Source organism: Azovibrio restrictus DSM 23866 (assembly GCF_000429665.1).
Classification (GTDB): domain Bacteria; phylum Pseudomonadota; class Gammaproteobacteria; order Burkholderiales; family Rhodocyclaceae; genus Azovibrio; species Azovibrio restrictus.
In genome coordinates this window covers 221,855-278,389 of the sequence record NZ_AUCH01000001.1, presented here as the reverse complement: position 1 = coordinate 278,389, position 56,535 = coordinate 221,855, and the positions used below count along the sequence as shown (strand labels likewise).

Annotated in this window: 46 protein-coding genes and 2 tRNA genes (1 of these 48 running past the window's edge); 25 read left to right on the top strand and 23 right to left on the bottom strand. The window is 64.5% G+C overall.

Annotated features, from left to right (window positions below; translation table 11 throughout):
• The first annotated feature begins 40 nt into the window (after positions 1–40).
• From G474_RS0101360 to rpoS, 5 genes are read left to right on the top strand one after another with little or no spacing between them, the layout of a single operon-like run.
• Positions 41–367, top strand: coding sequence for an H-NS histone family protein (locus G474_RS0101360; RefSeq protein WP_026685421.1), 327 nt, complete (start codon positions 41–43; stop codon positions 365–367).
• A gap of 12 nt (positions 368–379) precedes the next feature.
• Complete coding sequence (gene surE, locus G474_RS0101355; RefSeq protein WP_026685420.1) at positions 380–1,123, top strand: 5'/3'-nucleotidase SurE; 744 nt, start codon at positions 380–382, stop codon at positions 1,121–1,123.
• Positions 1,120–1,779, top strand: a complete 660-nt coding sequence (locus G474_RS0101350) for a protein-L-isoaspartate(D-aspartate) O-methyltransferase (protein ID WP_026685419.1) — start codon at positions 1,120–1,122, stop codon at positions 1,777–1,779. The genes surE and G474_RS0101350 overlap by 4 nt, the downstream gene beginning before the upstream one ends.
• The gene (locus tag G474_RS0101345) at positions 1,776–2,708 is read left to right on the top strand and encodes a peptidoglycan DD-metalloendopeptidase family protein (protein ID WP_043462757.1); all 933 of its coding nucleotides are present in this window, start codon (positions 1,776–1,778) and stop codon (positions 2,706–2,708) included. The genes G474_RS0101350 and G474_RS0101345 overlap by 4 nt, the downstream gene beginning before the upstream one ends.
• Entirely contained in the window at positions 2,705–3,631 is a 927-nt protein-coding gene (gene rpoS / locus G474_RS0101340) for an RNA polymerase sigma factor RpoS (protein ID WP_026685417.1), read from the top strand. The genes G474_RS0101345 and rpoS overlap by 4 nt, the downstream gene beginning before the upstream one ends.
• A 21-nt stretch (positions 3,632–3,652) precedes the next feature.
• Here rpoS and mltB read toward each other — a convergent pair whose 3' ends face one another.
• Genes mltB through G474_RS0101320 form a run of 4 tightly spaced genes read right to left on the bottom strand, consistent with a single transcriptional unit; the run spans position 3,653 to position 8,562 of the window.
• The gene (gene mltB / locus G474_RS0101335) at positions 3,653–4,696 is read right to left on the bottom strand and encodes a lytic murein transglycosylase B (protein WP_051281642.1); all 1,044 of its coding nucleotides are present in this window, start codon (positions 4,694–4,696) and stop codon (positions 3,653–3,655) included.
• Between the two features lie 16 nt (positions 4,697–4,712).
• On the bottom strand, positions 4,713–6,662 hold the full coding sequence (locus G474_RS0101330) for a transglutaminase TgpA family protein (protein ID WP_026685415.1): 1,950 nt from the start codon (positions 6,660–6,662) through the stop codon (positions 4,713–4,715).
• Complete coding sequence (locus G474_RS0101325) at positions 6,659–7,627, bottom strand: DUF58 domain-containing protein (protein ID WP_026685414.1); 969 nt, start codon at positions 7,625–7,627, stop codon at positions 6,659–6,661. The genes G474_RS0101330 and G474_RS0101325 overlap by 4 nt, the downstream gene beginning before the upstream one ends.
• The gene (locus G474_RS0101320) at positions 7,627–8,562 is read right to left on the bottom strand and encodes an AAA family ATPase (RefSeq protein ID WP_026685413.1); all 936 of its coding nucleotides are present in this window, start codon (positions 8,560–8,562) and stop codon (positions 7,627–7,629) included. Before G474_RS0101320 ends, G474_RS0101325 begins: the two co-directional genes overlap by 1 nt.
• Positions 8,563–8,790: 228 nt before the next feature.
• Between G474_RS0101320 and G474_RS0101315 the strand changes: the two genes are divergently transcribed.
• The 3 genes from G474_RS0101315 to bamC all read left to right on the top strand — a co-directional run bounded on the left by G474_RS0101315 (position 8,791) and on the right by bamC (position 11,787).
• On the top strand, positions 8,791–9,669 hold the full coding sequence (locus G474_RS0101315) for a histone deacetylase family protein (RefSeq protein ID WP_051281686.1): 879 nt from the start codon (positions 8,791–8,793) through the stop codon (positions 9,667–9,669).
• 96 nt (positions 9,670–9,765) lie between these two features.
• The gene (dapA, locus tag G474_RS0101310; RefSeq protein WP_026685411.1) at positions 9,766–10,644 is read left to right on the top strand and encodes a 4-hydroxy-tetrahydrodipicolinate synthase; all 879 of its coding nucleotides are present in this window, start codon (positions 9,766–9,768) and stop codon (positions 10,642–10,644) included.
• A gap of 12 nt (positions 10,645–10,656) precedes the next feature.
• The gene (bamC, locus tag G474_RS0101305; RefSeq protein ID WP_026685410.1) at positions 10,657–11,787 is read left to right on the top strand and encodes an outer membrane protein assembly factor BamC; all 1,131 of its coding nucleotides are present in this window, start codon (positions 10,657–10,659) and stop codon (positions 11,785–11,787) included.
• 151 nt (positions 11,788–11,938) lie between these two features.
• Here bamC and G474_RS22350 read toward each other — a convergent pair whose 3' ends face one another.
• Both G474_RS22350 and G474_RS21765 read right to left on the bottom strand, forming a co-directional pair.
• A complete protein-coding gene (locus G474_RS22350) occupies positions 11,939–12,190 on the bottom strand; it encodes a hypothetical protein (RefSeq protein WP_043462752.1) in 252 nt (83 codons plus the stop codon).
• A 152-nt stretch (positions 12,191–12,342) separates the two neighbouring features.
• Positions 12,343–12,819 (bottom strand): DUF7931 domain-containing protein, encoded by a 477-nt coding sequence (locus G474_RS21765; RefSeq protein ID WP_051281640.1) that lies wholly within the window; start codon positions 12,817–12,819, stop codon positions 12,343–12,345.
• A 54-nt stretch (positions 12,820–12,873) separates the two neighbouring features.
• Here G474_RS21765 and rlmD point away from each other — a divergent pair, with 54 nt between their 5' ends.
• Together rlmD and G474_RS0101285 are read left to right on the top strand one after the other, a co-directional pair.
• Positions 12,874–14,175: a 23S rRNA (uracil(1939)-C(5))-methyltransferase RlmD gene (gene rlmD / locus G474_RS0101290; protein WP_026685408.1), complete on the top strand. Its 1,302-nt coding sequence runs from the start codon at positions 12,874–12,876 to the stop codon at positions 14,173–14,175.
• A gap of 25 nt (positions 14,176–14,200) precedes the next feature.
• A tRNA-Ser gene (locus tag G474_RS0101285) sits at positions 14,201–14,288 on the top strand.
• Between the two features lie 11 nt (positions 14,289–14,299).
• Here G474_RS0101285 and queD read toward each other — a convergent pair.
• Positions 14,300–14,740: a 6-carboxytetrahydropterin synthase QueD gene (gene queD, locus G474_RS0101280; RefSeq protein WP_043462847.1), complete on the bottom strand. Its 441-nt coding sequence runs from the start codon at positions 14,738–14,740 to the stop codon at positions 14,300–14,302.
• A 70-nt stretch (positions 14,741–14,810) separates the two neighbouring features.
• Between queD and G474_RS0101275 the strand changes: the two genes are divergently transcribed.
• The gene (locus tag G474_RS0101275) at positions 14,811–15,659 is read left to right on the top strand and encodes a radical SAM protein (protein WP_026685406.1); all 849 of its coding nucleotides are present in this window, start codon (positions 14,811–14,813) and stop codon (positions 15,657–15,659) included.
• Between the two features lie 18 nt (positions 15,660–15,677).
• Here the strand turns inward: G474_RS0101275 and G474_RS0101270 are convergent, their stop codons facing one another.
• Positions 15,678–15,983: a helix-turn-helix domain-containing protein gene (locus G474_RS0101270; protein WP_425386864.1), complete on the bottom strand. Its 306-nt coding sequence runs from the start codon at positions 15,981–15,983 to the stop codon at positions 15,678–15,680.
• A gap of 212 nt (positions 15,984–16,195) precedes the next feature.
• Here G474_RS0101270 and G474_RS0101265 point away from each other — a divergent pair, with 212 nt between their 5' ends.
• The 3 genes from G474_RS0101265 to G474_RS0101255 all read left to right on the top strand — a co-directional run bounded on the left by G474_RS0101265 (position 16,196) and on the right by G474_RS0101255 (position 22,911).
• The gene (locus G474_RS0101265; protein ID WP_026685404.1) at positions 16,196–17,416 is read left to right on the top strand and encodes an aspartate kinase; all 1,221 of its coding nucleotides are present in this window, start codon (positions 16,196–16,198) and stop codon (positions 17,414–17,416) included.
• A 57-nt stretch (positions 17,417–17,473) separates the two neighbouring features.
• Positions 17,474–17,567, top strand: a tRNA-Ser gene (locus G474_RS0101260).
• Between the two features lie 580 nt (positions 17,568–18,147).
• A complete protein-coding gene (locus G474_RS0101255; protein ID WP_211228035.1) occupies positions 18,148–22,911 on the top strand; it encodes an MAC/perforin domain-containing protein in 4,764 nt (1,587 codons plus the stop codon).
• A 103-nt stretch (positions 22,912–23,014) separates the two neighbouring features.
• On the opposite strand, the gene G474_RS0101250 is transcribed toward G474_RS0101255, so the two are convergent.
• The 4 genes from G474_RS0101250 to G474_RS19000 all read right to left on the bottom strand — a co-directional run bounded on the left by G474_RS0101250 (position 23,015) and on the right by G474_RS19000 (position 28,747).
• The gene (locus G474_RS0101250) at positions 23,015–24,298 is read right to left on the bottom strand and encodes an O-acetylhomoserine aminocarboxypropyltransferase/cysteine synthase family protein (RefSeq protein WP_026685402.1); all 1,284 of its coding nucleotides are present in this window, start codon (positions 24,296–24,298) and stop codon (positions 23,015–23,017) included.
• A gap of 104 nt (positions 24,299–24,402) precedes the next feature.
• On the bottom strand, positions 24,403–26,955 hold the full coding sequence (locus G474_RS0101245; protein WP_051281635.1) for a putative bifunctional diguanylate cyclase/phosphodiesterase: 2,553 nt from the start codon (positions 26,953–26,955) through the stop codon (positions 24,403–24,405).
• Between the two features lie 182 nt (positions 26,956–27,137).
• On the bottom strand, positions 27,138–27,881 hold the full coding sequence (locus G474_RS0101240; RefSeq protein WP_051281633.1) for a glycine zipper 2TM domain-containing protein: 744 nt from the start codon (positions 27,879–27,881) through the stop codon (positions 27,138–27,140).
• Positions 27,882–27,991: 110 nt separating this feature from the next.
• The gene (locus G474_RS19000; RefSeq protein WP_051281631.1) at positions 27,992–28,747 is read right to left on the bottom strand and encodes an EAL domain-containing protein; all 756 of its coding nucleotides are present in this window, start codon (positions 28,745–28,747) and stop codon (positions 27,992–27,994) included.
• 189 nt (positions 28,748–28,936) lie between these two features.
• Between G474_RS19000 and G474_RS0101230 the strand changes: the two genes are divergently transcribed.
• From G474_RS0101230 to G474_RS0101205, 6 genes are all read left to right on the top strand, one after another.
• The gene (locus tag G474_RS0101230) at positions 28,937–29,935 is read left to right on the top strand and encodes a sulfate ABC transporter substrate-binding protein (protein ID WP_026685399.1); all 999 of its coding nucleotides are present in this window, start codon (positions 28,937–28,939) and stop codon (positions 29,933–29,935) included.
• 145 nt (positions 29,936–30,080) lie between these two features.
• Complete coding sequence (locus G474_RS0101225) at positions 30,081–31,094, top strand: sulfate ABC transporter substrate-binding protein (protein ID WP_051281629.1); 1,014 nt, start codon at positions 30,081–30,083, stop codon at positions 31,092–31,094.
• The gene (gene cysT, locus G474_RS0101220; RefSeq protein ID WP_026685397.1) at positions 31,095–31,928 is read left to right on the top strand and encodes a sulfate ABC transporter permease subunit CysT; all 834 of its coding nucleotides are present in this window, start codon (positions 31,095–31,097) and stop codon (positions 31,926–31,928) included. It begins immediately after the preceding gene.
• On the top strand, positions 31,928–32,821 hold the full coding sequence (gene cysW / locus G474_RS0101215) for a sulfate ABC transporter permease subunit CysW (protein WP_026685396.1): 894 nt from the start codon (positions 31,928–31,930) through the stop codon (positions 32,819–32,821). Before cysT ends, cysW begins: the two co-directional genes overlap by 1 nt.
• 10 nt (positions 32,822–32,831) lie before the next feature.
• Positions 32,832–33,917, top strand: a complete 1,086-nt coding sequence (locus G474_RS0101210; protein WP_026685395.1) for a sulfate/molybdate ABC transporter ATP-binding protein — start codon at positions 32,832–32,834, stop codon at positions 33,915–33,917.
• Between the two features lies 1 nt (position 33,918).
• Positions 33,919–34,857: a CysB family HTH-type transcriptional regulator gene (locus tag G474_RS0101205; RefSeq protein WP_026685394.1), complete on the top strand. Its 939-nt coding sequence runs from the start codon at positions 33,919–33,921 to the stop codon at positions 34,855–34,857.
• A gap of 18 nt (positions 34,858–34,875) precedes the next feature.
• Here the strand turns inward: G474_RS0101205 and G474_RS21755 are convergent, their stop codons facing one another.
• Positions 34,876–37,824, bottom strand: a complete 2,949-nt coding sequence (locus tag G474_RS21755) for a PAS domain-containing hybrid sensor histidine kinase/response regulator (RefSeq protein ID WP_051281627.1) — start codon at positions 37,822–37,824, stop codon at positions 34,876–34,878.
• Positions 37,825–37,827: 3 nt separating this feature from the next.
• Positions 37,828–38,661: an ectoine/hydroxyectoine ABC transporter substrate-binding protein EhuB gene (gene ehuB, locus G474_RS0101195; RefSeq protein WP_026685393.1), complete on the bottom strand. Its 834-nt coding sequence runs from the start codon at positions 38,659–38,661 to the stop codon at positions 37,828–37,830.
• A gap of 172 nt (positions 38,662–38,833) precedes the next feature.
• Here ehuB and G474_RS0101190 point away from each other — a divergent pair, with 172 nt between their 5' ends.
• Positions 38,834–40,447 carry a methyl-accepting chemotaxis protein gene (locus tag G474_RS0101190; RefSeq protein WP_026685392.1) on the top strand — a complete coding sequence of 538 codons (1,614 nt, stop codon included), beginning with the start codon at positions 38,834–38,836 and terminating at the stop codon, positions 40,445–40,447.
• A gap of 141 nt (positions 40,448–40,588) precedes the next feature.
• Here the strand turns inward: G474_RS0101190 and mnmC are convergent, their stop codons facing one another.
• The 6 genes from mnmC to G474_RS21745 all read right to left on the bottom strand — a co-directional run bounded on the left by mnmC (position 40,589) and on the right by G474_RS21745 (position 48,660).
• Positions 40,589–42,505: a bifunctional tRNA (5-methylaminomethyl-2-thiouridine)(34)-methyltransferase MnmC2/FAD-dependent 5-carboxymethylaminomethyl-2-thiouridine(34) oxidoreductase MnmC1 gene (gene mnmC, locus G474_RS0101185; protein ID WP_026685391.1), complete on the bottom strand. Its 1,917-nt coding sequence runs from the start codon at positions 42,503–42,505 to the stop codon at positions 40,589–40,591.
• Positions 42,498–43,271, bottom strand: a complete 774-nt coding sequence (locus G474_RS21750) for a BUD32 family EKC/KEOPS complex subunit (protein WP_051281625.1) — start codon at positions 43,269–43,271, stop codon at positions 42,498–42,500. Before G474_RS21750 ends, mnmC begins: the two co-directional genes overlap by 8 nt.
• Positions 43,272–43,307: 36 nt before the next feature.
• Positions 43,308–44,819 (bottom strand): lysine--tRNA ligase, encoded by a 1,512-nt coding sequence (gene lysS, locus G474_RS0101175; protein WP_026685390.1) that lies wholly within the window; start codon positions 44,817–44,819, stop codon positions 43,308–43,310.
• 72 nt (positions 44,820–44,891) lie between these two features.
• Complete coding sequence (locus G474_RS18985; RefSeq protein WP_043462746.1) at positions 44,892–45,239, bottom strand: cupin domain-containing protein; 348 nt, start codon at positions 45,237–45,239, stop codon at positions 44,892–44,894.
• Positions 45,240–45,251: 12 nt separating this feature from the next.
• Positions 45,252–46,356, bottom strand: a protein-coding gene (gene prfB, locus G474_RS0101165; protein ID WP_156919097.1) for a peptide chain release factor 2 whose coding sequence is annotated in 2 segments (ribosomal slippage) — positions 45,252–46,274 and positions 46,276–46,356 — 1,104 coding nt in all. Because the reading frame shifts where the segments join, the coding sequence is not laid out codon by codon here.
• A gap of 30 nt (positions 46,357–46,386) precedes the next feature.
• Entirely contained in the window at positions 46,387–48,660 is a 2,274-nt protein-coding gene (locus G474_RS21745; protein ID WP_051281623.1) for a bifunctional diguanylate cyclase/phosphodiesterase, read from the bottom strand.
• 169 nt (positions 48,661–48,829) lie between these two features.
• Between G474_RS21745 and G474_RS0101155 the strand changes: the two genes are divergently transcribed.
• The gene (locus G474_RS0101155; protein WP_342663566.1) at positions 48,830–49,726 is read left to right on the top strand and encodes a DMT family transporter; all 897 of its coding nucleotides are present in this window, start codon (positions 48,830–48,832) and stop codon (positions 49,724–49,726) included.
• A 71-nt stretch (positions 49,727–49,797) separates the two neighbouring features.
• Positions 49,798–50,373 (top strand): Uma2 family endonuclease, encoded by a 576-nt coding sequence (locus G474_RS0101150; RefSeq protein WP_026685387.1) that lies wholly within the window; start codon positions 49,798–49,800, stop codon positions 50,371–50,373.
• 55 nt (positions 50,374–50,428) lie between these two features.
• On the opposite strand, the gene G474_RS21740 is transcribed toward G474_RS0101150, so the two are convergent.
• The 3 genes from G474_RS21740 to G474_RS0101135 form a co-directional block, all read right to left on the bottom strand.
• Positions 50,429–51,493, bottom strand: a complete 1,065-nt coding sequence (locus G474_RS21740; protein ID WP_051281621.1) for a GSU2403 family nucleotidyltransferase fold protein — start codon at positions 51,491–51,493, stop codon at positions 50,429–50,431.
• 295 nt (positions 51,494–51,788) lie between these two features.
• A complete protein-coding gene (gene recJ, locus G474_RS0101140) occupies positions 51,789–53,495 on the bottom strand; it encodes a single-stranded-DNA-specific exonuclease RecJ (protein WP_026685386.1) in 1,707 nt (568 codons plus the stop codon).
• Positions 53,496–53,574: 79 nt separating this feature from the next.
• The gene (locus G474_RS0101135) at positions 53,575–54,606 is read right to left on the bottom strand and encodes a hypothetical protein (RefSeq protein WP_026685385.1); all 1,032 of its coding nucleotides are present in this window, start codon (positions 54,604–54,606) and stop codon (positions 53,575–53,577) included.
• 127 nt (positions 54,607–54,733) lie between these two features.
• Between G474_RS0101135 and G474_RS0101130 the strand changes: the two genes are divergently transcribed.
• The gene (locus tag G474_RS0101130; protein WP_211228041.1) at positions 54,734–55,975 is read left to right on the top strand and encodes a lipoprotein-releasing ABC transporter permease subunit; all 1,242 of its coding nucleotides are present in this window, start codon (positions 54,734–54,736) and stop codon (positions 55,973–55,975) included.
• Positions 55,968–56,535, top strand: partial view of a lipoprotein-releasing ABC transporter ATP-binding protein LolD gene (gene lolD / locus G474_RS0101125; protein ID WP_026685383.1) — the 5' portion only. 119 nt of this gene lie beyond the right edge of the window; only the first 568 of its 687 coding nucleotides appear in the window; its start codon is at positions 55,968–55,970; the stop codon falls past the right edge of the window. The genes G474_RS0101130 and lolD overlap by 8 nt, the downstream gene beginning before the upstream one ends.

Here is a 56,535-nt window from a genome sequence, read left to right as displayed (position 1 = left end):
TCTTAGAATAGCCGGGCTTATTTAAATAAAGGAGTTTTTCATGGATATTTCCAATCTTTCCCTGCCCGAATTGAAGGAACTTGAGCGCCTTATTCCCCGGGAAATCAAGCGCCGCGAAGCGGAAGAAAAAGTCAAGGTGCGCAAGGAGCTGGAAGCCTTCGTGCAGGCCCGCGGCTTTTCCCTCAATGACCTGATGGGCGGCGAAGCCGGCGAAAAGGTCAAGTCTGCCCGTGCCGGCAGCAAGGTGGCCGCCAAGTACCGTCATCCCCAGCAGGCCGACCTGGAATGGACTGGCCGCGGCCGCAAGCCGAAGTGGGTGGAAGCCTGGCTGGCCAACGGCGGCAATCTGGATCAACTGGCTATTTGAAGATATTGATTCATGCGGATTCTCCTCAGTAATGACGATGGGTATTTCGCTCCAGGTATTGCCTGTCTGGCGGATGCCCTGCAGGGACTGGGAGAAATCATCGTGGTGGCGCCGGAGCGGGATCGTTCCGGTGCCAGCAATTCCCTGACCCTGGACCGGCCCCTTTCCCTGCGTCAGGCCCCCAACGGGTTTTATTTTGTAAATGGTACCCCCACCGACTGCGTGCATCTGGCGGTCACCGGTATGCTGGATAAATTGCCCGATATGGTGATTTCGGGAATTAACCATGGCGCCAATATGGGGGATGACACGGTTTATTCCGGCACCGTGGCCGCCGCCACCGAAGGTTATCTGCTGGGCATTCCCGCCATTGCGGTTTCCCTGGTCGGCAAGGAAGCCTCCCATTTCGCCACTGCGGGCCAGGTGGTGCGTCAGCTGGCCGAACGTTTCATCAACAATCCTGTGCGGGAGCCGGTGCTCCTGAACGTCAATGTTCCCGATCTGCCCCACGCCGAGCTCGCCGGGCTGCAGGTCACCCGCCTGGGCAAGCGGCACAAGGCGGAGCCCGTGGTCCCCATCACCAGCCCCCGCAACGAGACCATGTATTGGGTCGGTGCTGCCGGTGCGGCCCAGGACGCCGGGGAAGGCACGGATTTCCATGCGGTGGCAGCGGGTTTCGCTTCCATCACTCCCCTGCAGGTGGATCTGACCCACCAGCAGCAATTACCTCGTATCCGATCCTGGTTGGCTTCATGAACCCAGCACTTGCAGGCATCGGCATGACCTCCCAGCGGACCCGGGCGCGCATGATAGATCGCCTGCGGGCCAAGGGCATTGCCAATGAAACTGTCCTGGCGGCCATGGCCGCTGTTCCCCGGCACATCTTCGTGGAGGAGGCCCTGGCTTCCCGGGCCTACGAGGACACGGCCTTGCCCCTGGGGTTTTCCCAGACCATTTCCCAGCCCTACATCGTGGCCCGCATGATCGAAGTCCTGCTGAGCGGCCGTGCCGGCCTGGGACGCACCCTGGAGGTGGGCACTGGCTGCGGCTATCAGGCGGCGGTGCTCGGGCACCTGACCCGGGACGTGTATTCGGTGGAACGCATCGAACCCCTGCTGGCCAAAGCCAGGCAGCATCTGTCGCAGATTCCCGGCATCCAGGTACGTTTGAAACATTCCGACGGCAGCATGGGCCTGCCCGAAGTCGCCCCTTTTGACAGCATCATCGTCGCCGCCGCGGCAGGCCGCGTGCCGCCGGAACTGCTGCAGCAACTGGCTCCGGGCGGGCGTCTGGTCTTGCCAGTGGGGGGGAATGAACAGTATCTTAGCCTCATCGAACGTACCCCCCAGGGGTACACCGAAGCGCGTCTGGAGACGGTCCGCTTTGTTCCCCTGTTATCTGGTGTCGAATGATCAATAGATTTTCTTCCTCGTTGTTCCCCGCACTCCTGGCCCTTGCCCTGCTGGGTGGCTGTGCCAGCAAATCCCCCGCCCCGGTGGAGGATCGTTCCCAGGCCCTGCAGACCAAGAGCGCGCCCAGCGGCCCCGGTTATCACACGGTCAAGAAAGGCGATACCCTCTACAGCATCGCCCTCGAGTATGGTCAGGACTACCGGGAGGTGGCAGGTTGGAACAACATCACCGACCCCAACCGGATCATGATTGGCCAATCCCTCAGGGTGCTGCCTCCTGGCGCTGCCCAGGACACGGCGGTGACCGCCGCCCCGGTGCAGACGGGGACGGGCGTCGAGCAGCGCTCCCTGGACGGGGAGGTTCCCGGGGCAGCGGCCGCCGCCGCCGGCAGCTCCGGCGTGAAACGGGAGCCCCGGGGCAACAAGGAACCCTATTCCGATGCCGCCTATGCCCGCCTGCAGAATCCCGGCGCGGCAGCGGCCGTGCTTCCTGCCGTCCCGGCCAAGCCAGCCGATGCCAAGCCCGAAGCGGATAACAAGGCAGCTTCCAGTACCGAGGCGGCGGTGGAGGGGGTTACCTGGTCCTGGCCGGCGGCGGGCAAGGTGGTGGGCAACTTCTCCCAGACCAAGGGGGTGGATATCGCCGGCAAGGCCGGTGATCCGGTCCAGGCTGCGGCCGACGGCAAGGTGGTGTATTCCGGGAGCGGCCTTAGGGGTTATGGCCAGCTGGTGATCATCAAACACAATGGCACCTTCCTGTCTGCCTACGCCCATAACCAGAAAATCCTGGTGAAGGAAGGTCAGAGTGTGAAGCGGGGGCAGAAGATCGCCGAGATGGGCAATACCGACAGCGATTCGGTGAAGCTCCATTTCGAGGTGCGGCGCCAGGGCAAGCCGGTTGAACCTCTGGAATTCCTGCCCAAGCGATGAGCGATCAGGAGCAGCCTTTCGAGGGGGAGGAGCCGGGGGAGCCCCTGGAGGATCTGGAGCCCGAGACGGATGTTCCGGTGCCGGAGGCGGATTTTCTCGAGGACGTCACCCAGCTGTACCTGAACCAGATCGGCGCCAAGCCCCTGCTGACCCCGGAGCAGGAGCTGGAAACCACCCGCAAGGTGCGCCAGGGCGACTTTGCCGCCCGGCAAAAGATGATCGAGCACAACCTGCGCCTAGTGGTGAATATTGCCAAGCACTACCTGAACCGGGGCATTCCGCTCCTGGACCTGGTGGAGGAAGGTAATCTGGGGTTGATCCATGCCCTGGAGAAATTCGATCCGGAGCGGGGTTTCCGTTTTTCCACCTACGCCACCTGGTGGATACGCCAGTCCATCGAGCGGGGCATCATGAATCAGTCCCGCACCATCCGCCTGCCGGTGCATGTGGTCAAGGAAATCAACGTGGTGCTGCGGGCCATGCGTCACCTCGAGTCCGAAGCCTCCCGGGACCGTACCCTGGAACAGGTGGCCCTGCTGCTGGACAAGCCGGTGGACGAAATCCGGCGCATCCTGCATCTGAATGAACACATCGCTTCCCTGGATACGCCCCTGGAAATCGATCCCAGCCATTCGGTGGTGGATTTCATCGTCGATGAGAACGGCACCGATCCCGAGTCCATGCTCCAGAGCAGCGAGCTCAACCAGTTGGTGCAGGCCTGGCTGGGACAGCTGACCGAGCGTCAGTGCCAGGTGGTGGAGCGGCGCTATGGCCTCAACGGCCACGAGATCGCCACCCTGGATGCCATCGCCAATGACCTGGGGCTGACCCGGGAGCGGGTGCGGCAGATCCAGATGGAGGGGCTGGACCGCCTGCGCCGCATCCTCAAGCGGGGCGGCATCACCCGGGACAGCCTGTTGTAAGCGGTCCCGGGGTCAGGGGCCTCAATCCTGACGGGCCACCACTTCCTGGCTGGCCTGGTAGCGCTGACGCAGGGCCTGGGCCAGCTGGTAGACCGACATGGCGTAGAAGCTGGAGCGGTTGTAGCGGGTGATCACGTAGAAGTTTTCGTACCCCAGCCAGTATTCGGTGGCTTGATTCGGCGTTGCCAGATCCACGAAGGTGACCTTGCGGGCCGGGTCTGCTTCCGCCCGGACCCCCTGCTGCAGCAGTTCGCCTGCTACCAGGGTGGGGCGGATCCCGGCCTCCAGCCAGCGCTCGTCCGGGTCGCCGGCAAGGCGGGCGGGCACGGCCACCGGCCCATCCTTTTCCCAGCCATGCTGTTCCAGGAAGCGGGCGACGCTGCCGATGGCATCCGTGGCGCTGTTTTCCAGGTCCACCCGGCCATCCCCGTCGAAATCCACCGCATAGCGCCGCTGACTGCCGGGCATGAACTGGGGGATACCCAGGGCGCCGGCGAAAGAGCCGCTGTAGTCGGCCGGGTCGGCGCTGTTCTCCCGGGCCAGGAGCAGCAGCTGCTCCAGCTCCTCCCGGAAGTACTCGGCCCGGCGCGGGTAATGGAAGGCCAGGGTGGCCAGGGCTTCCAGGGTGTTGAAGCTGCCGGTGTTGCGGCCGTAGATGGTTTCCACGCCGATGATGGCGACGATGATTTCCTCCGGGACGCCATACAGGACCCGGGCCTTGGCCAGGGTGGCGGCATGTTCCTGCCAGAAGCTCACGCCCCGGGTGATCCGGGTTCCATCCAGGAAGCGGCTGCGGTAGCGCTGCCAGGAGCGTTGCCCCGGCTTTGCGGGAGGCTCCATCAGCTTCAGCACCCGCTCATTGGGGGCGATGCGGGCAAAGCGGAGGTTCAGGGCCTCGGCATCCAGGCCGTGCAGGGCCTGCATGGCGCCGATGAATTGCTGCACCTCGGGATTGTCGGCCATTCCGGCCGCCTGGCTGGCAGGACTGAGGGCGAGGAGCAGGGCGCACAGGGAGGTTTTCAGGAGCGGGGGAATGGCGGTGAGTCTGGTATGGCGCTGGGTCATGATGAAATGGGGTTGATCAGGGCAACTGCCTGAGGGCGAGGCGCAGGGCCTCCATTTTAGGGGGTTTGGCTTCGTAGCGGGCGGCGCAGACCAGACGGGCGAGGCGCTGCACCGGCCCGGCCAGCTCCGGGGCCTCCGTTTCCAGGCGGCGGGCCAGGGCCAGGGGGGATTCCCAGGGGGGGCAGTGCAGCCCCTGTTTTTCCAGCCGGACCAGGGCCTGTTTCCAGATGGCCCGGGCCGGGTCCGTTTCCCGCCGGGGGCGGAAGATCCAGGCGGCCAGGGCCAGCAGGGCCAGGCCCACGGAAGTGCTGAGGGCCATGATCAGGGTGCGCCAGTCGGGATTGTCCAGCCCCAGGCGGGACAGCACTTCCCGCTGCCGTTCCGGGGTATAGCCCAGCACCCACTGGTTCCAGCTGTTGTTCAGGGCATCCCAGCGATGGCGCATGGCCTTGAGCCATTCCATCGACACCGGCACCATCCCGCCCAGGGGCTCACGCCCCGGGAGGGCCGATTCCAGCCCGGATTCCACCCGTCCGGGGGAAATGGCGGCCGTGGGGTCCACCCGCACCCAGCCCTGTCCGTCCAGCCAGACCTCGGCCCAGGCATGGGCATCGAGCTGGCGCACCACCAGGAAGTTGTCCACCGGGTTCAGTTCCCCGCCCATGTAGCCGGTGACGACCCGGGCCGGGACCTGGGCCGCCCGCATCAGGATGACGAAGGCCGAGGCATAGTGTTCGCAGAAGCCCTGGCGGGTCCTGAACAGGAAATCGTCCATGGCCTCCTGGCCCAGCAGGGGCGGGGACAGGGTGTAGCTGAAGGCCTCCTGGCGGAAATGCTGCAGGGCCCGTTGCACCAGCCAGGCTGGGTCCGGGTTTTCCCGTTGCCAGGAACGGGCCAGGGCCAGGGTGCGGGGATTGCGGCCCGGGGGCAGCTGCAGGTTGGCCTGTAACAGGCCGGGGGGATCGTCCAGCCCCAGGCGGTAGCGGGTGTGGGAGGTGAATGCCACGTTCTTGCGGCTGGTCACGGGCTCCTTGCTGCGCACCAGGCCGTTGCTGGTCATCTCCGCTTTCAGCTCGGCGCTCTCGGGCAGGCGGCTGGGCATGTCCAGGGGCAGGAGCCAGTGCTGCTTGTGGGCTTCCAGGGTCAGCGTGTAGGTGTAAGGGGCGCCCAGGGCTTCAAGGCTGGGCGGGGTGGAGCGGAAATCCTCGACCTTCCATTCCCTGCCGTCGTAGTGGTTGAGCACCGGGCCGCGCCAGTAGCGGGCAGCCCGGGGCGGTGGAGGGCCGTCGAAGCGGGCCCGGAAGGCGATCTCGTCGCTCAGGGCCAGTTCGCTGATGCTGCCCGGGCTCATGCTGTTGGAAAGCCCCGTGCGTCCGGCATGGGCGTCGGCAGGCAGGCCCCACAGGGGACCGCTGACCCGGGGAAAGAGCAGGTACAGGAGCAGCATCAGGGGCAGGGCCTGGAGCAGCAGGCGGCCGGCCTGGAGCAGGATGGTCCGGGGGCCCTCCTGGGGGTCGCCATGCAGCTGGAGCAGGGCGCCGGTGACCACCAGGGTGCTGGCCAGCAGCCAGAGCCCGGTGGGAATGTCCTGGGAATGGAAGTAATGGGTCAGGAGCAGGAAGTAGCCGAGGATGACCACCACGATGGCATCCCGGCGGCTTTTCAGTTCCAGCAGCTTCATGGCCATGAACAGCACCAGCATGGCGATACCGGCATCCCGGCCCAGCAGGGTGCGGTACTGCACCAGGATGCCGGCGCAGCCGGCGAATACCAGCAGCACCTTGAGCCAGGCGCTGCTCACCTGGTAGCCCCGCCACCAGCGCCAGGTGACGCCCAGCAGCACCAGCCCGGCCACCCCGCTCAGCCAGGCGGGCTGGTACAGGCCGTGGGGCAGGGTGGTCACCAGGGCAACGGCCAGCAGCCAGGGCAGGCTGGCATGGGGCAGGGGCACGGCGGGCAGCTTCATGGGGTGGCCCCGGGATAGAGGGCCAGGGCCTGCAGGCAGCGTTGCCGGTGGGCGGTCCCATGGTCCGGAGCGAGCGCCTGGCGGGGCAGGCGGAGGCCGTAATCCAGGCCGGCACCTTCGGCATCCATGACCCAGCCGGCCAGGATGGAGAGCCGCTCCTCCGTATCTCCACTGGTGTCTTCCCACTCCAGCCAGAGTTCCTCCCGGGCACCGCCACTGAAGGTCTTGACCAGCAGGGGCTTGTCGCCCGCGTCCCGGGCGGCGGCCTTCCAGGCCACATGGCGGGGGGAGTCGGCCGGCTGCCGTTCCCGAAATCCGGCAAAGTCCTCCTGGCCTTCCCGTCCCGGGTAGGCGCCGGAGTGGCCGGATTGCCGCCCTGGGGGCAGGGGGGTGAAACGGGGTTTGGGATAAACCAGGCACCGGGCTGCGGGCCAGGGATGGGCCCAGGCCAGGAACAGGCCCAGGGGGTAGCGGCTCGCCAGCTTCAGGGGCGGGAGCTCCAGCCAGCCCCGGCGGGGAGCTTCGAGGGCCAGATCCAGGTGGCCCGTGTCATTTCCCGGGAGATGCTGCAGCTGCATGGGTTGGCGGGGGCTGGCGCTCCATTCCAGTCCTGGCCGGGGCGAGGGGCCCGGGTTCTGGACCTGCAGGCGGAAGTGGGCCAGTTCTCCGGCGTGCACCGCTTCCCGGCCCTGGGCGCTGATTTCCAGGCCGAGCAGGTTCTTGTGGGCATGCAGCATGCCCACCAGCCCCAGGCTGACCAGCAGGAATACCAGGGCGTGGCCCAGGGCCAGGTCGTAATTGATGGCGCCCAGGAGCATGGCCACCAGGGTCAGGGCATAGAGCAGTCCGGCCCAGGTGGGCAGGATGTAGATGCGGCGGCGGCCCAGGCGGATGGGGCCGGTTTCCGGGCGGCGCGGCCGGATCAGGCGGGCCAGCCCTTGCCGCAGACTTGCCAGGGGCTGCATTAGGGGATGGGGACGGTACGGATCAGGGCGTGCACGTCTTCGGGGCGGGCGTGGGCTTCCCCTTCCCGGGAGTGCAGGCGGTGGCAGGCCACACCCGGCAATACCGTCTGGATATCGTCAGGCAGGACGGCGGCCCGTCCTTCCAGATAGGCCCAGGCCCGGGCTACCGCCAGCAGCCCCAGTCCGGCCCGGGGCGAGAGGCCGTGGTAGAACTGGGGACTGGCGCGGGTGGCTTCGAGCAGGGACTGGACGTAGTCGAGCAGGGCCGGGGCCACGAACACCTGTTCGGCCGCCCGCTGGTGCAGGGGAAGCGCCTCCGGGGCCAGGCAGGGCTGCAGCGCGTCGAGCTGTCGACGCTGGTCGCCGGCGGCCAGCAGGGCCCGTTCCGAGGCCCGGTCCGGATAGCCCAGCTGGATGCGCAGGAGGAAGCGGTCCAGTTGCGATTCCGGCAGGGGGAAGGTGCCGATCTGGTGGGAAGGATTCTGGGTGGCGATGACGAAGAAGGGCTCCGGCAGGGGGCGGGTCTCCCCCTCGGTGGTGACCTGCTTCTCCTCCATGGCTTCGAGCAGGGCGCTCTGGGTCTTGGGGGTGGCGCGGTTGATTTCGTCGGCCAGCAGCACCTGGGCGAACACCGGGCCGGGCATGAAGCGGAAGCGGCCGCTGTCGCGTTCATAGATGGACAGGCCGAGGATGTCCGCCGGCAGCAGGTCGCTGGTGAACTGGATGCGGGAAAACTGCAGGCCCAGGAGCCGGGCCAGGGTGTGGGCGAGGGTGGTCTTGCCCAGGCCGGGCAGATCCTCGATCAGCAGGTGGCCCCGGGCCAGCAGGCAGGCCAGGGCCAGGCGCAGTTCCCGGCGCTTGCCGAGAATGATCTGTTCGGCCTGCTGCAGCACTTGCTGCAGGGCTTGGGCAGAAGGGGGTGAGTTACTTGTCATTTTCCGGGTTCGGGGTGCGGGTTGGCGTGGATCCGGCCCGACAGAAAAGGTTTGCCGGAGCCGGCTGACAGGGGGGCAAATGGCCTTGTCCTGCAAGCGAGCTTGGGCCGATAATGACACAGATACAAGCCAGGGGCGAGGCGGGGAGCCTGCTCCACAAAAAAGAGAGAAGAGAGATATCCAGTGACTACTGCTTTCATTACCCACAGGGATTGCCAGTTGCACGACATGGGGGCCCACCATCCGGAATCTCCCAGCCGCCTTACCGCCATCAATGATTACCTGATCGCCCAGGGCATTGATGCCTACTTCGTTTATTACGATGCCCCCCTGGCGACCATAGAACAGCTGCACCGGGTGCATCCGGCCTCGCATCTGGAGCGCCTGAAGCGGGCTTCGCCGGAGCACGGGGTGGTGCACCTGGACCCGGATACCGCCATGAATCCCCATACCTGGAAGGCGGCCCTGCGCTCCGCCGGGGCCGGGGTCATGGCCGTGGATTTGGTCATGTCCGGCGAGGTGGAGAACGCCTTCTGCGCCATCCGGCCCCCGGGGCATCACGCGGAGCGGGAGAATCCCATGGGCTTCTGCTTCTTCAACAACATCGGCGTTGCCGCCAAGCACGCTCTGGAGGTTCACGGGCTGGAGCGGGTGGCCATCATCGATTTCGATGTACACCACGGCAACGGCACCGAGGATGTTTTCAAGGGGGACGAGCGGGTGCTCATGTGCAGCATTTTCCAGCACCCCTTCTTCCCCTACAGCGGGACGGATAATCCGGCGCCCAACATGTGCAATGTGCCCCTGCCGGCCTACTCGGGCGGGGAGGAGTTCATGGGGGCGGTCCAGGATGTATGGCTGCCGCGCCTGCGCGAGTTCAAGCCCCAGCTGATCCTCATCTCCGCCGGTTTCGATGCTCATTACGAGGACGACATGGGCGGTTTGAAGTTGCTGGAACGCGACTACGCCTGGGTTACCGCCCAGCTCAAGAAGCTGGCGGCCGAGACCGCCGGCAAGCGCATCGTTTCCATGCTGGAGGGCGGTTACGTCCTCTCTTCCCTGGCCCGCAGTGTGGGTGCCCACCTGCGTGAGCTGGCTGATCTCTGATTTACATCTCCTGACATCCGCAGCGCCCCGGATCGCGTTCCGCCGTCCGGGGCCTTCGGGTACAATCCTCCACTTCCTTTTCTACCCTGCATACACATGATTACCGGATCCATCGTAGCCGTAGTGACCCCCATGTTCGAGGATGGCAGTCTTGATTTTGCTTCCCTGAAGAAACTGGTGGATTTTCATGTGGCGGAAAAGACTGACGGCATCGTCATCGTCGGCACCACCGGGGAGTCGCCCACGGTCAACGTGGAAGAACACTGCGAACTGATCCGGGCCACGGTGCAGCATGCCGCCGGACGCATTCCCGTGATCGCCGGGACCGGCGCCAACTCCACGGCCGAAGCCATCGAGCTGAATCGCTTTGCCAAGGAAGCCGGGGCCGATGCGGTCCTGTCCGTGGTGCCCTATTACAACAAGCCCACCCAGGAGGGCCTGTACCAGCATTTCCGCAGTATCGCCGAGGCGGTGGATATTCCGGTCATTCTCTACAATGTGCCCGGCCGCACCGTGGCTGACATGAGCAATGACACAGCCCTGCGTCTGGCCCAGATTCCCAACATCATCGGGATCAAGGATGCTACCGGCAACATTGACCGGGCCTGTGACCTGATCGCCCGGGCGCCCAAGGACTTTGCCCTCTACAGCGGTGATGACATGACCTGCATGGCGGCCATCCTGCTGGGTTTCCACGGCACCATTTCCGTGACCGCCAATGTGGCGCCGCGCCTGATGCACGACATGTGTGTGGCTGCTGCTGCCGGAGACGGCCGGAAGGCCCGGGACATTCATTTCCAGCTGTTGGGACTGCACCGGGACCTGTTCTGCGAGGCCAACCCGATTCCCGTCAAGTGGGCCGTGCAGCAGATGGGGCTGATGCCCGGCGGCATCCGCCTGCCCCTGACGTCCCTGGGCGCAGCAGGCCAGGAAAAGGTGGCTGCTGCCATGCGTCTTGCCGGTATCAAGGCTTAAGGAGCGATGAACATGCGCCGCTGTTCTCCTCTGCTGCTGGGGCTGCTGGCCCTCTCCCTGGGCGGGTGTACCAGCCTGATTCCGGAAACCAAGAAGATTGATTACAAGTCGGCTTCCAGTGCCCGGACCCCGACCCTGGAAGTGCCGCCGGATCTGACCCAGTTGTCCCGGGACGATCGTTTTGCCGTACCGGATTTTTCCGGCCGGGGCAGCGCAACCTTCTCCGAATACAGCGCCGAGCGGACACCTGCCGCCATGGCCCAGAACTCGGTGGTGCTGCCTGAAATCGAGAACATTCGCATCGAGCGTTCCGGCAATCAGCGCTGGCTGGTGGTGAACGTGCCCGCTGACCGGCTCTGGGATTCCGTCAAGGATTTCTGGCAGGAGCTGGGCTTCATCATCGTCACCGAATCTCCCGAAGCCGGGATCATGGAAACCGATTGGGCCGAGAACCGGGCCAAGATTCCCGGGGACATCATCCGCAATACCCTGGGTAAGCTTCTGGATTCCCTCTACTCCACCGGCGAGCGGGACAAGTTCCGTACCCGTTTCGAACAGGGCGCCAAGCCGGGGACCACCGATATCTTCATCAGCAACCGGCGCATGGAAGAGGTGTATACCTCTTCCGCCCAGGACGATACCCGCTGGCAACCGGCGGCTCCGGATTCCGAACTGGAAGCCGAGATGCTGCGTCGCCTGATGGTGCGCTTGGGGACCGACGAACGCCGTGCTGAAGCTGCCGTGGCTTCTGCGCGAGTGGAAGAGCGGGCCAAGCTGGTCAAATCCGATGACGGTTCCGGGGTGCTGGAAGTTCAGGAGCGCTTTGACCGGGCTTGGCGGCGGGTGGGCCTGGCCCTGGATCGGGTCGGGTTTACCGTTGAAGACCGGGATCGCAGCCGTGGGCTTTACTTTGTCCGTTACGTGGATCCGGATGCCGATACCAAGAAGAAGGATGAAGGGTGGTTCTCGAAATTGGCGGTCTGGAAGAGTGATGCCAAGACTGCGCCCCAGGTCCAGTACCGGATTTACGTCCAGGAAGTCGCCGGGGATACCCGGGTCCAGGTGCTTTCTCCGGAAGGCGGGGTGGATCGTTCTGAAACTTCCAGGAAGATTCTCAACCTGCTGTTCGAGCAGCTCAAGTAACAGTCCTGTTCTAAATAAAGCAAAAGGCCCGGGGTTCCGGGCCTTTTGCTTTGCTGTGCTTGCCATCAGCCTGGGCGTGATGGCGTAGCAGGCAAGGGCGAAAAAAAAAGCAGGGATAACCCTGCTTTTTCTCTCTGCCAGGAAAGAAGGATTACTTCTTTTCTTCAGCGGGAGCAGCGGCGGGAGCGGCGGCCTGATCAGCAGCGGGAGCGGCGGCAGGAGCGGCAGCTTGGTCAGCAGCGGGGGCGGCGGCAGGAGCGGCGGCCTGATCAGCAGCGGGAGCAGCGGGAGCGGCAGGAGCAGCAACCGGAGCAGCGGGAGCAGCAGCAGCGGGCTCTTCCTTCTGGCCACAAGCGGAAACGGCGATGGCAACCAGAGCGGCGATGAGGAGAGACTGTTTCATTGTTAGATCCTTTTGATGATGACTTTAACGAAAAACCCCAAGATCAACTAAGTTGATCAGGCCAAAATTATATCAACTTATTCGTGGAACCATAAGTCTGTTGTGCGCTGCGATATTGTTATCGCATGTGTTCTTTTTGTAACACCGGAAATTCATAGCCCCAGGGGGGTTGGCGTGAAGGGAGTGCCTCCTTCCTGCCAGATGTCTTCAAAACGCTGCAGATAGGGGGAAGATTCCTTCTTGTCGGCGATGACCAACTTGGCGCGGGGGTGATCCTGATCGAAGCGGACCAGAGTGTGCTCCTCATCGCCGATGACCAGGGTGTCGCGCAGATGCTGCAGGGAGTCGGGGATTTGTTGCACGTGCACAGCGTGCCCGTGGGTTTGCAGCAACTGGATCAGGCGCGGGTGCTGGCGGTGCAGATGCTCGGTGGTCTTAAGGGCAATGCGTAGGGTCGCGGCGGGATCGCTGGCCAGCAATTGGCGCAGTTGTTCGAAACGGGCCGCCTGCTCAAGTCCCAGTTGTTCCAGATCGGCATCGAAGATGCAGAGGCTGTGCCGGGTATGGGCCAGAACCTGTTCGAAGGAGGTGCGCAACTCGCCCCAGGTGGAATGAATTTGGGTTGGCATGGCTGGGAGTTTAACCCATTGGTAAAATCACAAGCTTTTTGGAAGGGGCTGCCCATGCCTGTCGGTGTGATTGAGGCGCTGGATCATGAGGCGCGCGGGATTGCCCGCCAGGAAGGCAAGGCGATCTTCGTGGAGGGGGCTTTGCCCGGCGAGTTGGTGGAGTACGCCAGTTACCGTTGCAAGCCCAGGTATGAGCAGGCCCATCTGGTCCGTGTCATCCGCAAGGTGGCGAGCCGGGTGGAGCCGCCCTGTCCCCATTTCGGGGTTTGTGGCGGCTGCTCCATGCAGCATCTGGAGTTTGGTGCCCAGGTGGCGGCCAAGCAGCGGGTGCTGGAAGACAGTCTCTGGCATATCGGTCGGGTACGGCCTGAGCAGATCATGCCGCCCATCCAGGGGCCGGCCTGGGGTTATCGCCACAAGGCCAGACTTGGGGTGCGTCACCTGCCGCAGAAGGGGGGCGTGCTGGTGGGATTTCACGAGCGCAAGAGCAGCTACATTGCGGACATCCGGACCTGTCCCATCCTGCACCCTGCGGTATCTGCCCTGCTGCTTCCGCTGCGGGAACTGATTGCCGGGCTCTCCATCAGCGAACGCCTGCCCCAGGTGGAAGTGGCGGTCGGGGAGCAGTGCGTGGCCCTGGTGTTACGTGTGCTCGAACCACCGAGCCCGGCCGATGAGGCGCGGCTGCGCCAGTTTGCCGATGCCCGGCAGGTGGTGCTCTATCTGCAGCCCAGGGGGCCGGACACGGCTTTTCGTTTCCATCCCCTGCCCGGACCGGAACTGGATTACCGGTTGCCGGAGTTCGATCTGCAGATGGTGTTCCGCCCGGTGGATTTCACCCAGGTGAATCATGGGATCAATCGGGTCCTGATCCGGCGGGCCATGGAGTTGCTGGAGCCGCAGCCGGACGAGTTCGTGGTGGATCTGTTCTGTGGCCTGGGCAACTTCACCCTGCCCATGGCGCGTCGCGGCGCCCGGGTGCTGGGAGTGGAGGGCAGCGCCGCACTGGTGCGGCGCGGGGAGGAGAGTGCTAGATTGAATGGTCTGGCGGACCGGGTACGTTTTGCCGTGGCCAACCTGTTCGAGTGCACCCCGGCATCCCTGGCGGCCCTGGGCCCCATGGAAAAGCTGCTGATCGATCCTCCCCGGGAAGGCGCCCTGGAGGTGGTGAAGTCCCTGCCCGATGCGGGTGGGCCCCGTCGCATCGTCTATGTTTCCTGCAATCCCGCCACCCTGGCCCGGGATGCGGCCATCCTGGTTAGCCAGAAGGGCTACCGGTTCCAGTCAGCGGGGGCGGTCAACATGTTTCCCCATACGGCCCACGTGGAATCCATTGCCGTATTCGAGCGTTTCTGACGCTTGTGTTAGAATCCGCGCCTCCGGAGGCTTGGGTGAGTGGTTTAAACCAGCAGTCTTGAAAACTGCCGACGGGCAACCGTCCGTGAGTTCGAATCTCACAGCCTCCGCCAGCATCCGCTACTCACGCCTCTACATCGGCCCAGCAGTTGGGGGTTTCGTAGAGGCGAATCTTTTTCAGCTGCAGATGCTGGCCATAGCTGGCCTGGTAGGCAGGAGCCAGGATGTCGAAGGCGATGCGGGCCAGATTTTCGGCCGTGGGAATATGTTCCACGACGACGGTCTTATGGCCGGGCAGGGTGGACAGGAAATCAAGTACGGCCGTATCGCCCTTGTAGGCCAGGAAGGCATGGTCCCAGGCGTCCACCACCAGATTCTTGGCGATGGCCTTGATGTCGGAAAAGTCCATCACCATGCCGTTTTCGGATTTGCCGGCAGCCTCTAAAACTTCACCTTCGAGCGTGATTTCGATAACGTAGCGATGCCCATGAAGGTTGCGGCATTGGCTCTTGTGGTCCGGAATGCGATGTCCAGCATCGAATTCCAGGCGGCGGGTGATCTGCATGATGGCTAGGGGCGGCTCGAAAGGCGTCGGATTATAGCACTCCATTCCTCCTTCAAATTCAGGGGATTGCATGAGCAATCAAGTCTTGAGCGTGACTGATCATCGACGTGACCGGGCGGGGCTGGTCTACGTCTACCCGGTGGTTTCCCGCAGGGCAGGAGGGGTGTCCGTCGGGATCAATCTGAATGTGAACAAGGCCTGCAACTGGGCTTGTGTTTATTGCCAGGTGGAAGGCTTGAGTCGGGGCGGACCGCCGCCGGTGGATCTGGACCGGCTCGAACAGGAGCTGCAGGGGTTTTTGCAACAGCTGCTCCGAGGGGACTATATGCAGCAGCACGTGGCTGAAGATTGCCGCCGTCTGGCAGATATAGCATTTTCGGGGGACGGGGAACCTACCAGTGCGCCGGAGTTTTCCCAGGCGGTGGCCCGGGTGGCTGCCGTGCTGGAGCGCCTGGGTCTGAGGGGTAATCTGCCCGTGCGTCTGATCACTAATGGCAGTTTCGTGCACAGGCCCGAAGTCCGGGAGGGCTTGGCGGCGCTGGCGGCCTTGGGGGGAGAAGTCTGGTTCAAGGTGGACCGGGCCGATCCCGAGGGGATGTTGGAGGTCAACAAGAGCCGGCAGACGTCCGGGCGGGTGCTGGAGCATTTACGTGGCTGCGCTGCCCTGGCGCCTACCTGGGTGCAAACCTGCTGGTTTGCCAGAAATGGGCTGGAGCCTGATGAAGCGGCCAGGTGTGCTTATCTCGATCTGATCGGCAGGGCCGGAGACCTGCTCAGGGGGATACATCTCTATGGCCTGGCGCGGCCTTCCCAACAGCCGGAAGCGGGAGAACTGGCGCGAATTCCGGAGGAGGCGATGCGGGCCTGGGGGGAGCGGATAGAGCGGGAAACGGGAGTCAGGGTGAGCGTGTCGCCCTGACTCCGTTTAGAGACGGCATTAAGCAGCGTTCTTCATCTTGCTGCGGGCGGACTTCTTCAGGGACTTGAAGAGATCAGCTTCATGTTCCTTCATGTATTCCACCACTTCGAAGTCCTCGCGCTTGATACGCTGGATGTCGATTTGCTCCACATGCACCAGGCGCAGCAGTTCGCGCACGGGCTTGGGCATGTTGCGACCGCTCTCATAACGGGAGCCGCCGCTCTGGGTAACGCCGATCTTGGACCAGAATTGCTGCTGGTTCAGGCCCAGCTTGCGCCGGATTTCGCGGGGGTCGATTTTTTCCAGGGTCTTGATATTGCTCATGTTTAGCCTCTCGTGGGTCAGATTGTCAGGTGACTGCTCTTAGGGGTTTATATACAACCAAAGTCATATACGACTTAAGTATATACATCCTTTGGACATAATTGCAAGTGGCATGTTCAATTTTTTTTGCAGAGCAGGGGCATTTCCTTGTTTTTTTCCCTGCGCTAGAATCCCAAGGTTTTCCTGCACATACCTCATGATTGGATAGCGGAATGGCTTTGATAGTTCAAAAGTATGGTGGCACTTCCATGGGGAGCCCCGAGCGCATCAAGAATGTGGCGCGTCGTGTGGCTCGCTTCCGGGCCGAGGGGCATCAGGTGGTGGTGGTGGTTTCCGCCATGAGTGGCGAAACCAACCGCCTCATTGCTCTGGCCAAGGAAATCCAGGCAACTCCGGATCCCCGGGAGCTGGATGTGGTGATCTCCACCGGCGAGCAGGTCACCATTGGCCTGTTGTGCATGGCCCTGAAGGATGCCGGGCTCCAGGCCAAGAGCTATACAGGGCCTCAGGTGCGCATCCTGACCGATGACGCCTTCAACAAGGCGCGCATTCTTTCCATTGATGAAGCCAACATCCGCGCCGATCTGGATGCGGGGCAGGTGGTCGTGGTCGCAGGCTTCCAGGGGGTAGACGAGGCCGGCAACATCACCACCCTGGGGCGTGGCGGCTCTGACACCACGGGTGTCGCCCTGGCTGCTGCCCTGAAGGCCGACGAGTGCCAGATTTACACCGATGTGGATGGTGTCTACACCACTGATCCCCGCATCGTGCCGGAAGCCCGCAAGCTGGATACGGTCACTTTCGAGGAAATGCTCGAAATGGCCAGCCTGGGTTCCAAAGTGCTGCAGATTCGTTCCGTCGAGTTTGCCGGCAAGTACAAAGTCAAACTGCGCGTGCTCTCCAGCTTCCAGGATGAAGGCGAGGGCACTCTGATCACTGTTGAGGAAGGCAAGAACATGGAACAACCGATCATCTCCGGCATCGCGTTCAACCGGGACGAGGCCAAACTGACCGTGCTGGGTGTCCCTGACCGCCCGGGCATTGCCTACCAGCTGCTGGGTCCCATTGCCGATGCCAACATCGATGTGGACATGATCATCCAGAACGTGGGTCGTGATGGTACGACCGACTTCTCCTTCACCGTGAACCGTCCGGAGTTCGAGAAGGCCAAGGCTGTGCTGGAAAGCGTGCGGCAGCACATCGGCGCCCGGGAAATCGTCGGCGACAACAAGATCTGCAAGGTTTCCGCCGTGGGCGTGGGCATGCGCTCCCACCCCGGTGTTGCCAGCCAGATGTTCCGTGCCCTGGCTGAGGAAGGCATCAACATCCAGATGATTTCCACGTCCGAAATCAAGATTTCCGTGGTACTGGACGAAAAGTACCTGGAACTGGCCGTGCGCGTCCTGCACCGGTCCTTTGGCCTGGACAAGTAATTTGTCAGTTAGGGTTTGACCGGAAAGCGCGAAACCTATATGATTCGCGCCTCCCGTGGAGACGTGGCCGAGAGGTCGAAGGCACTCCCCTGCTAAGGGAGCATACGGGCTAAAACTCGTATCGAGGGTTCGAATCCCTCCGTCTCCGCCAGTACAAAGCAAAACGCCCCTTTTTGGGGCGTTTTGCTTTTCTGGCATTCAAATTTTCCGACCCCCTTGCAGAAAACACCTGGCAGCGCTGCTGCAGGAGCGGCTATGGGTTTGCTCCATGGCAGGACATGCAGCCGATTCCTCTATGGCATACAGCTGGTAGCAGCGGAATCCATTCCCCATGCCAGGTCGCTACGCTTAACAGCAAGTGCAGTGATGATTCCAGATAAATAACTGATGCCTGCCTCTCTGTTGATCCGATAGCATGACATAAGTATTTTGTGCGCCCGGCGTTGTCGGGGGCGAGTCTGCTATCTGACACAAGGAGCGTCGTCATGGCTGGATTAAGTGGTCTGTATCTTGGAGCTGCTGCAAACCTGGTGAGAGGCTATGGGCCCGGCTGGAATCCCGGGGCTGGGAACCTCGACATCCTGTGTAAACCGGAAGCTCAACCGATGGCGCTTCAAGCAGTGGAAGCGTCGGAGGCACGGGGTGACTGGGGGTATCCGGTGATCAGTTTGCACGAAACGCCGGATAGTTTGGTTACGGCACTGCTCGGGTACGAAGTGGAGGCTCCCGGCATGGATCAGGCGCCGCCCTGCCTGCCTGCCGGCGCTCTGCTCCTGTCTGCCCCACAAGGGGAGACGGCGCGCCAGGAACTGGCTACCGTGCTGGGGGTGGCCCTGGACGACCCCAAGCTTCGTTACGCTCTCGTCAAGCTGGTTCGTTCTGACCAGACTCTCCACCATACCACCAAGGAAAACCGGGTTCTGACCACGGTTCATGCCTTGCGGCCTGATCCCAGAATAGGAGTGCACGGCTCCTTCATGCGTACTATGGCCCGCATGCGCCATTTCCGGGCTCATGGACTCAATGATGTCGCTGCCGAGCTGAGCCAGGAGGATGCCAATGAATATCTGGATTTGTTTGCCCAGTGGGGGACCCATTTCGTCTCCTCCCTCTCGATTGGTGACCAGATCGTGCAGGTGTTTGCCTACGATGCGGCTCGGTTCGAACGGGTCCGGCAAGCTCTGGAGGAGCAGGAGGGGGATTTCACCGGGCCTGGCGCGGTCAATTTCCGCTACTTCACTACCGATGCCAATACGGGAGCCTTCGGGTTTGTCCGGCAGTATGGAAAGCTCCTCTGTTTCAGCAATGCTCAGGCTTTTCTGAAAAGTCTGGCGGCAGGTCAGTGGCACGAGAAGACCTGGGCCCGGCAGAACAGCGTGTTTCAAGCTTTTGCCGACGACACGGCCGTGTCTCTGCCGGTGTTGAACGAGTGTTTCATTGAGCAGGCTCCCATCCAGGTCACCCTGGCGCCCCTGACTACTTTTACGGAATACAAACGTACAGCGGTCTGGGGGCGTGTTTTCAAGGCGGCCATGAGCACGGTTTTCGGTGATTCGATCAATCCCAATTTCGCCTCCCTGGACAACACAGATTTCTCTGCCCTGATTCCTGATGACCAGCCGGGCGTCGTGTCCACCATTGCCACGCCCAACATCAATGTTTACAAGGCGCGACTGGATCTGGCCGGGATGCAGCTGGTGGCTCGTTCGGAAGTCCGGAGTTTTATTACCTATGGTTATGTGGTTGCAGCAGCAGGGAAAAACCCCCTTGATTTACCGGGGAGTGAGGTCCGGCTGTTCGGGTACATTCTCGATCTCCGGGCCCAGGGCAGGCCCAATGTGCTTTGCCTGGAGGCTGCTGGTTTCGATAACTTGCAAATCGGCTGCGACCGTTTCCTGGGGGCCGCCCGTTTCGAGTGCCGGGACGACAGCCGGAGTTTTCTGGTCGTCGATGGTTTGCGCTATGACTTGGATGCCAGCGGTTGGCCTTCGGTCAGTGATGATGTGCGGCGACCACCCTCCCAGTCCCTTTTACCCTTGCTGAAGGACAGCCTGGAGTTCTCCCTGGCTTTCGGTGAGGCCGTGCTGGGCATGCAGACGGGGGAGGCGGGGGCAGGGCAGGTCCAGCGTCTGGCCCGTGCTTACCTGAACTGGGTTGGCGTGGTGATCCCAGCCGGGTTGGAGGATGAGGATTTTCTAGCCATGCGTTTTCGTGCCTTGGATCTGGCCCGTTATGCCCCCAATGCCGGTTACGGCGCGTTCGTTCCGATTCTTCCTGCCGGCGATTATGAGGGGGCTGTAAGGAAAATCCTTGATTACCTACAGGAGATCCAGCGCCAGGTCAGCGAGAACACCATCCAGATCAATCAGCGCAAGCAGGCAGAGCTGACCATTGAGGTCGCCAAGACCCTCAATGAGAACATTATCGAGTCGGGCGCGTTGCTCGCCGGCCTGGTCGAAGCCAATGCCCAGTCCGTCAAGGACATGTCGAGTCAGTACGATAGGGTGATCACGGCCAGCCAGGCCGAGGCCAAGGCTCAGCAGGACAAGATCAACGCGCTTTCCAAGGCCTTGTTCGAGCAGCAGGCCGAGGTTGATCAGGCGGTTCAGGAATACAAGGCGGCGGTTACCCAATGGGAAACCATGGAACTCATCAAGTTCGGCCTCGATGTGGCGACCAATACCTTCAGCCTGGCCACATCCGTCCTGATCCCTTCGAGTGCGATCTCGGCCGTCAAGGAGCTGGGGCAGACGGCCCAGCTCATTCAGAAGACCCTGAACGTCCTGAATGCCACCATGAAGGTATACAACACGGTTTCCGGTACCGTGAAGAACCTGCAGGACGCCCAGAAAACCCTGGATGGCCTTGATGACATGGGCTACGGCAATACTGCCGGCTTGAACTGGGATGAAATGTCCATTCAGCTGGATGTGGTCATGTCCACCGGGCCGAGCGGCAGCGGTGTGAACGAGGCCAAGGCAAAAATGGTTGCCGCCTTCAAGATCCTGGCGGCCCGGGGCAAGGCCCTGACCAGTGCCCAGTCCGGCCTGCACCAGATCCAGCGTGACATCTACACGAACCAGCAGCAGAAAATCCTGAATGAACGTCAGGCCGGGCGTCTCGAGCGCCTGGTGGATACCCTGCATCCCGCCCAGGTCAAGGATCTGGACAAGGAAGAAATCGATCTGGTGGGCCTGACCGGCAGCCTCGATTATTTGCGTCGCCAGATGCTCACCACCTTTGCCAAGGCTTTCCTGCTGCAGGACCAGGCCCTGCAATATGCCTGGCTGCAGGCTCCCACGCCCATTGCCAGCTACAGTCTTCTGACCTTCATGCAGTCCCGTATCAAACAGGGGGAGGCAACCCTGGAAGCCAAGTCCCAGCTGCTGCAGTATCAGGCTTCAACCACCAAGCCCATCTCCATCGACATCGAAGGGGTCCTGGTCGAAAACATCAGTAACGGCCATGCCTTCGAGATCGTCATCGATCCCAACACGCCGGCTTTTCGCCAGTATGTGAATCTGCGGGCTCTGGCGGTGGTGGCGGAGGTGCGCGGGGTGAACTCCACTGCAAGTGGCAAGTTGCTCGTCAAACTCACCTTTGAAGACAAGCCCTTCACTGATCGTAACGTGGAGCGCGCTAGTCTGCGCTTCCATACCCCCTGGCGGGAGCGGGTCTATCAGTTCGACCTGGCAACGGGGCAGCCTGATTTTACTGATCAGGGCTATTCCTGGTCCGCAGGGGTAAGCCCTGTCACGCCATTCGGTTCCTGGCTGGTTTCCTTGCCCAAGACCCGGATCAATGAAGGCCTGGCCTGTGCCGGCATGACGGTGGACATCCGGCTGACCTTCATCCTGGAGGCCCGGATTGTCGATGTGCCCCTGCAGCTTGCCGGCAACAGGAGGGCTCGTGCCCGAGGGCCGGGTATCGAAGTCGTACGCAGCAGCCTGATGGCCATGGCCGCCAACGGCTCCCAGCAGCCATCTGCTTCAGGGCTGATTTCCTATCTGAATGGGGCGGGAACGGTGACCAATGGCTGGGATGTGGTCTTCAACATGGGGCTGACCCAGATCAATAGTGCCTTGCGCAAGCAGTACGAGGCCCTCAAGCATGACACCCGTTACAAGAACACGATTTCCGCTCAGACCCGGACCAAGGTGGTGGAAGGGGTATGGTCGATCAAGAAGTTCTATCTGGAGTATGGCTACCCTCTGCTCAACTTCCAGGCCAACAACAACAGCACGGTCCAGTTGCAGATGCCCATAGAAAAAGGCAGCCAGACCAATTGCATCCAGGTCGGCAGCGAACCGGAAAAATGTGATCCCCCGAGTAGCATGGCTGGCAAGACCCTGACGGCAGTCGTCAATCTCTCGAAGGTCATGGGGGTCGCCACCATTGATGGCAAAGAGCACAATCTCCTGAAGGTGGAGCTGGATATGGCTCAGGGGGCTTTCACCGTGGACAACATGGAAATCAGTGACGAGGAAAAGGTGGCGCTGAACGCGGCCATAAAGGCCTATTTTGCCGAAAATCCCGTGGTGTACCTGGTCAATGCCCTGGACCTGAGCAATGTGCCGGTGATCGATGCCATGAAGCCGAATGGCTTTCTGTTCAAGGTCCTGCGCACCGAAGCGAATGTGGACATCCTGCAGCTCTTCATCCAGACCGGTACCCGGGCACTGCTCAATCCCACCCTGACCTTCCTCAACAACGTGCCCGAACCGCTACCCCTGGACAATCAGGTGTCCCTGCTGATCCGTAGCGAACTGTTTTTCTCCGACGTGCTCTCCAGTGCCATGAACAAGTCCGGCTGGAGCCTCGTGGGGCGCAAATCCAGCGAGCCAGGGAAGGCGGCCTGGGGGGAATTCACCCGCGCCCCCGTATCGGCCTCCAATGTGGATCTCAGCAGCCTGACCCAGACCACGACCACCAGCACGGAGTATTCCGGCTCGTGCACGATCACGAAATACTATTTTCCCGACAACAAGGTGACCTGGGATCTGTCGGGCATGACCCTGAAACCCCAGGCCGATGGGCAGATGCTGCTCTCTGGTTCCAAGACCCAGTCCATGGAGGTGGATACCTACAGCACCTACTCCTACTGGCCCTGCATCTTTGGTGATTGTTCGCGGTCCTGGTATGGCTCCTTCAGGAACGACGCTACCTCCAATGTCCAGGCTTTCGCACCTGTCAGTATTGGCGGCAGTGGGCGGGAGCAGCAGATCAACATCTCCATGCAGAGTCAGGCGGTAACGGTGACCGGGCATGTGGCGGGGGGCGGTCCCTCGGGTTCCGATGACCTGGAGGCCAAGGTCAATCAACAGGTCAAGGCCCAGGTTCCGCAGCAGATCGTGACACAGATGAACGTCAGCTTCACGGCGGTTTCCCTGTTTGCCATCAAGAACCTGCTCTTTCCAGCCGACGACTTCATCACTTTCTCTCAGGCCGCCGTGCCGGGAGACATGCTGGTGCTGGGTAACTTCAAGAACCCCTGAGCCAGGTTCCTGGAGCTGCGCTTTCCGGAAAATGCAGAAAAGCCAGCAGGAGCTGGCTTTTCTGCTATTGCTCCCGGGAGCAGAGGGCCCCGGGGCGTGGAGCTCAGGCGGCGTTCAGGGCCTGGTCCAGGTCGGCCAGGATGTCGTCGATGTGCTCGATGCCCACGGACAGGCGGATCATATCTTCGGAGACACCGGCCTTGGCCAGTTCCTCGGGGGACAGTTGGCGGTGGGTGGTGGAAGCGGAGTGGCAGGCCAGGGTCTTGCAGTCGCCGATGTTCACCAGACGGGTGACCAGCTTCAGGGCATCCTGGAACTTGCCGCCGGCTTCACGGCCACCGCAGTTGGTGCCCTTGACGCCGAAGTTGAGGATGCCGGAGGCGCGGCCGCCCATGTACTTCTGCACCAGGGGGAAGTCCTTGTGGTCGGGCAGGCCGGCGTAATTGACCCAGCTCACCTTGGGGTGGTTCTGCAGGAACTTGGCGATGGCCAGGGCGTTGTCGCAGGTACGGTCCATGCGCAGCGCCAGGGTCTCGATGCCTTGCAGGATGAGGAAGGCGTTGAAGGGGCTGATGGCGGCGCCCATGTTGCGCAGGGGCACGACCCGGGCCCGGCCGATGTAGGCGGCGGCACCCAGGGCTTCGGTATAGACCACGCCGTGGTAGGACACGTCGGGTTCGTTCAAGCGCTTGAATTTCTGCTTGTGCTCGGCCCAGGGGAACTTGCCGCTATCGACGATGATGCCGCCGATAGAGTTGCCGTGGCCGCCCAGGTACTTGGTCAGGGCATGGACCACGATGTCGGCGCCGTGCTCGAAGGGGCGGCACAGGTAGGGGGAAGGCACTGTGTTGTCCACGATGACCGGCACGCCATGCTTGTGGGCCACGGCGGCCAGTTTTTCGAAATCGGTGACATTGCCCAGCGGGTTGCCGACGGATTCGCAGAAGACGGCCTTGGTCCTGGCGTCGATCAGCTTCTCGAAGGCGTCCGGGTCCCGGTAGTCGGCGAAGCGCACTTCGATGCCGTACTGGGGCAGGGTGTGGGCGAACAGGTTGTAGGTGCCGCCGTAAAGGGTGCTGGAGGTGACGATGTTGTCGCCGGCCTCGGCGATGGTCATGATGGCGGCCGTGATGGCGGCCATGCCGGAGGCCATGGCCAGAGCGGCGACGCCGCCTTCCATGGCAGCGACCCGCTTTTCCAGGACATCCTGGGTGGGGTTCATGATGCGGGTGTAGATGTTGCCGGGCACCTTCAGATCGAACAGGTCGGCCCCGTGCTGGGTGCTGTCAAAGGCGTAGGACGTGGTCTGGTAAATGGGTACGGCCACCGCCTTGGTGGTGGGGTCCGGGCTGTAGCCGCCATGCACGGCGAGGGTTTCGATCTTCATGTCTCTCCTCTGGATCTTGGTTTGAACGAAAGTCTGGAGTCTAGCAAGGGAGTGGCAGGCCGCTTAGACGGCCTGCCTATAAGCTAATAAGGGTGGGGGGGCGCTCAGCGCCGCTGCCACCCGGTTTCCGTCAGGGGGCTGGGGGCCGGGCGGCCCACATGGTAGCCCTGGGCGTAGTGGATGTGCATTTCGTCCAGGGCATCCAGCACGTCCTGGGATTCCACGAACTCGGCGATCACCTTGAGGCCCAGTTGTCCGGCCAGATCGCGCATGCTCTGCACGAAGGCCTTGTCCCGTTCGTCGTTGAGGATGTTGGCGATGAAATCGCCTTCCAGCTTCAGGTAATCGATGGGGAAGCGCCGCAGGTAATGGAAGGAGGAAAAGCCGGAGCCGAAGTCGTCCAGGGCCAGCTTGAAGCCGCCGGATTTGAGGTCGGCCAGGAAGGCATCCAGCAGGCTGAGGTTGCGCACCGTGTCCCGCTCGGTGATTTCGAAAACGATGCGTTCCGGGGCGATGCCGCTTTCCTGGACCACCCGCTGCAGGGTCTGGGCGAATTCCTTCAGCACCAGGGCCCGGGGCGAAAGGTTGAAGAAGATCAGGCCGTCGAAGGCATGCTGCTTCATGGCCAGCAGGGCTTTTTCGATGACGATCAGGTCCATGCGGTGGATGACACCCATCTTCTCGGCCAGCTCCACGAACTGGTCGGCGCGCAGCACATCCTGCTCGAAGGGCAGGCGGGACAGGCATTCGTAGGCGATGATCTTGCCGGCCTTGATGTCCAGGATGGGCTGGTAGAAAGGCAGGATTTCCTTGTTCTCGATGGCGTTCAGGACCAGCATGCTGCGCTGGCTGATGTCCCGGAAGGTCTGGGCTGCATCCTCGTCGGTGGGAATGGCCACCCGGTTCTTGCCTTCCCCCTTGGCCTTGTACATCAGGGTATCGGCGAACAGGAACAGATCCTTGCTGTCCTGGGCATGGTCGGGGTAGATGGCCAGGCCGATGGACACCGTGGCCTTGATGGGGGCCCCGTCCTCGTGGGGCAGGGCCATGCCGGTGACGGTGGCCAGCATCCGGTTGGCGATCTGGGCGGCGCTTTCCAGGTCCGTTTCCGGCAGGATGATGACGAACTCGTCGCCGCCGTAGCGGGCCAGGATGTCCTCGTTCCTGAGGGCCTGACGGATGTTGATGGCCATGGACTGGAGGAAGCGGTCCCCGACCCGGTGACCATAGTTGTCGTTGATGGTCTTGAAATTATCCAGGTCGATGAGCAGCAGGCCGAACTTGTAGTCGTGGCGCTGGGAGCGGCCCACCTCGTAGCCCAGCATTTCCCAGAACACCCGCTGATTGAAGAGGTCGGTGAGGGGGTCGCGGGTGGCGTAATACTCCAGGTCCCGGGTGTATTTGTAGATGGCCTTCACCGAACCGATCACGTTGAGCAGGGTGGAGAGGACGCTGTCCATCACCAGGTAGCGGGTGTCGTCCACGTCCTGGGCGTGCACCCCGATGCCGACGATGCCGCCGATCTTGGGGGTTTCCACGAAGAAGGACTTGACCCGTACTGCCACGTCCCGCTCGGTCAGATGGCTGACCGGATGGCTGGGCTTGCAGATGTGGTGATGGATGTTCACCGTGGCAATGTCGCCGAAGCGGCTGTGGTCGGCCAGGGCCTGGCGCACGTGGCGCTCCATCATGTCCCGGGTTTCCTGGGTGGGGGGGTGATGCCAGAAGATTTCCAGGTCGAACAGCTCCTCGTCGATCTTGAAGACCGAGAACAGCATGTGGGCCACCAGGATCTTGTTGATCTCGTCCAGGAGCTGGGACAGATACTGGCGCCAGTCCTTCACCACCTCTGAGGTGATGACGAATTTCTCCAGCAGGCTGATCTCGAACTTGAGGATGTCCTTGTCCACGGCGATTTCCCGGACCCGGGCGCCAAACTGGTTGATGCTGGCGAGAATGTGATCCAGCTCCTCGAAACCAGCCTTGCCCTGCTGGAAGTGCAGGTGCTTCAGGTCATCCACCTGATTGATGCTGGCGATGCCTTCTTCCACCGTGTGGATGGCCCGTTCGATGCGGCGATTGACCCAGAACACCACCAGCAGGGCGCCCAGCATGGCCACCAGGGAGAGCAGGGTGAGGCCCGTGAGCAGCTTGCGGTGGCTCTCGGTCAGAAGAGGAGCCAGGTCGTGGGTGACCTCGATGGCGCCCAGGCTGTCCCCCAGCTGGGCGTTGTTGTGGCAGCTCAGGCACTTGGCTTCGGCCCGCAGGGGATACACATGGCGCTGTACCTTGCCTTCTTCCACATGGATGGGCAGGCCGGAGGCAATGGCTTCCTGGAGCACCTGGTCCATGACCGGTTGCTGGATTTCCCCGTAGCGGGCTTCGACGATGGGGGAGCGGTAAATCTGCACCCCTGCAACCCCCTTGGCTGCATCCCGGGTGGACTGGATGAAGGACTCCACCTGGTGCCGGGTCCAGCCCTGGCTCATGAGTTCGTACATGGCTGCGAAGGTGACGCCGGCCAGGGCTGCAGAACTCTGGGAGGCCTGGGCCTTGGCGGACTGCTCGAATTCCCCGCGCATGAAAAGGTAGCTGAGGGCGAAAAACAGGATGGCCACGCCACAGGAGGCAGAGAGGATGAAGGTTTTTAGTTTCATGACGGAGGCGCTTATGTAGTGGCCGTTGTGTATCCACCTTTCCCTGACAGTCGCCGCTCCTGGGCCACGACCGCACCGATGGTCGGAGGATTATAGCCCCGACCCAGGGGACGACCGCGCCAAAATGCAAAAAGCGCCCATCAAGGGCGCTTGGGAGGGGTAAGACAGCTTTTATTGGTGTTCTAGCGGCCGTAGAGCTGCCCGTTTTCCACCCTGACCGGGTCTCCGGCACGCCAGCTGGGCGCTTCATCCAGGGTGAGCACCTGACGGCTGCCGTCTTCCAGGCGCACGGTAACTTCGTAGCGGGTGCTGGAGCGGGTCGATTTCTCGATCTGGTGGCCGGCGTAGGCCCCGCCCACGGCTCCGGCCACGGTGGCCAGCTTGCGGCCATTGCCGCCGCCCACCTGGTTGCCCAGCACCCCGCCCAGCAGGCCGCCGGCAATGGCGCCCAGGCCGCTGCCTTCGCCCGGGGCCTTGATTTCCCGCACCTGCTGCACCACTCCGCAGTCACGGCAGGTCGGCTGGACGGGGGCCGGCGTCACGTCAATGCCGTTGTCCGAGGCGACCCGGCGCAGGGGGGAGTCCTGGCGGGGTTCTTCTTCCCGGGTCCGGACCGGGGTTTCCCGGGGGGCCGGGCGGGCACTGGCGACGTTCCGGGGTTTTTCCTGGGTGGCCGGGTGCACGGTGACGGTGCTGCCGGCAGGAATCTGCAAGGTGGCATGGGGACTGTCCTGCCTGGCTGGAGCGGGGGTGACGGGCGCTGCGGCCACCACCTCCTGGGCCTCCTGGGGCGCGGGAGCCGCGGGGCGGGGCAGCCAGCCCAGCAGGTGGGCGGTGCCTGCCAGGCTGAGCACGGTGACCGAGGTGGCGGCCACCAGGATCAGGGGGTGGGTTTTCCTGATCAGGGGTTGGGCGGTGTTTTCCATGAGGGTGTCTCCTGAGGTGAAACTGGTTCCGGACCAGATACCGCAAAAACGGGTCCGGCCCTTTCCCCGGGGGACAGGGGACACAATTCTTTACACCGGGTGACGGGCAGTCATGGAGTTCCTTCGGCTGGGCGCGGCGTTCCCAGGAGCAGGTCGCTGCTTGCTGCAGCTGTTTCCCGGTAGGCGAGACTGAGGGCCCCCTGGGCCTGGATCCGCGCCTGGGCCTCGGCCAGATGCGCTCCCGCGAGCCGGCTGTCCAGACCCACGATCCAGGGTTGCAGCTGGGCCAGGAGGGGGTAATCGGGGGCAACCCGGCCGAAGCGGTGTACGGCGATCCGGTAGCCCCGGCGGTGGTAGTTGCGCGCGGCCCTGAGCAGGTGAGGCACGGCTTCGACCCCGTCCAGGTCCAGCTCCAGGGTGATCCGGGTGGGGAGCAGGCCGCAGGGACGCAGGATTTCCTCGAAGGCCAGCCCGTGGCTGTCGGGGACGCTCTGGACGTGGCGGGGATGTACCTGGAGCAGCAGATTGCCCTGCAGGCCCTGGCTGAGATAGTTGAGGGCATGCAGGGTGCGCACCAGCCGGTCCAGATAGATGAACTCCTCATCGTCGCTGGGGAGCACGAACAGGGCTTCCGGCTCCAGCCGGGTGCCCCGCTCCAGGTGCAGGATTTCCAGGCTGGCCCGGTGCCCGTGCAGCCGCCCGCTGCGGCGTTCGAGAATGGGCAGGAAGCGGGAGCCCAGTTGCAGCCCGGCAAAGCGGGCCCAGACCTGGCGTTCGCCGCTGGCAAAGGGTTGGGGAACACGCAGGGAACCCGGTTGGTGGCGGGCCTGGTGGTTCAGGTGGCGGACGAGTTCGGTGAGCGGCATGTTCTTTTCCTGGTGCGCTGAAAGGGGCTCAGTTTCTGTCCCGGGGCCCGGAGCGGACAACGAAGAAAAAAGCATGAGCTTATGGGCTGGCGGGGGCGGGAAAATGGCATAAGCAAATCAGAAATGAATCGTTCCCCGGGGTGGCGCGGGTTTCTAGACTGGCTCCACATCAACGCAACGGAGCCCATCATGCAGCGCCCATCCCTTATCGCCGGCTTGTTCGCCGCCACCCTCCTGATTTCTCCCCTGGCCCAGGCCCAGACCACCCTCCTCAATGTCTCCTACGACCCGACCCGGGAGCTGTACCAGGAATTCAACCCGGCCTTTGCCAAATACTGGGCCGCCAAGACCGGTGAAAAGCTCAGCGTCAAACAGTCCCACGGGGGCTCCGGCAAGCAGGCCCGGGCCGTGATCGACGGGGTGGAGGCCGACGTGGTGACCCTGGCCCTGGCCGGGGACATAGACGCCATTGCCGACAAGGCCAAGGTGCTGCCCCCCGACTGGCAGAAGCGCCTGCCCCTCAACAGCACGCCCTATACCTCCACCATCGTGTTCCTGGTCAGGAAGGGCAATCCCAAGGGGATCAAGGACTGGGACGATCTGGTCAAGCCCGGGGTGCAGGTGATCACCCCCAATCCCAAGACCTCCGGCGGCGCCCAGTGGAATTACCTGGCCGCCTGGGAATTCGCCAAGCGCAAGTACGGCGGTGATGACAAGGCCCGGGAGTTCGTGAAGCGGCTCTACAAGAATGTGCCGGTGCTGGATTCCGGGGCCCGGGGTTCCACCATCACCTTCGTGGAGCGGGGCATAGGCGATGTCTTCCTGTCCTGGGAAAACGAGGCCTTCCTGGCCATCAAGGAGCTGGGGCCCGACAAGTTCGACATCGTCGTGCCCTCCCTCTCCATCCTCGCCGAGCCTCCCGTGGCCGTGGTGGACAAGGTGGTGGACAAGAAGGGCACCCGCAAGGTGGCCCAGGCCTACCTGGAGTATCTCTACAGCGAGGAGGGCCAGGAAATTGCCGCCCGGAACTACTACCGCCCGACCCTGGAAAAGGTGGGTAAGAAGTACGCCAGCCAGTTCCCCAAGGTGAAGCTGTTCACCATCGACGAGGCCTTCGGCGGCTGGAGCAAGGCCAAGGCCACCCACTTTGCTGATGGCGGCGTGTTCGACCAGATCGTCTCGAAGTGATCCGGACGCCATGGGGACAAAACGGGGCTGCGGCCCCGTTTTTGTTTATACGGATTCGAACATAAGCAATGAAGTTTTTATTATTTTTTGGCTTGCTGCGCTGCAAATAAACTGGCCCGGTCAAATCTTTCACGGGAAGTTCAGCATGTCGCAAAATCGTTTCCTGGCCCGCCTGATCGGCGGCGTCGGCCTCCTGGCCGCCAGCCTCGCCCCCGCTTTTGCGGATACCACCCTCCTCAATGTGTCTTACGACGTTTCCCGGGAGCTATACAAGGAGATCAACCCGGCCTTTGCCGCCCAGTGGCAGGGGAAGCACCGGGAAAAAATCAACATCAGCCAGTCCCATGGGGGTTCCAGCAAGCAGGCCGGTGCCGTGATCGGCGGGCTGGAGGCGGACGTGATCACCATGAACCAGGCCCCCGACATCGACATCCTGGTGGAGCGGGGCGGGCTGGTGGCGGCAGACTGGAAAAAGCGCTTCCCCCACGAGGCGACCCCCTACAGCAGCATTTCCGTGTTCCTGGTCAGGAAGGGTAACCCCAAGGGCATCAAGGACTGGTCTGACTTGGCCCGTCCCGGGGTTGCCGTGATCGTGCCCAACCCCAAGACTTCCGGCAATGGCCGCTACACCTGGCTGGCCGCCTGGGGCTATGCCCTGCAACAGTACAAGGGCGATGAGGTCCGGGCGCGGGAATTCGTGGGCAAGCTGTTCGGCAACGTGCCGGTGCTCGACGGCGGCGGCCGGGGAGCCACCACCACCTTCACCCAGCGGGGCGTCGGCGATGTGCTGGTGACCTTCGAAAACGAGGCGGTGCTGATCGACAAGGAAGTGGGCGGCGGTCAGTTCGACCTGGTCTATCCCTCCGTCACCATCGAAGCGCCCGCCCCCGTGGCGGTGGTGGACAAGGTGGTGGACAAGAAGGGAACCCGGGATGCGGCCACGGCCTACCTGAACTTCCTGTTTTCCCCCGAGGGCCAGGACATCATTGCCCGGCACCATTTCCGTCCCCGGGACCCGGCGCTGCTGAAGAAGTACGCCGCCCGTTTCCCCGCCGTGCAGACCTTTACCGTAGACAGCGCCCTGGGCGGCTGGGCCAAGGTGCAGAAGGCCCACTTCGCCGACGGCGGCCTCTACGACCAGATCGCGGCGAGGCGCTAAATGGCGGCCCAGCAACATAAGGTCCTGCCCGGCTTTCACCTGGCCCTGGGGTACACCCTGGTGTACCTCTCCCTGGTGGTGCTGATTCCCCTGGCAGCCGTGTTCATCAAGTCCTCGGCTCTGAGTCTCGAGGAGTTCTGGGCGGTGGTCAGCGCCCCCCGGGTGGTGGCCACCTATCAGGTGAGCTTCGGCCTCTCGCTCCTGGCTGCGGCCATCAATGCGGTGTTCGGCCTGATGCTGGCCTGGGCCCTGGTGCGCTACCGCTTTCCCGGCAAGAAGCTGGTCGATGCCCTGGTGGATCTGCCTTTTGCCCTGCCCACGGCCGTGGCCGGCATCGCCCTGACGGCCCTGTATGCGGGCAACGGCTGGCTGGGCCAGTACCTGGAGCCCCTGGGCATCAAGGTGGCTTTCGGCCCCCTGGGCATCCTGGTGGCCCTGGTGTTCATCGGTCTGCCCTTCGTGGTGCGTACCGTGCAGCCCATCCTGGAGGATCTGGATACGGAGCTGGAAGAGGCTGCCGCCAGCCTGGGGGCGCAGCGCTGGCAGACCTTCCGCCTGGTGATCCTGCCCATCCTGCTGCCGGCGCTGCTGACTGGTTTTGCCCTGGCCTTTGCCCGGGCGGTGGGGGAGTACGGCTCGGTGATCTTCATTGCCGGGAACCTGCCCTTTGTCTCGGAAATCACGCCGCTGATGATCATCACCAAGCTGGAGCAGTATGACTACGTAGGAGCTACCGCCATTGCCGTGGTGATGCTGCTGATCTCCTTCGCCCTGTTGCTGCTGATCAACCTGCTGCAGGCCTGGACTGCTAAAAGAACCGGGAGGAACCGCTAATGGCCGGCGCCGCCACAACCCTGCACTGGCACGGGGACCATGCCAGCAAGTACGAGAGCCGCTCGGCCACCCGGGAAGCCCCCTGGGTGAAAGGGCTGATCCTGGGCCTGTCCCTGACCTTCTTCGCGGTATTCCTGCTCCTGCCCCTGGTGGCCGTGTTCGTGGAAGCCCTGAGGAAGGGGCTGGAAACCTACTGGCTGGCCCTGGTGGAACCCGATGCCCTGTCAGCCATCAAGCTCACCCTGATCACGGCGGCCATTGCCCTGCCGGTGAACCTGGTGTTCGGCGTGGCTGCGGCCTGGGCCATCGCCAAGTTCGAGTTCCGGGGCAAGCAGCTGCTCACCACCCTGATCGATCTGCCGTTCTCCGTCTCCCCGGTGGTCGCCGGCCTGATCTACGTGCTCATCTTCGGGGCCCAGGGCTGGTTCGGCCCCTGGCTGGCGGAGCACGACATCCGCATCGTCTTCGCCGTGCCCGGCATCGTGCTGGCCACCGTGTTCGTCACCTTTCCCTTCGTGGCCCGGGAGCTGATTCCCCTGATGCAGGCCCAGGGCAAGGAGGAGGAAGAGGCGGCCGTGGTGCTGGGCGCCAACGGCTGGCAGACCTTCTGGCATGTGACCCTGCCCAACATCAAGTGGGGGCTCCTGTACGGGGTGATCCTCTGCAATGCCCGGGCCATGGGCGAATTTGGCGCCGTGTCGGTGGTTTCCGGCCACATCCGGGGCCAGACCAACACCATGCCCCTGCACGTGGAAATTCTCTACAACGAATACAACTTTGCCGCTGCCTTTGCCGTGGCATCGGTTCTGGCGCTCCTGGCCCTGGTCACCCTGGTGATCAAGACCTGGGTGGAGTGGAAGGCCGCTCAGGCTCAGGCCGCCATTGAGAAATGAGGAAAACAAGATGAGCATCGAAGTACGCAACATCAGGAAGCAGTTCGGCAGCTTCACCGCCCTGGACGACGTGAGCCTGGATTTCCCCACCGGGGAGCTGGTGGCCCTGCTGGGGCCCTCGGGCTGCGGCAAGACCACCCTGCTGCGCATCATCGCCGGTCTGGAGAGCGCCGACAGCGGCAGCGTGCTGCTGGAAGGGGAGGACGCCTCCCACACCCACGTGCGGGAGCGCCAAGTGGGCTTCGTGTTCCAGCATTACGCCCTGTTCCGGCACATGAGCGTGTTCGACAACGTGGCCTTCGGTCTGCGGGTCAAGCCCCGGAAGGAGCGCCCCAGCGAGGCGGTGATCCGGAAGAAGGTTCATGAGCTCCTGGAACTGGTGCAGCTGGACTGGCTCGCCGACCGCTTTCCGGCCCAGCTCTCGGGGGGCCAGCGCCAGCGCATCGCCCTGGCCCGGGCCCTGGCGGTGGAGCCCCGGGTGCTGCTGCTGGACGAACCCTTCGGTGCCCTGGATGCCAAGGTCAGGAAGGAGCTGCGCCGCTGGCTGCGGCGGCTCCACGACGAGCTGCACATCACCTCCATCTTCGTCACCCACGACCAGGAAGAGGCCCTGGAGGTGGCGGACCGGGTGGTCTTGATGGACCACGGCCACGTGGAGCAGATCGGCACTCCCGAGGAGGTCTATCGTCATCCGGCCACCCCCTTTGTCTATGGTTTCCTGGGAGCGGTGAACCACTTCCACGGCCGGGCCGAGGACGGCCAGGTGCGGGTGGGCGAGGATCTGCTGCACCGGGGGCAGGACGCGCTGGCCCTGACGCTGGATCAGGGGGCGCCGGTGGTGGCCTTTGCCCGGCCCCATGAACTGGATATCCTGCCGGGGGAGGCCGGCAACCTGGGGGTGGCGGCGAAGATCTCGCGGATTCTGGCTTTCGGCGTCACGGCCAGGATCGAGCTGGACGGGGTGAACGGTTCCAGCGGTCAGCACTTCGAGGTGGAGCTGACCCGGGAGCAGGTGGAGCGCCAGGGCCTGGCCGAGGGCCAGCCGGTACGCCTGGTGCCCTCCCGCCTCAAGGTATTCGAACAGAAGGGGGCATGAGATGAACCTGCAACAACTGCGCATCGTGCGCGAGACCATCCGCCAGGACTTCAATCTGACAGAGGTGGCCAACGCCCTGTACACCTCCCAACCCGGGGTCTCCAAGCACATCAAGGACCTGGAGGACGAGCTGGGGGTGGAAATCTTCGAGCGCCGGGGCAAGCGCCTGCTGGGGCTCACCGGCCCGGGCCAGGAGCTGGCCGGGGTGGTGGAGCGCATCCTGCTCGACACCCAGAACCTGCGCCGCATTGCCGACCAGTTCGCCAGCCGGGAAACCGGCCACTTCGTGGTGGCCACCACCCACACCCAGGCCCGCTACGCCCTGCCACGGGTGATCAAGTGGTTCAAGGAGGATTACCCCAAGGTGCACCTGACCCTGCACCAGGGCAGTCCCCGGGAAATCGCCGAAATGCTGGCGGCCGGCGAGGCCGACGTGGGCATCGCCACCGAGGGCCTGGATGGCAACGACGATCTGGCGGCCTTCCCCTGCTACAGCTGGCGCCATGGGGTGATCGTGCCCCAGGGCCACCCCCTGCAGGGGGTAGAGAAGCTGACCCTGGAAGCCATCGGCGACTACCCGATCATCACCTACCACGCCGGCTTCACCGGCCGTTCCCACATCGACCAGGCCTTTGCCCGGGCCGGTATCGTGCCCGACGTGGTGCTCTCCGCCATCGATGCGGACGTGATCAAGACTTACGTGGGCCTGGGCCTGGGGGTGGGGCTGATTGCTTCCATGGCCTTCGATCCCGAGCAGGACCGGGGGCTGGCCCTGCTTCAGGCGGAGGACATCTTCCCCCTCAACACCACCCGGCTGGCGGTGCGTAAGGGGGCCTGGCTGAGGAGCTATGCCCATGCCTTCATCGAGAAGGTGTCGCCGGAGCTTTCCGAGGCCGTGGTCAAGGAAGCCATGCGCCAGGGGCTGCGCGGCAGCGACTGAAGCCGGCCGCCAGCGGCCTCAGCCGGCGGGGCGGGCGTGCTGTAGCAGCAGTTGGACCAGGGTTTCAGGGTCCAGGGGCTTGGCGATGTGGGCTACCATGCCGGCGGCGCGGCAGCGCTCCCGGTCCTCTTCCAGGGCATGGGCGGTCTGGCCGATCACGGGCAGCTCCGGGTCCTGCTGCAGGAGCTGGCGGGTGGCCTCGAAGCCGTCCATTTCCGGCATCTGGACATCCATCAGGACCACCTGGAAGGCTTTCGGGCCGGCTTCGGCCAGGCGTTCCAGCACCTCCAGGCCGTTGCCGGCCAGGCTGAGGCGGGCACCTTCCCGGGTCAGGATGTCCTCCAGCACCAGGCGGTTGATCTCGTTGTCCTCGGCCACCAGGATGCTCATGCCTTCCAGCCGCATTTCCCGGGCTCCCCTGTCCTCCCTGGGGCAGGGCAGGGCGGCGGGTTGGCAGGGCAGGCTGACCCGGAAGCTGCTGCCCTGGCCGGGGGCGCTGTCCACCCGGATGGCGCCGCCCAGAAGTTCCACTAGGCTGCGGGTGATGGCCAGCCCCAGGCCAGTGCCGCCGTACTTGCGGGTGATGGAGCTGTCCGCCTGTTCAAAAGCCTGGAACAGGCGGGATTGCTGTTCCACGGTCATGCCGATGCCGGTATCTCGCACTGTCAGCTCCAGCAGGCCGTCGCGGCACTCGGCTTCCAGGGCGATGCTGCCCTGTTCGGTGAATTTGATGGCGTTGGACAGCAGGTTGGCGAGAATCTGCCCCAGGCGCAGGGGGTCCCCCTGGCAGGCGGCGGGCAGGTCGGGGGCCAGGCGCAATTCCAGCTGCAAGCCCTTTTCCGTGGCCCTGTCGCTCACCAGGGCCAGGGCATTTTCCAGGAGGGGGCGCAGGGCCAGGGGCGTGGATTCCACCTGCAGCTTGCCGGCCTCAATCTTGGAGAAGTCGAGGATGTCATTGACGATGCCCAGCAGCAGCCGTCCCGAGTCGAGAATGCGGCTGAAATGCCGGTGCAGGGGGGTATCCCGGGGGGCATCCCGGAAGCCGATCTGGGCCAGGCCCAGGATGCCGTTCAAGGGGGTGCGGATCTCGTGGCTCATGTTGGCGAGGAAATCGCTCTTGATCCGGGCCAGCCGTTCCGCTTCCCGGCGGGCGCTTTCCCGGGCTTCTTCCAGGGCCCGCCGCTCGGTGATGTCCATGAAGCTGACCACGGCACCGACGATGCGCCCATCCCGCACCATGGGGTGGGTGGAGTAGAGCACCGGGATGGGGTGCCCGTCCGCGTGCCAGTACACCTCGTTGTCCACCGTCACGCCATGACCGTCCTGGAGGGTGCCCACGATCGGGCAGTCATGGCCCGGGTAGTTGCGGCCATCCGCGTGGCGGCCGTGGATGATGTAGTGGATGGGGCGGCCCAGCAGCCGTTCGGGGGGGTAACCGAGCATGCTGCAGGCGGCCGGGTTGATGAAGGTGAGGCAGCCTTCCAGGTCGATGCCGTACAGGCCGTCTGCCGTGGATTCCAGCAGCAGCCGGGCCTGGGCTTCGGCAGCCGTGAGCTGGGCGGTGCGGGCGGCCACCCGCTCCTCCAGGTTCTGCCGGTAGGTTTCCAGCTCCCGGTCCTTTTCCAGTCGTTCGCTGATGTCCCAGCCGTAGACGATGAACAGGTTGTCCGCCAGGCGGGCGGCGTGCAGTTGCAGCCAGCATTCCTTGCCCTCCCGGGGTTGCAGCAGGAATTCCCCGGTCAGGCGCCCCTTCCAGAGCAGTTGCCGGAACTGCTGCTGCAGATGTTCCCGGGCGGCGGGGGCGGCCAGCTCCAGCAGGGTGAGCTGCAGCAGGGCTTCCCGGGGGAAGCCCAGGAGCCGTTCGCTTTCCGGATTGCAGTCGTGGAAGTGCCCCTGTTCATCCAGCACCCAGACCGCCAGGGGGGCATTCTCGATATAGGCCCGCAGCCGGGCCTCGCTGGCGCTCAAGGCGGCCTCGGCCCGTTTCTGTTCGGTGATGTCCCGGGAGATGCCGAACAGGCCGCTGATCCGGCCGTCAATTTCAATCAGGGGGCCCTTGACCACCCAGAACACCTTTTCCTCCCCCTGGCTCGTGACCAGCCGCTCCTCCAGGGAGTGGGGCTTGCCGCCGGCCAGCACGTTCCGGTCGATCTCGGCCAGCATGGTGGCCGTCTCGGGATTGAAGATGTGGGCGTCGGTACGGCCCAGGACTTCCTCGGCGGGCTTGCCGATGATGCGGGCAGCCCCCTCGTTGAAGAGTTCGTAACGGCCCTCCAGGTCCTTCACGAAGATGGCGTCGTCGGAACCGTGCACCACCGCCTCCATCAGCTTCTTCTGGCGATTGAGGCTGGCTTCCGCCCGGGCGTTGCGCACCATGAGCAGGAACAGCAGGGTGAGGAAGGCCAGCCACAGGGCCAACCCCAGGCGCTGGTCCTGCTGCTGCCGGCGAATCTTCTCTCCCAGTTGCAGCACCAGTTCCGTTTCCAGGCGGTTGGCCAGCTGTTCGGCCGAGTGGAAGGCGTTGTGCTGGTGCAGGATGAGGATTTCCTTCTGGCCTATGCCTTCCAGCAGACGCTGGCTGATCAGGGCAAATTCCGCCAGGGCTTTCTGGTATTCGCGGACCTGCTGGCGCAGGGCGTCGGTGGGGGGGGTGGCTACCAGGCCTTGCAGGGAGCTTTCGCCGCTCAGCATGTCTGCGATGCGCTGGTCGGCGCTTTCCAGCAGGGCCATGATCTCCTGGCGCTGCACGGCTTCGCCGGCCTCCCGCTTGCCCTGGAGCAGGAAGGCCAGGCTGGCGTCGTGGCGGGCCTGGCGCAGGTTGTCGGTGGCCGGCACGTAGGTGGCGTAGGACTGCCACCAGAGCTGGTTGCCCCACCACAGCAGGCCACAGGACACCAGAGCCACCAGGCCCAGCAGGATCAGGTTGAGTTCGGGGCGCGAGAGCCAGGACAGGCGGGGCGGGGACATGACTTACTCCCGGTGAAACGAAGGCAGGTTGTTGCGGCCGAATCCGAAGGGGGCGATCCGCTCCAGGTGCTCGGGGCTGCCGATGTAGGCGGCCAGCTCCCGGTCGAAACGCTCCCGCAGCTCCTGGTCCCCGGGGCGGAAGGCGAAGGCGGCGCAGCCGGAAATGGGGCGCGCCCCCCGGAATGGCGTGGCCCGCTCCAGGGCTGGCCGCTGCCCGGCCAGGTAGCTGATGCTGGGGCCGGACAGGGCCAGGGCATCCACCAGGTGCTGATCCATGGCCCGCAGGGCCAGGTCCACGGTGGCGAAAAAGAACAGCCGTTCCGGGGGAACCCCGGCCTGGCGCGCCTCGTCCGCTTCCACGGCACCGCTCAGGAGGGCCAGCCGGGCCTGGTTGCGGGCCGCCAGGTCCTGCAGGCTGTACAGGCCCAGGGGATTGCCGCGGCGCACCAGCAGGGCCGGCTCGACACAGGCGCTGGGCTGGCTGAAGGCCACCAGGGCTTCCCTTTCCGGGGTCACGAACTGGCCGCTGGCGATCATGTCGAAGCGGCCGGCCCGGAGTTCCGGGATCAGGTCGGCAAAATCCCGCTGGATCCAGCGGATATCGGTGATGCCCATCCGCGCCAGGACCGCCCGGGCCACTTCCGGGGCTTCGCCGCTGACCCGGCCCTGCTCGTCCCGCAGGGCAAACGGGGGTTCCCAGGCGTAAGCGATACGGATGCTGCGTCCCTGCTGTACCCGTGTGGCGCTGCTGTCCGCGCTGTCCAGGAACAGCCGCGCGGCAAAGGCCAGGCCGGCCAGCAGCAGGCATAGGGCGAGGATCAGGGGGAGCTTGCGCATGGAAGCACCGGGGCGGCATCAGGTGCTTCCAGTATCCCATAGGCCTGAGGGGCAGCCTATTCAGACTAAGGTGCTAGGGAATCACCTAGTTGTTTGCTGATTGGCTAGGTATATTATGCAAAAAGTAATAGCGCACGGCGGCGCCATTCCATACATCCAAGAGGAGACAAAAATGACAATTGCCAAACGACTGCTGGTGCTGATCCTGCTGTCCGTTCTGGGCCTGGTGGCGGTGGGCGCCATCGGTTTGCTGCAGATGGGGCGGATCAATGATGGCCTGAATCAGGTGCACGACAACTCCATACCCAGCATCCTCAAGGTGGGGGAACTCGAGACGGTCTTCCTGCGTTACCGTACCCGGGTCATGTACCACCTGCTGGCTACCGAGGCGAGCGCCATGGCCGAGCATGAAAAGGTGCTTGGCGAGTACAAGGTGATGATGTATCAGCACATCAAGGACTACGAGGCCCTGATCAGCGACGACAAGGACCGGCAGTACCTGGAGAGCACCAAGACCCTGCTGGCCGACTATTTCAAGACCGTGGATCACGCCCTGGAGCTTTCCCGGGCGAACCGGAACACGGAGGCCCGGGACTACCTGCTGGGCACGGCCTACAAGACGGCCCAGACCCTGGCGAAAAATCTGGAAGAGCATGCCCACTACAACGAAACCCTGGCTGAAGCAGAGGTAGCCAAGGCTGAGGCGGCCTACAGCAGCGGCCGGACCCTGGCCCTTCTTTCCATCCTTGTCGTGGCGGCCTGCGCCATCACTCTGGGCTTCTTCACCTACCGCCACGTGAGCGGTTCCCTGAACAGCATGGCGGGGATGTTCACCCGCATTGCCCGGGAGCTGGATTTCACCGGGCGCATGCCGGTCAAGGGCAGCGACGAAGTGGCCCGCACCGGCGAAGCCTTCAACCAGCTGCTGGCCCGCCTCCAGGACAGCCTGCAGGAAATCAACCGGCAGGCGTCGGCTGTATCGGAGGCCGCCAGCCGGGTGTCCACTGCCTCTCAGCAGATGTCCGTGGCCTCGGCCCAGCAGAGCGAATCCGCCTCCAGCATGGCGGCCACCATGGAAGAGATGACCGTGAGCATCAACCATGTGGCCGACCGGGCCACCGAGGCGGATCAGCTTTCCTCGGCCTCGGGACGGCTGGCCAAGGACGGCACCCGCATCATCGGCAGCACCGTGGAGGGCATCAACAGCATCGCCGCCACCGTGCGCGAGGCGTCCGAACAGATCACCCGCCTGGAAGAGAACAGCGAACGGGTCAATTCGGTGGTGGCGGTGATCAAGGAAGTGGCCGACCAGACCAACCTCCTGGCCCTGAATGCCGCCATCGAGGCGGCCCGGGCCGGGGAGCAGGGCCGCGGTTTTGCCGTGGTGGCCGACGAGGTCCGCAAGCTGGCCGAGCGCACCACCCAATCCACCCAGGAAATCGGCCGGACCATTGCCGAGATGCGGAGTGGCGCCCAGGTGGCGGTGCACAGTATCCAGGCGGTGGTGGAGCGGGTGCAGACCGGGGTGAGTCAGGCGGAAAAGGCCAACGAGGCCATTCTGGAAATCGGCAGCAGTTCCGCGCAGACCGTGGACATGGTGGGCGACATCACCGAGGCCATCCGGGAGCAGAGCAGCGCCAGTACCAGCATCGCCCAGCAGGTGGAGCGCATTGCCCAGATGTCCGAGGAGAACAGCGCTGCCGCCCAGGCCACTTCGGATACCGCCGGGGAGCTGGCGCGCCTGTCCGAATCCATGCAGCGGGTGGTGAGCCAGTACCGGGTCTGACAGCGTGGGGCGCCGGCCGTGCCCGGCGCGGCCGCTGATCGGCGGGGGAAACCCTGGCGCCGACGGGCGGCAGGCTTCGGCGTTTGCGGCCGGGTTCGAGGGGTGGCGCTGGCTTTCGTCACCCGCAGCGGGGGTTGGGGCTCATTCTTCCGAAGCGAAATCGGGCAGGGCTTCTTCCTGGTCCCTGGCCTTGAGCAGGAAGCGCTCCGGGGCCAGGGCGGCTACCAGATCGTTTTCCAGGGGCAGGGGTTCGCCGCCCATGCGGCTGGCCAGCAGGTCGGCCATCAGGGCGGACCAGACGATGCCCCTGGCCCCGAAGCCCTGGATGCACCAGAGGCCGGGCAGGGTGGGCACGTGCCGGCCGCGGATGGGGCGGGACAGGTCGGGGACCGGGCCCACCACGGGCAGACGGTCCGGGGTGACCGGGCGAAAGCCGACCCGGCCCTGGAGCCCGGCGGCTTCCACCCGGTCGGCAAAGCCGGGCAGCAGGCGGTTCAGCTTGTGCAGGTTGTCCTGGTGTTCTTCCAGACGGAGCCCGGTTTCCGTATCCCCCACCTGAAAGCTGGCGCCGCAGACCCGCAGCCCGTCCACCTCCGGGGTGGCATAGCCCTGGCCGCAGACCAGGAGCTTCAGGGGTGGGGTGTCGGTGGCCGGCAGCAGGGTCACCTGGCCCCGGGCGCCCTTCTGGGGCAGCCAGGCGAAGAGGGGAAAGCGGGGCGCATCCACCCCGCTGGCCATCACCAGGTGGGGTGCCGTACCCAGGATCTGGCCCTGTTCGTCCAGGGCCTGCCATTGTTCTCCCTGGTAGCGGATGGCCGTCACCGGGCAAGAGGTGTGCAGGCGGATGCGCTCAGGCTGGCTGTCCAGGTTGGCCTGGCACAGGGTCGGGGGCTGCACCCAGCCCCCCAGGGGAAAATACCAGCCGCCCCGGTCCACGGGCCATTCCAGCAGGGCGGAGGCCGCCTCCCGGTCCAGGTATTGCAGGAATTCCGGCGGTAGGCCCAGGGTTGCCACGGCCCGGGCCTGGGTCGCCTCGTGGGCCGCATCCCGGGCCAGGTGCAGGGCGCCGCTCTGGCCCCAGCGCAGGGGCAGGCCCGCCGCTTCCAGATGCTGCAGGTGGGCCCGGGTGGCGAGGAAGCCGGCCCGGGTGAGGCGGGCCAGCCGGTTGTCGTCCACCGAGGGCAGGGGACGCAGCACCCCGGCCCGGTTGCCCGAGGCGCCCCGGGCCGGCCCGTCTTCCCGCTCCAGCACGTCCACCTGCCAGCCCCGGGACGCCAGCAGGGCCGCGGCCGAGGTGCCGGCGGCGCCGGCGCCGATCACCAGGGCCCGCCGCTCGGCGGGGGCGGGGCTGGGGTGGGGTTTGCGGGAGCGGTAACGGCCGGCGAGCATCTGCCGCTTGCCGGCAAAGCCGGGGCGTTTTTCCAGGTCGAATTCATTGGCGGCCAGGGCCTGGCGCAGCTGGCCGGCCACCGACCAGGTGGCCAGGGTGGCGCCCGGGGCGGCCAGGCGGGCGACGGCCCGGCAGATGTCCGGGGACCACAGTTCCGGGTTCCTGGCCGGGGAGAAGCCGTCCAGGTAGAAGGCATCGGCGGCCAGCATCAGGCGGCGCAGCTCGGTGGTGGCATCGCCGAACACCAGGGTGAGGATCAGCCGCCCCCCTTCCAGGGCCAGCCGGTGCATGCCGGGCACCAGCAGGGGCCAGTGGGCCTGGAGCTGGGCGGCCAGGGGCGCGAACTCGGGCCAGCGGGCCTGGGCCTGGGCCAGGTCCGCCCGGCTGAAGGGGTGTTTTTCCAGGGAGACGAAATGCAGCTGCAGGCAGGCTTTCGGATCGGTCCGCCAGGCCTGCCAGGTGGCGAGGAAGTTGAGCCCCAGGCCGAAGCCGGTTTCCAGGATCACGAAGCTGTCCCGGCCGCGCCAGCGTTCCGGCAGATCGTTGCCGCCCAGGAACACGTGGCGGGCCTGTTCCGGCCCGCCGTGGCTGGAGTGGTACACGTCCCCGAAGCTCTCGGACCAGGGGGTGCCGTCGTCGGCAAAGGCAAGGCGGGCGGGTTCAAGCATGGGGCGGGACCAGGAAGGCTTCCAGGCAGTCGATGAGGATTTCTGCCCGGCGCACGCTCTTGCGGCTCAGGCGCCGGAAGGGGCGGGCCAGGGCACGCAGGCGCCGGGCCCAGGGCAGCATGCGGGTCAGGCACTGGCGTACCGGTGCCGCCGGGTGGCTGGCGAAGTAGGCGGCCAGCAGGGCGGGTAGCAGGGCCCGGGATTCGGTTTCGTCGATGGGGCCGGCCAGGGGCAGCACGTTGAGGAACAGCACCAGGTCATAGGCCTGGGCCAGGGCCAGGGGCAGGCGCTCCAGGGCGGCTTCCTCGAAGTCGATGCGCCAGCAGCTGCCGTCTTCCCGGAGCAGCAGGTTCTTGATCTGGGCGCCCCCGTGCCAGTGGCCGGCGGCGTGGAAGCGGGCCAGCTCCTCCACCCGCTGGCGCAGGAAGGGCTGGCGCTGTTGCTGCTCCAGACCCTTGAGCACGGCAAAGCCGTCCCGGCCCCAGTGGGGCAGCACCATCAGGGTTTCGTCCCAGGCCAGCACCGGGGGCACCGGCTGGCCGGCGGCCGCCAGGGCCTGCAGGCGGCGCCGTTCGTAGGTCGCGTCAGCCGCCAGGGCCGGGGGGCGCAGCGGCTGGCCGGCCAGCCGCCGGGCGCACCAGGCGAGCAGGGGGGCTTCCAGGAACAGCGGGGGCTTGGCCTGCAGGCGTTTGGCCACGTAGCGCTGTTCCTGCCAAACGAAACTGCCCACCGTGCCCTGGAGGGCCTGGTGGGCAGCGGCGAGCAATGCGGGATCTCCTCCGGCCATGGGGTGCCGGAGGGGTCAGGCCTGCTCGGGGCGCATCTGGGGGAACAGGATCACGTCCCGGATGGCGGGGCTGTCGGTGAGCAGCATCACCAGCCGGTCGATGCCGATGCCGCAGCCGCCCGTGGGGGGCAGGCCGAATTCCAGGGCGCGGATGTAGTCGGCGTCGTAGTACATGGCTTCCTCGTCGCCCGCATCCTTGGCCTTGACCTGGGCCATGAAGCGTTCGGCCTGGTCTTCCGGGTCATTCAACTCGGAGAAGCCGTTGGCGATTTCCCGGCCGACGATGAACAGCTCGAAGCGCTCGGTGATCTCCGGGTTGCTGTCCGAGGCCCGGGCCAGGGGGGAGACTTCCACCGGGTAGTCGATGATGAAGGTGGGTTCCCAGAGCTGGGCTTCGGCGCAGGCTTCGAAGAGCTGCAGCTGCAGGGCGCCCAGGGCGCCGGGCTTGACCGGCTCGCCACAGGCCTTGATCTTGGCCTTGATCCATTCGGCGTCGGCCAGCTGGGCGTCGCTGATGTCCGGGTTGTACTTCTGGATCGCCTGGCAGATGGTGAGGCGGTGGAAGGGCTTGGACAGGTCCAGTTCCTTGCCCTGATACACGAAGGTTTCCGCGTTCAGGGCCTCCCGGGCGGCGTGGCGCAGCAGGCCTTCGGTGAAGTCCATGAGGCTCTTGTAGTCGGCGTAGGCCTCGTAGAACTCCATCATGGTGAATTCGGGGTTGTGACGGGGGGAGAGACCCTCGTTACGGAAATTGCGGTTCACCTCGAACACCTTCTCGAAACCGCCCACCACCAGGCGCTTCAGGTACAGCTCGGGGGCGATGCGCATGAACATTTCCATGTCCAGGGCGTTGTGGTGGGTGACGAAGGGCTTGGCGGAGGCGCCCCCCGGGATCGGGTGCAGCATCGGGGTTTCCACTTCCATGAAGCCGTGCCCGCACATGTAGTTGCGGATGCTCTGGACGATGCGGCTGCGGGCAGCGAAGGTGAAGCGGGTCTCCTCATTCATGATGAGGTCCACGTAGCGCTGGCGGTACTTCTGCTCCACGTCGGTGAGGCCGTGGAACTTGTCCGGCAGGGGCCGCAGGGACTTGGTCAGCAGGCGGAATTCGCTCACCTTGACGGATAGTTCGCCGGTCTTGGTCTTCATCAGGGTGCCCACGGCGCCGACGATGTCGCCCATGTCCCAGTGCTTGAAGGCGGTGTAGGTGTCTTCGCCCACCCCGTCCTTGCTCACGTAGAGCTGGATGCGGCCGGAGAGGTCCTGGATGGTGACGAAGGAAGCCTTGCCCATCACCCGTTTCAGCATGACGCGGCCAGCGACGCTGACCTGTACCGGCAGGGCTTCCAGGTCTTCGGTGGCCTTGTCGCCATAGACTTCGTGCAGTTTGCCAGCGGTGTTCTGGCGCTGGAAGTCGTTGGGGTAAGCCTTGCCGGTCTGGCGCCATTCGGCCAGCTTCTGGCGACGCTCGGCGATGATGTGGTTCTCGTCCTGCTGCGGCGCGGCCTGCTGTTCGGTGTTGGACATGCTCAATCCTTCGGGTGGGGCGCCGGAGCGCCTATGGTGCTGTGCAATAAAACTGTGAATTGTCCCCGATTTTCAGGGTGGGGGACAAGTTTCATCGTAATGGATGGCGAGCCAGACCGTGACCTGCCCGGCTGCGGTCCAGGCCACCCGGTGCCGGAGATGGGGCGGCAGATGGAGGAAATCCCCGGGGACGAGGTGACGGATCCCGGCTTCTCCTTCAAGCGCCAGACCTGCCTCCCCCTGGAGCAACAGCACCCATTCGCCCCCGGGCTGGTCGTACCAGAAATCCGGCGGACTGGCCTGGCCGGTGGAGACGATGCGCTCGATGCGCAGGCCGGGACGGGCCAGGAGTTCCTGAAACCCTTCCTCTTCCCGGGGGGAAGAGGGCAGGTCGGCGAACAGGTTGTGCAGCTCGGGCAAGGGAGGTCCGGGTCAGACGCCCTGCTTCAGGCTGGCTTCGATGAAGGGATCCAGATCCCCGTCCAGCACGGCCTGGGTGTTGCCGGTCTCGTAGTTGGTGCGCAGGTCCTTGACCCGGCTCTGGTCGAGCACGTAGGAGCGGATCTGGTGGCCCCAGCCGATGTCGGACTTGGCGTCTTCCAGCTTCTGCTGTTCGGCCCGCTGCTTCCTGAGTTCGAACTCGTAGAGGCGGGCGCGCAGCATCTGCCAGGCTTCGTCGCGGTTGCGGTGCTGGGAACGGTCGTTCTGGCACTGCACGACGATGCCGGTGGGCACGTGGGTCAGACGCACGGCGGAGTCGGTCTTGTTGATGTGCTGACCGCCAGCGCCGGAGGCCCGGTAGGTATCGGTGCGCACGTCGGCCGGGTTGATCTCGATTTCGATGGAGTCATCCACTTCCGGGTACACGAACACCGAGGTGAAGCTGGTGTGGCGGCGGGCGTTGGAGTCGAAGGGGGACTTGCGCACCAGCCGGTGGATGCCGGTTTCCGTGCGCAGGGTGCCATAGGCGTAGTCGCCGCTGAACTTGACCGTGGCGCTCTTGATGCCGGCCACGTCGCCTTCGGATTCTTCCATCAGCTCCACGTTGAAGCCTTTTTTCTCCCCGTACTTCAGGTACATGCGCAGCAACATGGAGGCCCAGTCCTGGGCTTCGGTGCCGCCGGCCCCGGCCTGGATTTCCAGGAAGCAGGGGTTGGGGTCCTGGGGATTGTTGAACATGCGGCGGAATTCGAGCTTGCCCACCTTTTCTTCCATGGCCTGGGCATCCGCCTCGATCCCCTGGATGGTGTCGAAGTCAGCTTCTTCCCGGGCCATGTCGTACAGTTCCCGGGCATCCTTCAGGCCCTGGTCCACGCTCTGCAGCACCAGGACGATGTCCTCCAGGCTGCGTTTTTCCCGGCCCAGGTCCTGGGCCCGCTTGGGGTCGTCCCAGACCCGGGGGTCTTCCAGTTCCAGATTGACGACGATCAGGCGTTCATGCTTCTGATCGTAGTCAAAGATACCTCCGGAGTTCGGCGGAGCGGGCCGCCAGGTCATCGAGGTGGTTGCTGATACTGTTGAGCTGTTCTGCTTCCATGGTGCGGAATCCGTGCCGAAAAAAGCGGAATTATACCCCGCTGGCGGCGGCTTCCCCCGGATGGCAGTCCCGGGACAGTAGATAGGTGTTGCGGCCCCGGTGCTTGGCGGCATACATGGCCTGGTCTGCCGCCGCGCTCAGCTGCCGGGCATCCTGGCCGTCGTCCGGGTAGCAGGCCACGCCGATGCTGGCGGAAATGGATTCCAGCCGGCCATCGAGCTGGAAGGGCTGGGCCAGCTGTTCCAGGATCTTTTCGGCCAGCCGGGCCAGGGGGGCCGGGTCGGCAATGCCTTCCACCAGCACCATGAACTCGTCGCCAGCCAGGCGGGCCACCGTGTCCGAGGCCCGCACGCAGGCCCGCAGACGTTCCCCCACCTGCTTCAGAAGCTCGTCGCCAGCGGCGTGGCCCAGGCTGTCGTTGATTTCCTTGAAGCGGTCCAGGTCGATGAACAGCAGGCCCAGCCGGCTGTTGTCCCGCTGAGCGGTGCTGATGGCGTGTTCGAGGCGGTCCTGGAACAGGCTGCGGTTGGGTAGGCCGGTGAGGGCGTCGTGGTAGGCCTGGTGCCAGACTGCCTCTTCCCGGCGCTTCCGGTCGGTGATGTCGGAAAATACCGCCACGTACTGCTGGATTTTCCCGGAGGGGTCCCGCACTGCCCGGATGGCCAGCCATTCCACGTACAGCCCGCCGTCCTTGCGGCGGTTCCAGATTTCCCCTTCCCAGTGGTCGTCCTGGAGTAGCCGCTCCCACATTTCTTGGTAGAAGGCCGGTCCGTGCCGGCCCGAGGCCAGCAGCTTGGTCGCTTGCCCCACGGCCTCCTGGCTGGTGTAGCCGGTGATGCGCTCGAAGGCTGGATTGACTGCCAGGATGGTGCCCTCGGGGTCGGAAACCAGCACCGCCTCCTGGGCATTGTCGAACACGATCTGAGCCTGCAGCAGCTGTTTCTGGGAGGCCCGCAGGGCGGTGATGTCCAGCAGGGTGCCGATCATCTGCCGGCCCTGGGCCGTCTCCAGGGGCTCGCCGCAGGCCAGCACGGTGCGGGTGCTGCCGTCCGGACAGACGATCCGGTATTCCAGGTTGCGTAGCGGGGTGCCGTGCTGACGGGCCTCTTTCAGGGTGTCCCTGACCCGTTCCCGGTCCTCCGGGTGGATGCGCTCCTGGAAGCTTTCGGCCGGGATGAGGCCCCAGCTTTCCTCGAAACAGAACAGCCGGTGCAGCTGTTCCGAGCCGGTCAGCCGGTTCCGGTCCAGGTCCCAGTGCCAGCTCCCCACCTGGCCGATGCGTTCCGCGTCCCGCAGGATGCGGTGTTCGGCTTCCAGCTCCGCTTCGGTCTCCCCGTGCCGGCGCAGGAGTTGGGACAGGTAGAGGATCAGCAGGGCAATGGTCATGCTCACCACCAGGGCCAGGGCATAGCTGGTCCGGGCCCGATGGTGGATGGGGGCCAGGGCGGCCCCGATGTCCAGGCCCGCCAGCAGGGTGATGCCGTATCCGGGCAGACGCTGGTAGGCGTACAGCCGCTCCACGCCCTCCCTGGCGTCCCGCTGGCGGAACAGGCCCCGGTCCGCCGCGCCGGGGGCCAGGAAGGGGCTGTCGGCCTGGACCCGTTGTCCCAGCCATTGTTGTTCCTGGCTGCTGCGGACCAGGTAGCTGCCGTCATCGGCACTGACGATGGCGATCACGCCCCGGGGACCCAGGTCCACCCGCTCCAGCAGGTGGGCGAAGTGGCGGGGGTCCAGGGAAATCATCACCACCCCGTCAAAGCCCGGGTGGGGGCTGCCGGAGCGGAAGTCGGGCAGGGGGCGGCTCAGGGGGATGATCCAGCGCTGGTTGATGCGGTTCAGGATGGGTTTGCCGATGAACAGGGTGTCGGTTTCGGGCGTGCTGGCGTGGGCCTTGAAGTAGTCCCGGTCGTTCAGGTCCATGGGGAAGTTGGCGGCTTCCGAAGACCAGGCCAGCATGCCCTGGCGGTCCACGATCACGGCCTGGATGGCGAATCCGGCCATGGCGTTGTTGATGAAGCCCTGGCTGTCGCTTTCGAACTGTTGCCGTTCCCGGGTCTGGAATTCCCGGCGCAGGCGGATGGCGACGCTATCGACCCCGCGCAGCACGCTGTCGGTTTGCAGTTGCAGGGCCTCGCTCAGGTTGGCCAGATGGGTTTCCAGGTCGCGGACCGTCTTGGCCTCGATGTCCCGGTAGGTGCCCAGCAGATTGATCCAGAGCATGGCGATGAGGCCCGCTCCCAGAGCCAGCAGACCCCAGGAGGAACGCTTGAAGCCCTTGCCGGATATACGGAAACGAGGCTGCATGTCTTTGTTATATGAGTCTCCCGGTGCGCAAGATAGCATCCAAAGCTACTTCCGTGGCAGGGGGATGGGCGGGGGAAGAGGGAGTGGGGGGCGCACAGGGGTTTTCCGTCATTGACGGGGGCGCCACCAGGCGCCAGCATGGCAGCCTTTTTCCTGGCTGCGAGGCGATGTGGTGACGAATGGGACGACGGGATTCACCCTCCGGCAGGGCGGACTGTTGCTGGCCCTAGCCCTGGGTTGGGGGCTCAACTGGCCGATCATGAAAATGGTGATCAGCCAGGTGCCGCCCCTGACTTTCCGGGGCTTCTGCCTCCTGTTCGGGGGCCTCGGCCTCTTGTTCCTGGCCCGGGCCGGCGGCCAGCGGCTGCGGCCTCCTGCGGGGCAGTGGCCGGTGCTGATCTGGCTGGCCCTGACCAACATCCTGGGCTGGAACGTGCTCGCCATTTACGGAGTGTCCTTCCTGCCCTCCGGGCGGGCGGCCCTGCTGGGCTACACCATGCCGGTCTGGAGCATGCTGCTCTCGGCCCTGTGGCTGGGCAACCACCTCACTCCCCGGCGGCTCCTGGGTCTGGCCTTGGGAGGGCTGGGGGTGCTGACCATGATGGGCATGGAGCTTCTGGGTCTGGCCGGAGCCCCCCTGGGGGCCCTGCTGATGCTGGGGGCAGCCCTCAGCTGGGCGGTGGGGGTGGTTTCCCTCAAGCGTTTCCCCGTGGCGATGCCGCCCATGGCCCTGACCGGCTGGCTGATGCTGCTGGGCGGCCTGCCGGCGGCCCTGGCCGCCCTGGTCCTGGAAGCGCACCGCTGGCAGATGCCCGACCTGGGGCCGGCCCTGGGCCTGGTCTACAACGTCTTCGTGGCCTTCATGTTCTGCTACTGGGCCTGGAACCGCATCGTGCTCACGGTGCCGGTGGCGGTGTCCTCCCTATCCTCCCTGCTCACGCCCCTGGTGGGGGTGCTGGGGGGCATGCTGCTGCTGGGGGAAAGCCCCGGCTGGGGCGAGTTCCTGGGGACTGCCTTCATCCTGGGCGCCGTGGCCACGGTGGTGCTGCCCGAGCGGCGCGGCTGAGCCGGGCTTTTTGCCCCGGTGCCCGATCGCGTATAGTAGGCCAACCCTTTGATGAACTGGAAGTTCCTACCATGAAGCTCGCAGACGAGACCTATCTCAGTGAAGCTGAATACTTCGCCCGGGAATTGCAAAGCCCCGGGCGCAATGAATACGTGGCCGGGCAAGTCTATGCCATGACCGGCGCCTCACTGCGCCATAACATCATTGCGGGCAATATTTACAGTGCGTTACGCCAGCACTTGCGCGGTTCGCCCTGCCGTACCTTCATGGCCGACGCCAAGCTGCGCATCGCCAAAATGCAGAGCATCTATTATCCCGACGTGCTGGTGACCTGTGACCCGAAGCATCAGCGCGTTGGCGTTGCCGATCATGTGGTCGACACACCGCGTCTGGTCGTTGAGGTGCTTTCGGAGAGTATGGCAGGCACCGACCGGCGGGAAAAACTGCTGGCCTACAAGAGCCTGCCCTCGCTGCTGGAGTACGTGCTCGTCAGCCAGGATGAAGCTCTGATCGAAATCCACCGGCGCAGCGGTGACATCGGCTGGCAGATCATCACCCTGACACCGGGAGACCCGGTGGAACTGAGCAGCGTCGAACTGACGACCAGTTTTCCGGCGATTTACGAGGAAAGCGGGCTGGCCTTGTGAGTCAGCTGCAGAGGTAGCAGGGCGCTCAGTCGGGTGCAGCACCTTTCGTTTCAGGTCAGTCGGTCAGCTTGGCCAGATACCCCTCAACGGCATCCTGCGCCGGGCTATCGGTAAGGGTGAGGGACTTCCGGATTTTCTCGGCCACCTTGCCGTAGCCGTATTCAGGCAGGGCGGCGAGCGCTTCCTGCAACTCGTAATCCCGCCCAATCTCGATCAGCGCTTCGACAAGCGCCATCGCCTGAGTTACGTCTTTCTGTACCTTGGTCTGAAAACCCGCCGCCCGTTCCTGTGCAACGATCAGCTTATGGATCGCAAAGCGGGCTGGGTCAGGGAAGTTTGCCGGGATTGCGTACTGACCCACCAGCAGGCCGCGCACAATCGGGCCTCCCAGCAGGTAGTCCATGTAACGCAAGGGTTCGGCTGCAAACCCAAGATCAGGGAACATGATGGGCGATGTGTCGCCCTTGTGCCGGATCGTCGTCAAGAAATCGATCTTGACCTTCGATTTGCGACTCATGAGCGAAGTCGCTGGGAACTTGATGTTGAGCGATGGCACGGCGAAGAAGGAGTCATCACCGGCTTTGACAACATGCTCGACATTCAGCGTGGCGTCGCTGACCGGGGTAGCCAGCGCGATTCCATGGGGCCTGGCAAAGTCCATGTCCGTCGTCTTGAGGGAGTTACCCCAGCGCACGCCCAGCGCATTGCCCAAGGCAGCGAACGCATGGGAGCCAACGACCACGATGGCTTTGGAAAACAACCCGGCCCGGGCCAGCCACTCCATCACCCGGAAGTGCGCCAGCTCTACTGACATGCCACCGCTGGAGACAAAGGAGCGCGTCGTTGTTTTCAGGGATTCAATGGCGCTTTGAATGTCGCTCTTGCGCTCGATCAAGCGTTCGACCAGCGCTTTGGTTTCCTCGGTTTCCAGCCCAAGCGACTTGCGCCGGAACGTGCCATCCGGCAGCTTCACCTGCCAGTAGAGGTAGCGCTTTTCGTTGGAAATGTTCACATAAGGGCTGCCGACAACGCCATCCTCGAATATCAAGACCTCGTAACTCAGGGCTTCTTCCAGGAGTTGCGCGTAAAGCGTGTGGGTCAGGGCCGTTTGCAATTCCATGGCAATCCCGAAATTTGTAGTACACGATAAACAGCGTACTACAGAACCCATGGGCATTTGTAGTATACGCAGGAATGTGTACTACAAATTCGGAAGCACGGCCATGGCTTACGAATTCAGGCGTCGTAGACGAGGGTATCCGGAATATCGTGCAAAGTGGCCATGGCTCAAGAAAGTCAGCGAAGGCCGATGAGCACGAACTGGTCATCCTTCACGCGTGCCCGTTTTTTTGCCAACGATCCGCGAATATGCCACTTCCCATGCCGGATCTGCTGGAACAAGCTGATCCCCACCCTTACAGGGCTTCCAGGTGCTCGATCATGAGCTGGGTGGATTGCACCCCTTTGTATTCGTTGATCCCCAGTCTATACACGATGCGGCTGCGGTTGCCGGGCTGGTTGGTGTAGTTGAATTGAATCCCGTCAATGACTTGCCCGTTCTTGTTGAGACGTAGCTTCAGGTGTTTTTCCTTGAGGATGCGTTGCTGCTCCACGGTGAATTCGTCTTCGAACAGGGGCGGGGGGAAGCCCTGGCCCCAGATCTGGGCTTCCAGCAGTTGGGCGGTTTCCAGGTTGTAGTGGGCGGTTTCCAGGGCGCCGTCGGTTTCCAGGCTGCGGCTCAGGTCTCCGGGGCTGAGGAGCTCCCCGGCGATCTCGGCGAACAGGTCACGGAAACGATTGAAGTCCTGTTCCAGCAGGGTGACGCCCGCTGCCGCCGCGTGGCCACCGAAGCGTAGCAGCAGGCCCGGGGCCCGTTTCGAGATGAGGTCCAGGGCGTCGCGCAGGTGCAGGCCGGGAATGGAGCGGCCGGAACCCTTGAGTTCGCCGTTTTCGCCCCGGGCGAAGGCGAATACGGGCCGGTGCAGCCGGTCCTTGATGCGGGAGGCGAGGATGCCCACCACCCCCTGGTGCCAGTCGGGCTCGAACAGGGCCATGCCCGGGGGGGCATTGTCCATTTCCACCCGTTCCAGCAGGGCCAGGGCCTGGTCCTGCATTTCCGCTTCGATTTCCCGCCGTTCCCGGTTCAGGCCGTCCAGCTTCTGGGCGTAGGCCAGGGCCATGCCCGGATCGTCGGTGAGCAGGCTTTCAATGCCGATGCCCATGTCCGAGAGGCGTCCGGCGGCGTTGAGGCGGGGGCCGAGCACGAAGCCCAGGTCGAAGGCCGTCAGGCGCCGGGGTTCCCGGCCGCCCGCCCGGAGCAGGGCCTGGAGCCCGGCGCACAGCCGTCCGGCGCGCATGCGCTGCAGGCCCTGGCTGACCAGGATGCGGTTGTTGCGGTCCAGTTTCACCACGTCGGCCACGGTGCCCAGGGCCACCAGGTCCAGGAGGTTGGCCAGATTGGGTTCGGGCCGTTCGGCGAACCAGCCCCGCTCCCTGAGTTCGGCGCGCAGGGCCAGCATCACGTAGAACATGACGCCGACCCCGGCCAGGTGCTTGGAGGGAAATTCGCAGCCCGGCTGGTTGGGGTTCACGATGCATTCGGCTTCGGGCAGGGTGTCGCCGGGCAGGTGGTGGTCGGTGATCAGGGTGGCGATGCCCAGTTCCCGGGCCCGGGCCACCCCTTCGAGGCTGGCGATGCCGTTATCCACGGTGATGATCAGATCCGGCTGGCGCTCTGCGGCCAGGTCCACGATGGCGGGGGAGAGGCCGTAACCCAGGGTGAAGCGGTCCGGCACCAGGTATTCCACCGTGGCGCCGCTGCCCGCCGCCAGCTGGCGCAGGGCGCGGATGCCCAGGGCGCAGGCGGTGGCGCCGTCGCAGTCGTAATCGGCCACGATCAGCAGACGCGCATCCGCCTCCAGGGCATCGGCCAGGAGCTCGGCTGCGGCGCCGGCGCCCTTCAGGGCCTGGGGCGGCAGCAGGGACTTGAGTTCATAGTCCAGTTCCGCCGCATCGCTCACCCCCCGGGCGGCGTAGAGCCGGGCCAGAAGGGGATGCAGGCCCTGCTGTTCCAGTTGCCACTGGAGTTTGCTGGGGACGGGGCGGCGGACGAGTCGGGTCATGGATGCGGGCGGGAAATGAAAGGGAAATTTTCCCCGTTGCCGGGGCAGGAGTAAAACATTGGGGAGCGGCTCCGGGAGCTCAGGGCGGGCTGTCCGCCAGTTGCCGGGCCAGGGTCGCCAGGGGGCGGGCGCTTTTCCAGAACTGCCAGCGGCTGGCGGCACCCAGCTCCCACTGGAGCAGGCCGTAGGCCGTGGGGCTGAGCAGGGTGAGGCGGCTCAGCTCCCGGCCCAGGGCCTGGGCCAGGGGGGCGATCCAGTGCCGTTCCAGGTCGGCCACCTGGGCTTTCCAGCTGTCGCCGTCCTCCACCAGGGCGGGGGCCAGCAGTTGCTCCAGCAGGATCAGTTCCCGGGGGTTGCCGCCGGCCTTGCTGGCTGCGAGCCAGGCCTGGGCATGGGGCGGCCGGGGCCGGGCATCCCGGGCGCTGCTCCGGGCCAGACCCTGGAGCAGGGGCTCATCGCCCCAGACCCGCTCTGGCCCCGGGGCGGTTGCCGCCTGCCCGGTGCCGCCCCAGAGCCAGAGGCCGTTCACCAGGGGGCGGCGGCTGGCTTCCCGGGCCCGGTTGACCGGGTGGGTGTGCAGCAGCATCTGCAGTTCGTTCAGAAGCCGGGCCAGGTCCGGCGCTTCCGGGAGCAGGGTGCCAAGCTGGCGCCCGGTGGCGGCGGAAGGCGGGGGCAGGGGCGGCAGGTTCAGGCCCGGGACGGCTTCCAGGTACCAGCGTTGCGGGTGGGGGGCGTGAAACCGGCCCAGGTCCGGGAAGTCCCGGTTGAGGCTGACCAGCAGCTGCTCCACCTCCTCTGCCTCCAGCGCCAGCAGTTCCGCATTGCCCAGGATGACGCGCTCGTGGTGGAACTGCAGATGCACCGGGTCGGCGCAGTACCAGCTGGAGTCGCCGGGGTCCCGGGACTCTCCGGCCAGGCGGCAGGCCGCCAGGCTGCGCGGGCCGGTGCCCAGGAGTCCGGCCAGACAGGTTTCCAGGGCCTGGCGGGGCTGGCGCTGGAAGCGGGCCCGCCCCAGGAGTTTTTCCAGGGTGGGGCATGCCAGCTGGTCCAGGGCGGCCTGGTCGGCGGGTTCGGGCCAGAGCAGTTCGGGTATGAGCAGGGTCAGGTGCATGGGGGCGGGGAAAAGGCGAGGGGAGGCGGTCTGGCGGGGAGCCCATGCTCCCGGGCTGGGTGCCCAGAAAGCGCGGGCGAGTGTACCATAGGCCCCCTTTTGATTCTTTCGGTCCCTCCCGGTGGCTCTGCCCTACGAGATATTCATCGGCCTGCGCTATACCCGCGCCAAGCGCCGCAACCATTTCATTTCCTTCATTTCCCTGATTTCCATGCTGGGCGTAGCCCTGGGGGTGGCAGCCCTGATCGTGGTGCTGTCGGTGATGAACGGTTTCCAGACGGAATTGCGCACCCGCATCCTGGGGGTGGCTTCCCACGTCCAGATCAACGGCATGGACGGGGACCTGCCCAACTGGTCCCGGGTGGCCATGGAGGCTGGCGCCCATCCGGAGGTCCAGGCGGCGGCGCCTTTCGTCCAGGCCCAGTCCATGCTGTCCGTGGATCAGGAGGTGCGCGGGGTGCTGGTGCGGGGGATAGAGCCCATGCTGGAAGAGCGGGTGGCGGATTTTGCCCGCTACATGCAGAGCGGCAAGCTCGATGACCTGAAACCCGGGGAGTTCGGCATCATCCTGGGCAGCGAACTGGCCCGGGCCCTGCGGGTGCATCTGGGGGACAAGGTCACGGTGATCGCGCCCCAGGGCTCCGTCACCCCGGCTGGCGTGGTGCCCCGGCTGCGGGCGTTTACGGTGGTGGGCATCTTCGAGGTGGGCATGTTCGAATACGACTCCGGCCTGGCCCTGGTGGATCTGGGGGATGCCCAGAAGCTGTACCGGCTCGGGGACCGGGTCAGCGGCGTGCGCCTCAAGTTGAACGACCTCTTCGATGCGCCCCGGGTGGCCCGGGAGGTGGCGGGCATGATCAACGCCGACGCCTATGTGGCCGACTGGACCCGCAGCCATGCCAATTTCTTCCGGGCCGTGCAGATCGAGAAGAACATGATGTTCATCATCCTCTCCCTGATCGTGGCCGTGGCCGCCTTCAACATCGTTTCCACCCTGGTGATGGCGGTGACCGACAAGCAGGCGGACATCGCCATCCTGCGCACCCTGGGAGCCCGGCCCGGTAGCATCATGACCGTGTTCATCATCCAGGGTGCCCTGATCGGCTGCATCGGCCTGGGGCTAGGAGTGGTCGGTGGCGTCAGCCTGGCCCTCAACATCGATGTGGTGGTGCCCTTCATCGAGCGCCTGCTCGGTACCCAGTTCCTGGCCAAGGAGGTCTATTACATCTCCGAGCTGCCGTCCGAACTGCAGTGGGGCGATGTCTGGGGGGTCACCCTGATTGCCTTCGTCCTGGCCCTGGTGGCCACCCTCTACCCGAGCTGGCGCGCCGCCCGGGTGAATCCGGCGGAGGCCCTGCGCTATGAGTGAGACAAGCATGCAGACGGTGCTGGAATGCCGTGCCCTGGGCAAGCGCTTCGCCCTGGGGCAGGAAGAAGTGAGCGTGCTCCGGGAAGTGAACCTGTGCGTGGAGGCCGGGGAGAGCGTCGCCATCGTTGGCGCCTCCGGGTCCGGCAAGAGCACCCTGCTGCACCTGCTGGGGGGGCTGGATGCGCCCAGCAGCGGCAGTGTCGAGCTGATGGGGCAGGATTTCTCCGGCCTCAGGGAGGCGGCCCGGGGCGACTGGCGCAACCGACACCTGGGCTTCGTGTACCAGTTCCATCATCTGCTGCCGGAGTTTTCCGCCCTGGAAAACGTGGCCATGCCGCTGTTGATCCGGCGTCAGCCCCGGGCCGCAGCCCTGGAGCAGGCTCGGGCCATGCTGACGGCGGTGGGGCTGGGGCACCGGGTCGAACACCGGCCGGGGGAGCTTTCCGGCGGCGAACGCCAGCGGGCCGCCATTGCCCGGGCCCTGGTGACCGAGCCGGCCTGCATCCTGGCCGACGAGCCCACCGGCAACCTGGACCGGCATACGGCAGAAGGGGTGTTCG

What these genes read in the sequence shown, in the direction of transcription:
- G474_RS0101315 (WP_051281686.1), top strand. Translation starts at nt 8,791, where the DNA reads ATGGGGGCCCACCATCCGGAATCTCCCAGCCGCCTTACCGCCATCAAT.
- mnmC (WP_026685391.1), bottom strand. Translation starts at nt 42,505, where the DNA reads ATGCTTGAACCCGCCCGCCTTGCCTTTGCCGACGACGGCACCCCCTGG.
- G474_RS0101325 (WP_026685414.1), bottom strand. Translation starts at nt 7,627, where the DNA reads ATGCAGCCCCTGGCAAGTCTGCGGCAAGGGCTGGCCCGCCTGATCCGG.
- G474_RS0101320 (WP_026685413.1), bottom strand. Translation starts at nt 8,562, where the DNA reads ATGACAAGTAACTCACCCCCTTCTGCCCAAGCCCTGCAGCAAGTGCTG.
- queD (WP_043462847.1), bottom strand. Translation starts at nt 14,740, where the DNA reads ATGCAGATCACCCGCCGCCTGGAATTCGATGCTGGACATCGCATTCCG.
- G474_RS0101150 (WP_026685387.1), top strand. Translation starts at nt 49,798, where the DNA reads ATGAAGCTCGCAGACGAGACCTATCTCAGTGAAGCTGAATACTTCGCC.
- G474_RS0101330 (WP_026685415.1), bottom strand. Translation starts at nt 6,662, where the DNA reads ATGAAGCTGCCCGCCGTGCCCCTGCCCCATGCCAGCCTGCCCTGGCTG.
- G474_RS21740 (WP_051281621.1), bottom strand. Translation starts at nt 51,493, where the DNA reads ATGGAATTGCAAACGGCCCTGACCCACACGCTTTACGCGCAACTCCTG.
- ehuB (WP_026685393.1), bottom strand. Translation starts at nt 38,661, where the DNA reads ATGCGCAAGCTCCCCCTGATCCTCGCCCTATGCCTGCTGCTGGCCGGC.
- G474_RS21755 (WP_051281627.1), bottom strand. Translation starts at nt 37,824, where the DNA reads ATGTCCCCGCCCCGCCTGTCCTGGCTCTCGCGCCCCGAACTCAACCTG.
- G474_RS21745 (WP_051281623.1), bottom strand. Translation starts at nt 48,660, where the DNA reads ATGCAGCCTCGTTTCCGTATATCCGGCAAGGGCTTCAAGCGTTCCTCC.
- G474_RS0101210 (WP_026685395.1), top strand. Translation starts at nt 32,832, where the DNA reads ATGAGCATCGAAGTACGCAACATCAGGAAGCAGTTCGGCAGCTTCACC.
- G474_RS0101345 (WP_043462757.1), top strand. Translation starts at nt 1,776, where the DNA reads ATGATCAATAGATTTTCTTCCTCGTTGTTCCCCGCACTCCTGGCCCTT.
- G474_RS0101135 (WP_026685385.1), bottom strand. Translation starts at nt 54,606, where the DNA reads ATGCACCTGACCCTGCTCATACCCGAACTGCTCTGGCCCGAACCCGCC.
- G474_RS0101360 (WP_026685421.1), top strand. Translation starts at nt 41, where the DNA reads ATGGATATTTCCAATCTTTCCCTGCCCGAATTGAAGGAACTTGAGCGC.
- G474_RS0101225 (WP_051281629.1), top strand. Translation starts at nt 30,081, where the DNA reads ATGTCGCAAAATCGTTTCCTGGCCCGCCTGATCGGCGGCGTCGGCCTC.
- G474_RS22350 (WP_043462752.1), bottom strand. Translation starts at nt 12,190, where the DNA reads ATGAAACAGTCTCTCCTCATCGCCGCTCTGGTTGCCATCGCCGTTTCC.
- recJ (WP_026685386.1), bottom strand. Translation starts at nt 53,495, where the DNA reads ATGACCCGACTCGTCCGCCGCCCCGTCCCCAGCAAACTCCAGTGGCAA.
- bamC (WP_026685410.1), top strand. Translation starts at nt 10,657, where the DNA reads ATGCGCCGCTGTTCTCCTCTGCTGCTGGGGCTGCTGGCCCTCTCCCTG.
- cysW (WP_026685396.1), top strand. Translation starts at nt 31,928, where the DNA reads ATGGCCGGCGCCGCCACAACCCTGCACTGGCACGGGGACCATGCCAGC.
- G474_RS0101190 (WP_026685392.1), top strand. Translation starts at nt 38,834, where the DNA reads ATGACAATTGCCAAACGACTGCTGGTGCTGATCCTGCTGTCCGTTCTG.
- G474_RS0101240 (WP_051281633.1), bottom strand. Translation starts at nt 27,881, where the DNA reads ATGGAAAACACCGCCCAACCCCTGATCAGGAAAACCCACCCCCTGATC.
- G474_RS0101230 (WP_026685399.1), top strand. Translation starts at nt 28,937, where the DNA reads ATGCAGCGCCCATCCCTTATCGCCGGCTTGTTCGCCGCCACCCTCCTG.
- rlmD (WP_026685408.1), top strand. Translation starts at nt 12,874, where the DNA reads ATGCCTGTCGGTGTGATTGAGGCGCTGGATCATGAGGCGCGCGGGATT.
- G474_RS0101350 (WP_026685419.1), top strand. Translation starts at nt 1,120, where the DNA reads ATGAACCCAGCACTTGCAGGCATCGGCATGACCTCCCAGCGGACCCGG.
- G474_RS0101255 (WP_211228035.1), top strand. Translation starts at nt 18,148, where the DNA reads ATGGATCAGGCGCCGCCCTGCCTGCCTGCCGGCGCTCTGCTCCTGTCT.
- surE (WP_026685420.1), top strand. Translation starts at nt 380, where the DNA reads ATGCGGATTCTCCTCAGTAATGACGATGGGTATTTCGCTCCAGGTATT.
- G474_RS0101275 (WP_026685406.1), top strand. Translation starts at nt 14,811, where the DNA reads ATGAGCAATCAAGTCTTGAGCGTGACTGATCATCGACGTGACCGGGCG.
- cysT (WP_026685397.1), top strand. Translation starts at nt 31,095, where the DNA reads ATGGCGGCCCAGCAACATAAGGTCCTGCCCGGCTTTCACCTGGCCCTG.
- mltB (WP_051281642.1), bottom strand. Translation starts at nt 4,696, where the DNA reads ATGACCCAGCGCCATACCAGACTCACCGCCATTCCCCCGCTCCTGAAA.
- lysS (WP_026685390.1), bottom strand. Translation starts at nt 44,819, where the DNA reads ATGTCCAACACCGAACAGCAGGCCGCGCCGCAGCAGGACGAGAACCAC.
- G474_RS0101250 (WP_026685402.1), bottom strand. Translation starts at nt 24,298, where the DNA reads ATGAAGATCGAAACCCTCGCCGTGCATGGCGGCTACAGCCCGGACCCC.
- G474_RS0101205 (WP_026685394.1), top strand. Translation starts at nt 33,919, where the DNA reads ATGAACCTGCAACAACTGCGCATCGTGCGCGAGACCATCCGCCAGGAC.
- G474_RS21765 (WP_051281640.1), bottom strand. Translation starts at nt 12,819, where the DNA reads ATGCCAACCCAAATTCATTCCACCTGGGGCGAGTTGCGCACCTCCTTC.
- G474_RS0101265 (WP_026685404.1), top strand. Translation starts at nt 16,196, where the DNA reads ATGGCTTTGATAGTTCAAAAGTATGGTGGCACTTCCATGGGGAGCCCC.
- rpoS (WP_026685417.1), top strand. Translation starts at nt 2,705, where the DNA reads ATGAGCGATCAGGAGCAGCCTTTCGAGGGGGAGGAGCCGGGGGAGCCC.
- dapA (WP_026685411.1), top strand. Translation starts at nt 9,766, where the DNA reads ATGATTACCGGATCCATCGTAGCCGTAGTGACCCCCATGTTCGAGGAT.
- G474_RS0101245 (WP_051281635.1), bottom strand. Translation starts at nt 26,955, where the DNA reads ATGAAACTAAAAACCTTCATCCTCTCTGCCTCCTGTGGCGTGGCCATC.
- G474_RS19000 (WP_051281631.1), bottom strand. Translation starts at nt 28,747, where the DNA reads ATGCCGCTCACCGAACTCGTCCGCCACCTGAACCACCAGGCCCGCCAC.
- G474_RS0101270 (WP_425386864.1), bottom strand. Translation starts at nt 15,983, where the DNA reads ATGAGCAATATCAAGACCCTGGAAAAAATCGACCCCCGCGAAATCCGG.